General features: G+C 72.1%; 45 protein-coding genes and 1 pseudogene. 28 read left to right on the forward strand and 18 right to left on the reverse strand.

Annotated features, from left to right (window positions below; all coding sequences use genetic code 11):
• Positions 1-150: 150 nt before the first annotated feature.
• Together AB0I49_RS35785 and AB0I49_RS35790 are read right to left on the reverse strand one after the other, a co-directional pair.
• Positions 151-1,293, reverse strand: coding sequence for an NADH-quinone oxidoreductase subunit D (locus AB0I49_RS35785; protein ID WP_363231396.1), 1,143 nt, complete (start codon positions 1,291-1,293; stop codon positions 151-153).
• Positions 1,294-1,382: 89 nt separating this feature from the next.
• The gene (locus AB0I49_RS35790; protein ID WP_363231397.1) at positions 1,383-2,441 is read right to left on the reverse strand and encodes an SAM-dependent methyltransferase; all 1,059 of its coding nucleotides are present in this window, start codon (positions 2,439-2,441) and stop codon (positions 1,383-1,385) included.
• A 277-nt stretch (positions 2,442-2,718) separates the two neighbouring features.
• Here AB0I49_RS35790 and AB0I49_RS35795 point away from each other — a divergent pair, with 277 nt between their 5' ends.
• Together AB0I49_RS35795 and AB0I49_RS35800 are read left to right on the forward strand one after the other, a co-directional pair.
• Positions 2,719-3,915: a sensor histidine kinase gene (locus AB0I49_RS35795; RefSeq protein ID WP_363231398.1), complete on the forward strand. Its 1,197-nt coding sequence runs from the start codon at positions 2,719-2,721 to the stop codon at positions 3,913-3,915.
• Between the two features lie 77 nt (positions 3,916-3,992).
• Positions 3,993-4,667 carry a response regulator transcription factor gene (locus AB0I49_RS35800; RefSeq protein WP_363231399.1) on the forward strand — a complete coding sequence of 225 codons (675 nt, stop codon included), beginning with the start codon at positions 3,993-3,995 and terminating at the stop codon, positions 4,665-4,667.
• Positions 4,668-4,674: 7 nt separating this feature from the next.
• Here AB0I49_RS35800 and AB0I49_RS35805 read toward each other — a convergent pair whose 3' ends face one another.
• Both AB0I49_RS35805 and AB0I49_RS35810 read right to left on the reverse strand, forming a co-directional pair.
• On the reverse strand, positions 4,675-5,292 hold the full coding sequence (locus tag AB0I49_RS35805; RefSeq protein ID WP_363231400.1) for a Uma2 family endonuclease: 618 nt from the start codon (positions 5,290-5,292) through the stop codon (positions 4,675-4,677).
• Between the two features lie 92 nt (positions 5,293-5,384).
• Positions 5,385-6,467 carry a DUF5937 family protein gene (locus AB0I49_RS35810; RefSeq protein ID WP_363231401.1) on the reverse strand — a complete coding sequence of 361 codons (1,083 nt, stop codon included), beginning with the start codon at positions 6,465-6,467 and terminating at the stop codon, positions 5,385-5,387.
• A 152-nt stretch (positions 6,468-6,619) separates the two neighbouring features.
• Between AB0I49_RS35810 and AB0I49_RS35815 the strand changes: the two genes are divergently transcribed.
• From AB0I49_RS35815 to AB0I49_RS35870, 12 genes are all read left to right on the forward strand, one after another.
• Positions 6,620-6,952: a hypothetical protein gene (locus AB0I49_RS35815; protein ID WP_363231402.1), complete on the forward strand. Its 333-nt coding sequence runs from the start codon at positions 6,620-6,622 to the stop codon at positions 6,950-6,952.
• A gap of 335 nt (positions 6,953-7,287) precedes the next feature.
• Positions 7,288-8,250, forward strand: a complete 963-nt coding sequence (locus AB0I49_RS35820) for a DUF2520 domain-containing protein (RefSeq protein WP_363231403.1) — start codon at positions 7,288-7,290, stop codon at positions 8,248-8,250.
• A gap of 236 nt (positions 8,251-8,486) precedes the next feature.
• Positions 8,487-9,434: a pantoate--beta-alanine ligase gene (gene panC, locus AB0I49_RS35825; RefSeq protein ID WP_363231404.1), complete on the forward strand. Its 948-nt coding sequence runs from the start codon at positions 8,487-8,489 to the stop codon at positions 9,432-9,434.
• On the forward strand, positions 9,431-11,188 hold the full coding sequence (locus AB0I49_RS35830) for an L-aspartate oxidase (RefSeq protein WP_363231405.1): 1,758 nt from the start codon (positions 9,431-9,433) through the stop codon (positions 11,186-11,188). The genes panC and AB0I49_RS35830 overlap by 4 nt, the downstream gene beginning before the upstream one ends.
• The gene (nadC, locus tag AB0I49_RS35835) at positions 11,185-12,291 is read left to right on the forward strand and encodes a carboxylating nicotinate-nucleotide diphosphorylase (protein ID WP_363231406.1); all 1,107 of its coding nucleotides are present in this window, start codon (positions 11,185-11,187) and stop codon (positions 12,289-12,291) included. The genes AB0I49_RS35830 and nadC overlap by 4 nt, the downstream gene beginning before the upstream one ends.
• Positions 12,291-13,091 carry a type III pantothenate kinase gene (locus tag AB0I49_RS35840; protein ID WP_363231407.1) on the forward strand — a complete coding sequence of 267 codons (801 nt, stop codon included), beginning with the start codon at positions 12,291-12,293 and terminating at the stop codon, positions 13,089-13,091. The genes nadC and AB0I49_RS35840 overlap by 1 nt, the downstream gene beginning before the upstream one ends.
• Positions 13,092-13,207: 116 nt before the next feature.
• The gene (locus tag AB0I49_RS35845; protein WP_363231408.1) at positions 13,208-13,897 is read left to right on the forward strand and encodes a hypothetical protein; all 690 of its coding nucleotides are present in this window, start codon (positions 13,208-13,210) and stop codon (positions 13,895-13,897) included.
• Positions 13,898-14,087: 190 nt separating this feature from the next.
• Positions 14,088-14,822 carry a hypothetical protein gene (locus AB0I49_RS35850; RefSeq protein ID WP_363231409.1) on the forward strand — a complete coding sequence of 245 codons (735 nt, stop codon included), beginning with the start codon at positions 14,088-14,090 and terminating at the stop codon, positions 14,820-14,822.
• Positions 14,823-14,970: 148 nt separating this feature from the next.
• Entirely contained in the window at positions 14,971-15,150 is a 180-nt protein-coding gene (locus tag AB0I49_RS35855; RefSeq protein ID WP_363231410.1) for a hypothetical protein, read from the forward strand.
• Positions 15,151-15,403: 253 nt separating this feature from the next.
• Positions 15,404-15,796 carry a BlaI/MecI/CopY family transcriptional regulator gene (locus AB0I49_RS35860; protein WP_363231411.1) on the forward strand — a complete coding sequence of 131 codons (393 nt, stop codon included), beginning with the start codon at positions 15,404-15,406 and terminating at the stop codon, positions 15,794-15,796.
• Positions 15,797-15,805: 9 nt separating this feature from the next.
• Positions 15,806-16,405 carry an amino-acid N-acetyltransferase gene (locus AB0I49_RS35865; protein ID WP_363231412.1) on the forward strand — a complete coding sequence of 200 codons (600 nt, stop codon included), beginning with the start codon at positions 15,806-15,808 and terminating at the stop codon, positions 16,403-16,405.
• Positions 16,406-16,615: 210 nt separating this feature from the next.
• Positions 16,616-16,951: an Lsr2 family protein gene (locus AB0I49_RS35870; protein WP_030880446.1), complete on the forward strand. Its 336-nt coding sequence runs from the start codon at positions 16,616-16,618 to the stop codon at positions 16,949-16,951.
• Here AB0I49_RS35870 and AB0I49_RS35875 read toward each other — a convergent pair.
• Positions 16,930-17,517 carry an SCO3374 family protein gene (locus tag AB0I49_RS35875; protein ID WP_363231413.1) on the reverse strand — a complete coding sequence of 196 codons (588 nt, stop codon included), beginning with the start codon at positions 17,515-17,517 and terminating at the stop codon, positions 16,930-16,932. The genes AB0I49_RS35870 and AB0I49_RS35875 overlap by 22 nt on opposite strands.
• Before the next feature lie 452 nt (positions 17,518-17,969).
• Between AB0I49_RS35875 and AB0I49_RS35880 the strand changes: the two genes are divergently transcribed.
• Both AB0I49_RS35880 and AB0I49_RS35885 read left to right on the forward strand, forming a co-directional pair.
• On the forward strand, positions 17,970-20,495 hold the full coding sequence (locus AB0I49_RS35880; RefSeq protein WP_363231414.1) for an ATP-dependent Clp protease ATP-binding subunit: 2,526 nt from the start codon (positions 17,970-17,972) through the stop codon (positions 20,493-20,495).
• A gap of 230 nt (positions 20,496-20,725) precedes the next feature.
• Complete coding sequence (locus AB0I49_RS35885) at positions 20,726-21,376, forward strand: LysE family translocator (protein WP_363231415.1); 651 nt, start codon at positions 20,726-20,728, stop codon at positions 21,374-21,376.
• A 41-nt stretch (positions 21,377-21,417) separates the two neighbouring features.
• Here the strand turns inward: AB0I49_RS35885 and abc-f are convergent, their stop codons facing one another.
• Together abc-f and AB0I49_RS35895 are read right to left on the reverse strand one after the other, a co-directional pair.
• A complete protein-coding gene (abc-f, locus tag AB0I49_RS35890; RefSeq protein ID WP_363231416.1) occupies positions 21,418-23,121 on the reverse strand; it encodes a ribosomal protection-like ABC-F family protein in 1,704 nt (567 codons plus the stop codon).
• Between the two features lie 618 nt (positions 23,122-23,739).
• A complete protein-coding gene (locus tag AB0I49_RS35895) occupies positions 23,740-24,903 on the reverse strand; it encodes an erythromycin esterase family protein (protein ID WP_363231437.1) in 1,164 nt (387 codons plus the stop codon).
• A 195-nt stretch (positions 24,904-25,098) separates the two neighbouring features.
• Here AB0I49_RS35895 and AB0I49_RS35900 point away from each other — a divergent pair, with 195 nt between their 5' ends.
• The gene (locus AB0I49_RS35900) at positions 25,099-25,938 is read left to right on the forward strand and encodes a TioE family transcriptional regulator (RefSeq protein ID WP_363231417.1); all 840 of its coding nucleotides are present in this window, start codon (positions 25,099-25,101) and stop codon (positions 25,936-25,938) included.
• Here the strand turns inward: AB0I49_RS35900 and AB0I49_RS35905 are convergent.
• Positions 25,935-26,753 (reverse strand): helix-turn-helix transcriptional regulator, encoded by an 819-nt coding sequence (locus AB0I49_RS35905; RefSeq protein ID WP_363231418.1) that lies wholly within the window; start codon positions 26,751-26,753, stop codon positions 25,935-25,937. The two genes, AB0I49_RS35900 and AB0I49_RS35905, sit on opposite strands and share 4 nt — an antisense overlap.
• An 80-nt stretch (positions 26,754-26,833) precedes the next feature.
• On the opposite strand from AB0I49_RS35905, the gene AB0I49_RS35910 reads away from it, so the two are divergent.
• From AB0I49_RS35910 to AB0I49_RS35920, 3 genes are all read left to right on the forward strand, one after another.
• On the forward strand, positions 26,834-27,550 hold the full coding sequence (locus AB0I49_RS35910; RefSeq protein WP_363231419.1) for an SDR family oxidoreductase: 717 nt from the start codon (positions 26,834-26,836) through the stop codon (positions 27,548-27,550).
• A gap of 127 nt (positions 27,551-27,677) precedes the next feature.
• Complete coding sequence (locus tag AB0I49_RS35915; protein WP_363231420.1) at positions 27,678-28,331, forward strand: GNAT family N-acetyltransferase; 654 nt, start codon at positions 27,678-27,680, stop codon at positions 28,329-28,331.
• Between the two features lie 1,347 nt (positions 28,332-29,678).
• A complete protein-coding gene (locus tag AB0I49_RS35920) occupies positions 29,679-30,392 on the forward strand; it encodes a M23 family metallopeptidase (protein ID WP_363231421.1) in 714 nt (237 codons plus the stop codon).
• A 131-nt stretch (positions 30,393-30,523) separates the two neighbouring features.
• On the opposite strand, the gene AB0I49_RS35925 is transcribed toward AB0I49_RS35920, so the two are convergent.
• Entirely contained in the window at positions 30,524-31,123 is a 600-nt protein-coding gene (locus tag AB0I49_RS35925) for a TetR/AcrR family transcriptional regulator (RefSeq protein ID WP_363231422.1), read from the reverse strand.
• A 250-nt stretch (positions 31,124-31,373) separates the two neighbouring features.
• On the opposite strand from AB0I49_RS35925, the gene AB0I49_RS35930 reads away from it, so the two are divergent.
• The gene (locus tag AB0I49_RS35930) at positions 31,374-32,894 is read left to right on the forward strand and encodes an MDR family MFS transporter (RefSeq protein ID WP_363231423.1); all 1,521 of its coding nucleotides are present in this window, start codon (positions 31,374-31,376) and stop codon (positions 32,892-32,894) included.
• A gap of 166 nt (positions 32,895-33,060) precedes the next feature.
• Here the strand turns inward: AB0I49_RS35930 and AB0I49_RS35935 are convergent, their stop codons facing one another.
• Positions 33,061-33,741, reverse strand: a complete 681-nt coding sequence (locus AB0I49_RS35935) for a CGNR zinc finger domain-containing protein (RefSeq protein ID WP_363231424.1) — start codon at positions 33,739-33,741, stop codon at positions 33,061-33,063.
• Positions 33,742-33,797: 56 nt separating this feature from the next.
• On the opposite strand from AB0I49_RS35935, the gene AB0I49_RS35940 reads away from it, so the two are divergent.
• On the forward strand, positions 33,798-35,021 hold the full coding sequence (locus AB0I49_RS35940; RefSeq protein ID WP_363231425.1) for an MFS transporter: 1,224 nt from the start codon (positions 33,798-33,800) through the stop codon (positions 35,019-35,021).
• Between the two features lie 328 nt (positions 35,022-35,349).
• A complete protein-coding gene (locus AB0I49_RS35945) occupies positions 35,350-35,805 on the forward strand; it encodes a VOC family protein (protein WP_363231426.1) in 456 nt (151 codons plus the stop codon).
• A gap of 17 nt (positions 35,806-35,822) precedes the next feature.
• Here the strand turns inward: AB0I49_RS35945 and cseC are convergent, their stop codons facing one another.
• The 5 genes from cseC to AB0I49_RS35970 all read right to left on the reverse strand — a co-directional run bounded on the left by cseC (position 35,823) and on the right by AB0I49_RS35970 (position 40,804).
• The gene (gene cseC, locus AB0I49_RS35950; RefSeq protein ID WP_363231427.1) at positions 35,823-37,115 is read right to left on the reverse strand and encodes a two-component system sensor histidine kinase CseC; all 1,293 of its coding nucleotides are present in this window, start codon (positions 37,113-37,115) and stop codon (positions 35,823-35,825) included.
• 275 nt (positions 37,116-37,390) lie between these two features.
• Complete coding sequence (cseB, locus tag AB0I49_RS35955) at positions 37,391-38,101, reverse strand: two-component system response regulator CseB (RefSeq protein WP_363231428.1); 711 nt, start codon at positions 38,099-38,101, stop codon at positions 37,391-37,393.
• A 7-nt stretch (positions 38,102-38,108) separates the two neighbouring features.
• Positions 38,109-38,867, reverse strand: coding sequence for a hypothetical protein (locus tag AB0I49_RS35960; RefSeq protein ID WP_363231429.1), 759 nt, complete (start codon positions 38,865-38,867; stop codon positions 38,109-38,111).
• Entirely contained in the window at positions 38,855-39,403 is a 549-nt protein-coding gene (locus AB0I49_RS35965; RefSeq protein WP_363135313.1) for a SigE family RNA polymerase sigma factor, read from the reverse strand. The genes AB0I49_RS35960 and AB0I49_RS35965 overlap by 13 nt, the downstream gene beginning before the upstream one ends.
• Before the next feature lie 465 nt (positions 39,404-39,868).
• The gene (locus AB0I49_RS35970) at positions 39,869-40,804 is read right to left on the reverse strand and encodes an A/G-specific adenine glycosylase (protein WP_363231430.1); all 936 of its coding nucleotides are present in this window, start codon (positions 40,802-40,804) and stop codon (positions 39,869-39,871) included.
• A 292-nt stretch (positions 40,805-41,096) separates the two neighbouring features.
• On the opposite strand from AB0I49_RS35970, the gene AB0I49_RS35975 reads away from it, so the two are divergent.
• Positions 41,097-41,603, forward strand: a complete 507-nt coding sequence (locus AB0I49_RS35975; RefSeq protein WP_363231431.1) for a pyridoxamine 5'-phosphate oxidase family protein — start codon at positions 41,097-41,099, stop codon at positions 41,601-41,603.
• A 254-nt stretch (positions 41,604-41,857) separates the two neighbouring features.
• Positions 41,858-42,667, forward strand: coding sequence for a hypothetical protein (locus AB0I49_RS35980; RefSeq protein WP_363231432.1), 810 nt, complete (start codon positions 41,858-41,860; stop codon positions 42,665-42,667).
• A 221-nt stretch (positions 42,668-42,888) separates the two neighbouring features.
• Here AB0I49_RS35980 and AB0I49_RS35985 read toward each other — a convergent pair whose 3' ends face one another.
• Positions 42,889-43,536, reverse strand: a complete 648-nt coding sequence (locus AB0I49_RS35985; protein WP_363231433.1) for a TetR/AcrR family transcriptional regulator C-terminal domain-containing protein — start codon at positions 43,534-43,536, stop codon at positions 42,889-42,891.
• A 95-nt stretch (positions 43,537-43,631) separates the two neighbouring features.
• Between AB0I49_RS35985 and AB0I49_RS35990 the strand changes: the two genes are divergently transcribed.
• Positions 43,632-44,642, forward strand: a complete 1,011-nt coding sequence (locus AB0I49_RS35990) for a PDR/VanB family oxidoreductase (RefSeq protein ID WP_363231434.1) — start codon at positions 43,632-43,634, stop codon at positions 44,640-44,642.
• A 169-nt stretch (positions 44,643-44,811) separates the two neighbouring features.
• Entirely contained in the window at positions 44,812-45,666 is an 855-nt protein-coding gene (locus AB0I49_RS35995; protein ID WP_363231435.1) for an MSMEG_1061 family FMN-dependent PPOX-type flavoprotein, read from the forward strand.
• 238 nt (positions 45,667-45,904) lie between these two features.
• Here AB0I49_RS35995 and disA read toward each other — a convergent pair whose 3' ends face one another.
• Together disA and radA are read right to left on the reverse strand one after the other, a co-directional pair.
• Positions 45,905-47,029 carry a DNA integrity scanning diadenylate cyclase DisA gene (gene disA, locus AB0I49_RS36000; protein ID WP_030880365.1) on the reverse strand — a complete coding sequence of 375 codons (1,125 nt, stop codon included), beginning with the start codon at positions 47,027-47,029 and terminating at the stop codon, positions 45,905-45,907.
• Between the two features lie 88 nt (positions 47,030-47,117).
• Entirely contained in the window at positions 47,118-48,530 is a 1,413-nt protein-coding gene (radA, locus tag AB0I49_RS36005) for a DNA repair protein RadA (protein WP_363231436.1), read from the reverse strand.
• A gap of 187 nt (positions 48,531-48,717) precedes the next feature.
• On the opposite strand from radA, the pseudogene AB0I49_RS36010 reads away from it, so the two are divergent.
• A pseudogene (locus AB0I49_RS36010) lies at positions 48,718-50,052 on the forward strand (hypothetical protein); the annotation flags it as partial.
• Between the last annotated feature and the right edge of the window lie 267 nt (positions 50,053-50,319).

Consider the following 50,319-nt stretch of genomic DNA (forward strand, 5'->3'; position numbering starts at 1 on the left):
GCGAGCGTCCGCGGCTCGCCGCCCGGCTCGCTGCCAAGGTGGCGGCCGGCTGCGAGGTGCGCTTCCTGCTGGGCGACCCCGCGTCGGCGGCGCGTCACCGCCGACCTCCGCCGCCCTCAAGCCTCCCGCTCCACTTGTCTCTATTTATCTCTACTTGTCGATGTCGCCGACGACGAAGAACAGCGAGCCCAGGATCGCGACCATGTCCGCGACGAGCGTCCCCGGCAGCAGCTCCGTCAGCGCCTGGATGTTGTTGAACGACGCCGAACGGAGCTTGAGGCGGTACGGGGTCTTCTCGCCCTTGGAGACGAGGTAGTAGCCGTTGACGCCCAGCGGGTTCTCGGTCCAGGCGTAGGTGGCGCCCTCCGGGGCCTTGAGCACCTTCGGGAGCCGCTGGTTGATCGGCCCCGGCGGGAGGTCCGCGATCCGGTCGAGGCACGCGTCGGCCAGGTCCAGCGCGTTGTGGGTCTGCTCCAGCAGGCACTCGAAGCGGGCGAGGCAGTCGCCCTCGGTGCGGGTGACGACCTTGAGGGCATCCTGGAGCTCGCCGTAGGCGAGGTACGGCTCGTCGCGGCGCAGGTCGAAGTCCACGCCGGAGGCGCGGGCGATCGGCCCCGAGACGCCGTAGCCGTGCACGGCTTCGCGGGAGAGCACGCCGACGCCGCGCGTGCGGCCCCGGAAGATCTCGTTGCCGAGCACGAGCCGGTCGTACACGTCCATGCGCGACCGCACGTCCGCGACCGCGTCCCGGGCCCGGCCGAGCCAGCCCGCCGGGAGGTCCTCCTTGAGGCCGCCGACCCGATTGAACATGTAGTGCATCCGGCCGCCGGAGACCTCCTCCATCACGGCCTGGAGCTCCTCGCGCTCCCGGAAGGCGTGGAAGACGGGCGTGATGCCGCCCAGCTCCAGGGGGTACGAGCCGAGGAACATCAGGTGGTTCAGCACCCGGTTGAGCTCGGCGAGGAGCGTGCGCGTCCACACGGCCCGCTCGGGGACCTCCATCCCGAGCATCCGCTCCACGGCCAGCACGACGCCCAGCTCGTTGGAGAAGGCGGAGAGCCAGTCGTGGCGGTTGGCGAGCATGATGATCTGGCGGTAGTCGCGCGCCTCGAACAGCTTCTCCGCGCCGCGGTGCATATAGCCGATGACGGGCTCGGCGTGCTGGACCCGCTCGCCGTCGAGGACAAGGCGCAGGCGCAGCACGCCGTGGGTGGACGGGTGCTGCGGTCCGATGTTGAGCACCATGTCGGTGCTCTCCGCGGCGCCGCCGATGCCGACTGTCGTCTCCGTCATGGTGGGTAGTCTCTCAGCTCGCCTGGGCGGGGGTACGGGCGTGGGGACGCCGACGGCACGGGTGCGGGGACGCCCGGGGCCGCGGCCGGTCACCCGGCGAGGGCGGCCGCCAGCTCGGCGCAGGGCGGGCCGACGGGCTGTATGAGCCAGCCGAAGCCGCCCAGGCCCGCCGGATCGGTCAGCTCGGCGGCCTCCCCGGCCGCGCCGAGGGCCCGTATGTACCCGGCCGGGTCGCTGGACGCGAGGGACAGCGGCGGCCGCCGCCCGTCGACGCCGAGCGCCCGCAGGACGTCCCGCTGGGCGCGGGGGACCGGGGCGGTTGGGGCGGTTGGGGCAGGGCCGCTGTCGAAGCCCGCCGCCGCGCACGCGTCCAAGGCCACATGCGCCGTGATGTCGCAGGAACCGTCCGGCACCGGCCGCACCTCCCGCCCGTCCCGAAAGCCCGTCAAGGTGCCCAGCGGCGGCCGCGCGCCGCGCTCGTGGGCGTAGTCGACGGCGACGGCGAGGCCCGCGTCGAGGGCGCGGACGGCGCGCGCCCACGCCGCGTCGCGCGGGAGCCCGATCTCGGCTCTCGTGCCCGGCGGCGCGCCGTCCAGCGGCCACCAGCGGGCCAGCCAGGCGGCGTCCTCGCCGTCGACGGGGCCGCCGAGGACCTCCTCGCCGTCGGCCCGTACGAGGACCCGGCGGGCGGTGCCCGCGCCGTCGGTCTCGGCGACGTCGACCGGCACGTTGTCGAGCCATTCGTTGGCGAACAGCAGGCCCGTCAGCCCGGCCGGGGCCTCGTCGACGTCGGCGAGCCACTCGACGCGCGGATCGAGACCGGCGGGCCGGGGGGCCCGCTCGACGGCGTACGGGCGCAGCCGGGCGGCCACGTCCGCCGGGACGTGCGCGAGCACGCCCGCCGCCAGCTCGCCGCGCCCCGCGCCGATGTCGGCGAAGGCCAGGCGCGGCGGGTGACCGAGGGCCTCGTCGACGCGGCGCAGCAGCTCGGCGACGGCCGCCGCGTACCGGGGCGAGGCGTGTACGGACGTACGGAAGTGGCCGGCCGGGCCGGGGCCGCCGGACCGGCGGTAGAAGCCGTGCGGCCCGTACAGCGCGGCCTCGGTCGCCGCCCGCCAGGTCCGCGCTCCGCTCGCTGTGCGCGTCATGCGAGAACGGTATGCGAGGCGGGACGCGGGCGTTTCGGCCTGTGGATAACTATCTGCGGGCAGGCGGGGAAGCGCGGCCGGACCGGAAAGCGGAGGGGTCGGAACCGAAAAGCGGAAGGGGCGGAACCGGAAAGTGGAGGGGGCGGAGGGACCGGTTCAGGGTGCCCGCATCTCCTTCGTACCGAGCCCGTATCCACCTTGGGGAGTAGACCGGAGGTGCATGGATCGATCGTCCGGCTGACCCCGGCACGTGCTCGCGGTCCCTACGCTGGGTTACGTGCAGCGCCTCTACGACTTCTTCCGCAGACACCCGACCGGTGTGGACAGCTTCTGGGCTCTCCTGCTGTTCGGGCTGAGCGGGATCTGGCTCGTGCAGGCTCCGAACGGCACCGCCCAGTTCGCTGTGGCCGCGGTGACCGTCGTCGGGTTGTGCATGGTGGTCGCGCTGCGCCGCCGGTGGCCGGAGTACACGCTGCTCGCGGCGGTGGTGTGCGGGCTGCTCCAGGTCGCGGGCAACGTGGACATCCACCCCGCGGACTTCGCGCTGCTGGTGATCATCTACACCGCGGCGGCGGACGGGAAGCGCTGGGCGTCCCGGCTGGCGCTGGTCTGCGGCCTGCTCGCGCCGACGATCAACAAATTGCGCTGGCCGGGCAGCGCGGCCACCGGCTGGCAGAGCGTGGTGGCGGTCGTCTTCGTCACGGTGCCCTTCGTGCTCGCCTGGGTGCTGGGCGACTCCGTGCGCACCCGCCGCGCGTACTGGGCGCAGCTCCAGGAACGCGCCGACCGGCTGGAGAAGGAGCGCGAGGCACAGGCGCGGATGGCCGTGGCCGCCGAGCGGGCGCGGATCGCCCGCGAACTGCATGACGTGGTCGCGCACAACGTGTCGGTGATGGTGGTGCAGGCCGACGGCGCCGCGTACGTCCTGGACGGCTCCCCGGAGCAGGCCAAGCAGGCGCTGGAGACGATCTCCGGGACCGGGCGGCAGGCGCTCGCGGAGATGCGGCGGCTGCTGGGCGTGCTGCGCACGGAGGAGAGTTCCGAGGGCGGCGAGTACGTGCCGCAGCCGGACGTGGAGCAGATCAACGATCTGGTGGAGCAGGTGCGCACCGCGGGGATGCCCGTCGACTTCCGGGTCGAGGGGTCGCCTCGGCCGCTGCCGAGCGGCGTCGAGCTGACGGCCTACCGCATCGTGCAGGAGGCGCTCACCAACACCCGCAAGCACGGCGGCCCGGACGTCGGCGCCAGTGTCCGGCTCACCTTCTTCGACGACGGGCTGGGCCTGCTGGTGGAGGACGACGGGCGGGGCGCGCAGCACGAGCTGTACGAGGAGGGCGGCGCGGACGGCATGGGGCACGGCCTGATCGGGATGCGCGAGCGCGTCGGCATGGTCGGGGGAACGCTGGACGCGGGCCCGCGGCCGGGCGGCGGGTTCCGGATCAGTGCGCTGCTGCCGCTGAAGGCCGGCCGCTGAAAATCCCGCCCCGGGGTTCGCCGGTGGGCGCGTCCGGCGCGTACGCTCACGAAACCGCTGAGGAAAGGTAACGCCGCATGTCGATCCGGGTCATGCTCGTCGACGATCAGGTCCTGCTCCGTACGGGCTTCCGCATGGTGCTGGCGGCCCAGCCCGACATGGAGGTCGTCGCCGAGGCCGGGGACGGCGTGGAGGCGCTGGAGGTGCTGCGCGCCACCGCCGTGGACGTGGTGCTCATGGACGTGCGCATGCCGAGACTGGACGGCGTGGAGGCCACGCGCCGCATCTGCGCGCAGCAGGACCCGCCGAAGGTCCTGATACTGACCACCTTCGACCTCGACGAGTACGCCTTCTCGGCGCTGAAGGTCGGGGCCAGCGGCTTCATGCTCAAGGACGTGCCGCCCGGCGAACTCCTCGGCGCGATCCGCGCCGTGCACAGCGGCGACGCCGTGGTGGCGCCCAGCACCACCCGCCGCCTCCTCGACCGCTTCACCCCGATGCTCCCGAGCACCTCCAAGGACCCCTCCAACTCCGAACTCGACCGCCTCACCGGCCGCGAACGCGAGGTCATGCTCCTCGTCGCCCAAGGCATGTCCAACGGCGAGATCGCCGCCCGCCTCGTCCTCTCCGAAGCCACCGTGAAGACCCACGTAGGCCGCATCCTCACCAAACTGGGCCTCCGCGACCGCGTCCAGGTCGTCGTCATGGCCTACGAGTCGGGGCTGGTACGGGCGGGGGGCGGGGGGCAGTAGGGCCCGGTCAGGCGCCGGAGCCTCGGGCCGTGGAACTCCAGGTCTTGAGCGGCTCGGTGTCGAGGGTGATGCCCACCGGCTCCGGAAGGGTGACGGTCTTGCCGAACGCGGCGGAGTGGCGCTCCTGGTAGGAGCCGTCCACGGGTTCGCTGTAGACGGTGACCTCTTCGCCTTCACGGTCGATGAGCAGGTGGACAGGGATGCCGCTCTCGGCGAAGGCGCGTGGCTTCTCGACGCGGTCGCGCTGGTTGGTGTCATGGTCGTGGGAGGTGACTTCGACGGTCATGAGCACGCCGTCGGGGTCGGCCCACTCCCCGGCCCGGACGAAGTGGGCCGTCGGGGCGAGCGTGCCGTCGGGGCGGGCCCTGCCTTTGCGGCAGGTCTCGATCCTGAGCCCTTGTCCGGTGTGGAGGTCCAGCGCGGGCGCGTGCTGGAGGCACTGCCGTACCAGCCACATGGTGATCGTCTCGTGAAGCCCGTCCGGCACGGCCTTGACCCCCAGCTTCCCCCCGATGAACTCCAGGCGCAGGCCGTCGGCCTCCCTCGCCGCCGCGGCGGCGAGGGCTTCGAACTGCTCCGGCTGCATCTGGGCGTGGGCCTGCGGCCTGTCGTCCACGGCTGTCACGGCGAACCTCCTCATGCCCGGGACGTGGCTGGGAGTCGAAGGTTAGCCGCGGCCGCCGACAGTCGCCCCTGCCTCGCGCGGTCGTCCCGTGGTCAGCGCAACACGCTCTGGAGGAAGTCGCTGCCGATGCGGGCCACGACGGTCAGGTCGAGCTGGTGGAGTACGTAGCGGCCGCGGCGGCGGGTGGAGAGGAGGCCGGCTTTCTTGAGGGCGGCTATGTGGCGGGAGACCTCCGGCGGGGTCAGGCCGTAGGCGGCCGCCAGTTCGCCTGTGGTGTGCGGGCCGCGGGCGAGGGTGCGGCACAGGCGCATGCGGATCGGGTGGGCGAGGGCTTCCAGGCGGCACTGGACCACCTGGAGGGCCATCACCTCCGGGAGCTCGGGCGACGAGACCGGGTACTGGATGACCGGGGACCAGCCGGGGCGGTGCAGTACGAAGAGGTGGGGCCAGCCGAAGGCGGTCGGGACGAAGGTGAGGGAGCCCCCGTACGCGCTGGTGCGGGAGCTCGCGAGCTTGTCCACCACGACCCGCGAGCCGTCCTCGGAGACCGTCACCGCCGGGGAGACCGCGGCCAGCGCCTCGGCCAGGCCCTTGTGGCGGAGCAGGTCCGCCTTATGGCGCGCGTCGGCCGCCAGCTGGCCCCGTACGCGCTCCCAGGTGTCCCTGAAGAACGCCTCCTCGCAGTCCTCCAGCAGCCGCCGCAGCCACGCCCGCAGCGCGCGCGGGTCCTCCAGCATCCGGTCGGTGAAATCGGCCTGCTTGGGGCCGCGCGCGGCCGACAGCTCACGGACCCGGGCCCGCTGAGCGGCGTCGACCAGCGGGGACGGCACCTCGCTGCCGTACTCCGCCGAGCAGGTGATCTCGAAGGCCGCGGACACGAACGTCTCGTCGTCGATCCGGTCGAGCGCGTCCAGCTCCTCCGCGAGCGTCGCCCCCGGCACGGACGGCAGCAGGATGTCCGAGCGCGCCGACCGCCACAGGAAGTCCGCCTCCGTCAGCCGGTCCGCGAGGTCCGGCTTGAGGGACGCGGCGGTCGCGGTGGCCCAGCCGTGCAGGCCCGGATGGTGGCCCGGCTCGGACAGGGCGTGCAGCATCGCGCCCAGTTCGGCCAGCGGCGACGGGCTGAAGCCGATGCGCTCCAGGGGCAGCCCCGTGATGTCGATGTCCACGCTCATGGGTTCATCGTGCCGCTCGCCGGTACGGGCCGCCGCGTCGATTGACGGTCCCCGTCAATCGACGCGCCGCGGGCGGGCGCTACGGCGCACGGTGAACCCCGAGGCGGTCCCGCACCGGCGGAGGCCCTTCTTGAGGCACCGAGGAGACAACCGTGGACGCCATCCAGCAGCACATGTTCGACGCCTACCGGGCCGCCCGGAGCGGCGAGCCGGCTCCGCCCGCGCCCGGCGCCGGGGACCTGCGCGCGGTGCGGGAGGCGCGCCGCTGGCGGGAGTTCGTGGCCGTCGTCGACGAACGGGCCGCGTCCCGGCGCGCCCGCGCGCGTGCCCGCCGCGCGGCGCTGGTCCGGTTTCTGCGGCTCGGCGGCGGGCGCGCTGTCGCCGCCCGCACGCCGGTGCCGGAGGTCCGTCCGGCGGCCGAGTCTCGGCCCGCCGCCGGGCGGGCCGGGCGGTCGGAGCGGTCGGAGGCGGGCCACCGGACGTGAGGCGCTGGTGAGGCGCGTCCGTGCTCGGGCGCTAGCGGCCGGAGGGTGAGGGGGCGAGGGCGGACGTCCGCCGGGTACGTACGGGCACGAGCACGGTGCCGCCGCGGGGTGCGGGCAGGGCGTCCGCCGGGTACGTACGGTCATGGGCGGCGCGTCCACCGGGTACGTACGGTCGTGGGCGGCGCGTCCACCGGGTACGTACGGTCGTGGGCGGCGTGTCCGTGAAGTTATCCACAGGCAGTGGACGGTCCCGCCGCCGCCCGGAACCACTCGCGTAGCATGACGGGGAAATCGTCCGGTACCCCCCGCGGACTGGAACGGAAGGCCGTCGCCGCGTGAACGCACACCCCCCGAACCCCACGGGCCCCTCCGAGCAGACCAACCCGAAGGACCGCCCCGCCCGCCTCACCGTCGGCGTCGTCGGCGCGGGCCGCGTCGGCCCCGCGCTCGCCGCCGCGCTGAGTCTCGCCGGCCACCGCCCCGTAGCCGTCTCCGGCGTCTCCGACGCCTCCGTCCGGCGCGCCGCGACCCTGCTCCCGGACGTACCGCTGGTGCCGCCCGGCGAAGTCCTGGCGCGCGCCGAGCTCGTGCTCCTCACCGTCCCCGACGATGCCCTGCCCGGCCTGGTCGCGGGGATCGTCGAGACCGGGGCCGTGCGCCCCGGACAGCTCCTGGTGCACACCTCCGGACGGTTCGGCACGGCCGTGCTCGACCCCGCCCGCCGGGCCGGGGCCCTGCCGCTGGCCCTGCACCCCGCGATGACGTTCACCGGCACGCCGGTCGACGTGCAGCGCCTCGCGGGCTGCTCCTTCGGCGTCACCGCCCCCGAGGAACTGCGGCTCGCCGCGCAGGCCCTGGTCATCGAGATGGGCGGCGAGCCCGAATGGGTCGAGGAGGCCGCCCGCCCGCTCTACCACGCGGCCCTCGCCATCGGCGCGAACCACCTCGTCACACTGGTCGCCCAGTCCATGGAGCTGCTGCGCGCCGCCGGGGTCGAGGCCCCCGACCGCATGCTCGGCCCGCTCCTCGGCGCGGCCCTCGACAACGCGCTGCGCAGCGGCGACGACGCGCTGACCGGCCCGGTGGCCCGCGGCGACGCCGGCACCGTCGCCGCCCACGTCGCCGAACTGCGCGGGCACGCGCCCCAGGCCCTCGCCGGTTACCTGGCGATGGCCCGTACGACGGCGGACCGCGCCCTCGCCCACGGGCTGCTCAAGCCGGAGCTGGCGGAGGACCTGCTCGGCGTCCTCGCGGACGGCGCCGGCGGCGCCCGCCGGGACGGGGAGGCAGACCAGTGAGCGGGCGGCCGGCATCCTCGAAAGCCCCCGTCCGTACGGCGGCCGAAGCACCCGAAGCGGACCGCCGTACGGCGGCCAAAGCACCCCAAGCGGGGCACCGTACGGCGGACGACGGCCCCGAAAACCCCGTCCGTACGGCGGCTGGCGGCCCCGAAAGCCCCCTCCGTACGGCGGCCAGCGACTCCGAAAGCCCCCTCCGTACGGCGGCCGACGCACCCGAAAGCCCCCTCCGCGAGGTGGCCGACGCACCCGAATCCCCCCTCCGGACGGCCGCCGAGCTGCGCGCCCTCCCGCGGGCGCCGAACGGACTCCGCGCCGTCGTCATGACCATGGGCGCGCTCCACGAAGGGCACGCGACGCTCGTCCGCGCCGCCCGCGACCGCGTCGGACCGTACGGACAGGTCGTCGTCACCGTCTTCGTCAACCCGCTCCAGTTCGGCGCGGGCGAGGACCTCGACCGCTACCCGCGCACCCTCGAAGCGGACCTGAGGACGGCCCGGGAGGCGGGCGCGGACGCCGTGTTCGCCCCCTCCGTCGACGAGGTCTACCCCGGCGGCGAACCCCAGGTCCGCGTCTCCGCCGGCCCCATGGGGGAGCGCCTCGAAGGCGCCCACCGCCCCGGCCACTTCGACGGCATGCTCACCGTCGTCGCCAAGCTCCTCCACCTCACCGCGCCGGACCTCGCCCTCTACGGGCAGAAGGACGCCCAGCAACTGGCGCTGATCCGCCGCATGGCCCGGGACCTCAACTTCCCCGTCGAGATCGTCGGCGTGGAGACCGTACGGGAGGCCGACGGACTCGCGCTCTCCAGCCGCAACCGCTACCTCTCCGCCGCCGACCGCGCTGCCGCTCTCGGGCTGTCCAAGGCCCTGTTCGCCGCCCGCGAGGCGGCGCCGCTCGGCCCGGCCGCCGCGCGAAAGGCCGCCCGCGGAGTCCTCGACGCCGAGGACGGCCGGCACGGCACGCATGGCAAGGGCGAAAAAGGCGGGACAGGCGGTCCGGACAGCACGGGGCACGCGCCGCCATCGCCGCTCCTCCTCGACTACCTCGCCCTCATCGACCCCGCCGACTTCACCGAGGTCCCCGACGACCACAGTGGCGACGCCGTGCTCGCCGTCGCCGCGAAGGTCGGGACCACGCGCCTGATCGACAACATCCCCCTGGAGTTCGGAGCGGAACGATGACCGGCATACGCCTCCACGCCCCCGCGCCCGGCTGGGCGCTCGAAGCCGATGTCGTCGTCATCGGCTCCGGCGTCGCGGGACTCACCGCCGCACTGCGCTGCGCCGCCGCCGGGGCCAAGGTCACCGTCGTCACCAAGGCGCGCCTCGACGACGGCTCCACGCGCTGGGCGCAGGGCGGCATAGCGGCCGCGCTCGGCGACGGCGACACCCCCGGTCAGCACCTCGACGACACGCTCGTCGCGGGCGCGGGGCTGTGCGACGAGGCCGCCGTGCGCTTCCTGGTCACCGAGGGCCCCGCCGCGGTGCGGCGGCTCATCGCGACCGGCGCGCGCTTCGACACGTCGGACGAGACCGGCGAGATCCTGCTGACCCGCGAGGGCGGCCACCACCGTCGCCGCATCGCCCACGCGGGCGGCGACGCGACCGGCGCCGAGATCTCCCGCGCGCTGGTCGAGGCGGTGCGGGCGGCGGGCATCGAGACCGTCGAGAACGCCCTCGTCCTCGACCTGCTCAAGGACGCCGACGGGCGCGCCGCGGGCGTCACCCTGCACGTCATGGGGGAGGGGCGGCGCGACGGCGTCGGCGCCGTGCGCGCCCCGGCCGTCGTCCTGGCCACCGGCGGCATGGGCCAGGTCTTCTCCGCCACCACCAACCCGGCGGTCTCCACGGGCGACGGCGTCGCGCTGGCGCTGCGCGCCGGGGCGGAGGTCTCCGACCTCGAATTCGTCCAGTTCCACCCCACGGTGCTGTGGCTGGGGCCCGACGCGGAGGGCCAGCAGCCGCTGGTGTCCGAGGCGGTACGGGGCGAGGGCGCCCATCTCGTCGACGCGGACGGCGTCCGCTTCATGCTCGGGCAGCACGAACTGGCCGAGCTGGCGCCGCGCGACATCGTCGCCAAGGCCATCATGCGGCGGATGCGCGAGCGCGACGCCGAGCACATGTACCTCGACGCCCGCCACTTCGGCGCCCGGATGTGGGAGACCCGCTTCCCCACCATCCTCGCCGCCTGCCGCGCCCACGGCATCGACCCGGTCACCGAACCGATCCCCGTGGCCCCCGCCGCCCACTACGCCTCGGGCGGCGTACGGACCGACCTGCGCGGCCGCACCACGGTCCCCGGCCTGTACGCGTGCGGGGAGGTCGCCTGCACCGGCGTCCACGGAGCCAACCGGCTGGCGTCGAACTCGCTCCTGGAGGGCCTGGTCTTCGCGGAGCGCATCGCGGCGGACGTCACGGGTCCGGGGCGGCCGGGGGGCCTAGGGAACCCGGGGGATCCGGGTACATCCACCGCCTCCGCCGCCCCAGCCGCCCCCACCCCGCACGCCCCCGCCGCCGAATCGGCCCTCGTGGCCCCCGAAGCGCGCTTCGCCATTCAGCGGGTGATGACCACCGGGGCCGGAGTCCTGCGTTCCGCCGCCAGTCTCGCCGAGGCCGCGACCCGGCTGACGCGGCTGCACGCGACCGCCGCCGACGAACTGGCCCGCGAGGGCAAGACCGCCGAGCCCTCCGTGGAGACCTGGGAGACGACCAACCTCCTCCTGGTCGCCCGCGTCCTCGTCGCCGCCGCCCAGCGCCGCGAGGAGACGCGCGGCTGCCACTGGCGCGAGGACCACCCGGAGCGCGACGACGCGGCCTGGCACCGCCACCTCCTCGTGGCGCTGCGCCCGGACCGCACCCTCGCCGTCCGTACGACGGACACCCCCGCCTTCCCCGCGACCATCGCCCCCCTCCCCGAGACGGAGTCGTATCAGTGAGCACCCCCGACCTCCCCCTGCTCCAGATCGGCCGCGTCGGCCAGGACCCCGCCGACGCGGGCTCCGGCGGCGGCTGCGGTGACGCGTGCGGCTGCGGTGGCGGTGAGCCGTACGACGCCGACCCGCTCGAATGCGGCCTCGACCCCGGCCTCGCGCAGCTCCTCGCGGACGCGGGCCTCGACCCGGTCCAGGTCGAGGACATCGCGCACCTGGCCATCGAGGAGGACCTCGACCAGGGCGTGGACGTCACGACCGTCGCGACCGTCCCCGAGGACGCCGTCGCCATCGGCGACTTCACCGCGCGCGAGAGCGGCACCGTCGCCGGGCTGCGCGTCGCCGAGGCGGTCCTGTCCGTCGTCTGCATGGACGAGTTCGAGGTCGATCGGCATGTGGAGGACGGCGACCGCGTGAGCGCCGGTCAGAAACTGCTGTCCGTACGGGCCCGTACCCGCGACCTGCTCACCGGCGAGCGCAGCGCCCTCAACCTGCTGTGCCGCCTCTCCGGCATCGCGACCGCGGCCCGCGCCTGGGCGGACGTCCTGGACGGCACGAAGGCCGAGGTCCGCGACACCCGCAAGACCACGCCCGGCCTGCGCGCCCTGGAGAAGTACGCGGTCCGCTGCGGCGGCGGCGTCAACCACCGCATGTCGCTGTCCGACGCCGCGCTCATCAAGGACAACCACGTCATCGCGGCGGGCGGGGTGGCCGAGGCGTTCAAGGCGGTACGGGCGGAGTTCCCGGACGTGCCCATCGAGGTCGAGGTGGACACCCTCGAACAGATCCCGCCGATCCTCACCGAGGGCGCGGACCTCATCCTGCTCGACAACTTCACCCCGGAGCAGACCCGCGAGGCCGTCGCGCTCGTCGCGGGCCGTGCCGCCCTGGAGTCCTCCGGCCGCCTCACCCTCGACAACGCGCGCGCGTACGCGGACGCCGGCGTCGACTACCTCGCCGTCGGGGCCCTCACACACTCCTCGCCGATCCTGGACATCGGCCTGGACCTCCGCGAGAACGACGAAACCGAGAACGACGAAACCGAGAAGGACGGCGAGAGCGACCAGGGCGACCTGAACGGCGCCGGCGCCATGGAGGAGCGGGCCTGATGCTGCTCACCATCGACGTCGGAAACACCCACACCGTCCTCGGCCTCTTCGACGGCGAGGACATCGTCGAGCACTGGCGGATCTCCACCGACGCCCGCCGCACCGCCGACGAACTGGCCGTCCTCCTCCAGGGCCTGATGGGCATGCACCCGCTGCTCGGCGAGGAGCTGAGCGACGGCATCGAGGGCATCGCCATCTGCTCCACCGTCCCCTCCGTCCTCCAGGAACTGCGCGAGGTGACCCGCCGCTACTACGGCGACGTGCCCGCGATCCTCGTCGAGCCCGGCGTCAAGACGGGCGTGCCGATCCTGATGGACAACCCCAAGGAGGTCGGCGCCGACCGCATCATCAACGCGGTCGCGGCCGTCGAGCTGTACGGCGGGCCCTGCGTCGTCGTGGATTTCGGCACGGCCACCACCTTCGATGCCGTCAGCGCGCGCGGCGAGTACGCGGGCGGCGTCATCGCGCCCGGCATCGAGATCTCCGTCGAGGCGCTCGGCGTCAAGGGCGCCCAGCTCCGCAAGATCGAACTGGCCCGGCCGCGCAGCGTCATCGGCAAGAACACCGTCGAGGCCATGCAGTCCGGCATTCTCTACGGCTTCGCCGGGCAGGTCGACGGCGTCGTCACCCGGATGGCCGCCGAACTCGCCGACGACCCCGAGGACGTCACCGTCATCGCGACGGGCGGCCTCTCGCCGCTCGTTCTCGGCGAATCGTCCGTCATCGACGAGCACGAGCCGTGGCTCACCCTCATCGGGCTGCGCCTCGTCTACGAACGCAACGTCTCGCGCGCTCAGTAACATCATCCCCGATGATCTTGGCTGGCTCCTGAGGGACCGGCCGAGCAACCAACCCGACGCGCGAACGGTCCTGCAAGCGGGGGGAGTTGCGGGAGCGGGCGAGGGGCGTGGGGCGTATGGGTGTGAAGCGGAAGTTATGCCGCGCGGCGGTGGCCGTGGCCGCGCTGGCGGCCGGAGCGGTCCTGGCGACGGGCCAGGCCGACGCCGCGCCGCCCGCGCGGGCCGCCGGAACCGGTAGCAGCGCCGGCGCCGGTACGTACGCGACCGTCGACTACCAGGCCGTCGGGCACGTGGTGGCGGGCAGGGTCGGGCAGACCGTCCCCGTCGAACTGGGCGTCAGGAACGGCGGCCCGGACGCGGGGCGCGGCGCGGGCGCGTACGAGATAACGCCGCCCGAGGGCACCACGATCACCGCGGGCACGGGCTCCTGCGGGGCGAAGGGCGCGCGGACGTACGTCTGCGCGATCGGCGCGCCCCTGCGGCCCGGCGCCACGGATACGCTCCGCTTCGACGTCCGTATCGACAAGAAGGTCGAGGGCGCGGAGGGGGAGATCCGCGTCGTGGACCGCGAAGGCGCGGCCCACGACCCGTACCCGGCCAACGACGCGGCCCCGATCCTGACGGACATCGAGGACACGGGGCCCGCGGAGGCCCGCATGGTGACCACGACCCCGTCACCTCCGACGGCGACCCTGGCCGACACGGGCACCCGGAACACTCCGCTCCTGTTGGCGATGGCGACGGGAGCCCTGGCCCTGGGCATAACGGCCACAACGATCCCCTCCCGGCCTCACCATCACCAATAGCCCTGCTCCCCGTACGAGCCCAGCCCGATCCACCCCCCAGTCCAGCCCGTCCGGCGTACGAGGGCGCCCAGGCCCGGCAGGGCCGCGCCGCCACTGCACCCACCGCTCCCGCCGCATCACCCGATACCAGACCACGCCCGACTAATACCTCCTAAACCGTTTTTGTCTGCTTAGCACTTAAAGTCGCTGCATGCCCACGCCCTATGGACCCCGCGGAGGAATGGCGTTCAGCGCGGACGAGCTGCGCGTGCTCCGCCGCGCCCTGGCCATCGCCCTTCAGCCCCATCCCGTCCCCGCCCCGATCGGCCCCGCGCGGGCCGAGGAGGTCCAGGACTGTCTCCGGCTCGCCGAGGCCGTGGACGAGGCGGTCCGCGAGGGAGGCCGGCTGCGCGCCTTCCTCCTCGCCGACCTCGCCCGCTACCGCGCTGCTCTCCCCGGTTCGGCCTCCGGCTATCTGCGACAGCTCCAGGACGCCCTGGCGGCCGGCTACCTGCCCCGCCCGGACGACCTGACCGCCCTCCGCTCGCTCTGCGCCGCCCCGGCGGGCGACGCCGAGTCCGACCGCCGCCGCGCGCTGCTGCACCGCTGCGAACGGATCGCCGAACGGTCCGTACGGGCCCGCCTCGCGGAACGCGCCGCCGAACCCCCGCCGCCCCTCCTGCCGAACTCGCGGCGCGCGCAGCTCCTCGCCCTGCCCGGCGGGCGCGGCGCGCAGACAGCCGACGCGAGCGAGGAACGCCCCGCGCCCAGCCCCGCGCCCAGGCCCGCCGCCCCCGCGAAGCCCGGCGCGCCGCCGCAGCCCAAGCGGCCCGCGCCCACCCCGGCCGAGGTCTTCCCGCCGCGCCGCCGCCCCGACCCGGCGGCGCCCCCGAAAACGGCCCCCGGCCCGTCCCCGGCTCCGGACGAGGAGGCCCGTACGGCCTGACGCGCGCCGACCGCCAAGGCCGGCTCCGGTGCGCCGGGCGGCTCGTACCGCGTTGTGCCACCCGGCCCCGGCGCCCCCGGCACGGGTCGCTAACCTGGATGTCTCGCGCAGCAATCGCGGCGGCAGCCGCAGAAGGAGGCCGACGGCCATGGACTACGTCTCCGCGCTGGTCCCGCCCCTGGTGATGGCGGTGGCCTTCATCGCGCTGATCGTGACGATCGTCAAAAGCCAGGGCGGCGCGAACAAGGGCAAGGAAGACGCCGCGGTCGACGCCGTGCTCAACCGCGTCGAATCCGCCCAGCAGGCGCCCAAGGGTTCCGGGGCCTGATTTAGCCCGGGGTTCCGCCGGGGTTACGCCCGGAGTTCTGCCCAGGGATTCGGCCCGGAAGCCGGGTGCGGTTTCGGCCGGGTGCCCGAGGGCGGTTTCGGTCCGGAACCCGCGGCCGGCCGGCGCCCTCCCCGCGCCGCCACCGCACGTAACGAAGGGGCGCGTGGACCGCGATCACAAATCGCGGCCCGCGCGCCCCTTTATGTCGCTCAAATAAACCGGCATTGGAGACATCTCCCACTATTATTCGCGTGTGCCTCGACGACTGGGTGATCTGGAAGACGCCGTCATGACGCGCGTGTGGGAGTGGAACCGTCCCGTCACTGTTCGAGAAGTCCTGGAAGACCTTCAGCGGGAACGCTCCATCGCCTACACCACGGTCATAACGGTGATGGACAACCTGTATCAGAAGGGTTGGGTACGCCGGGAAGTGGAAGGCCGCGCCTATAGATATGCCGCGGTGTCGACCCGGGCCGCCTACTCGGCCGCACTGATGAACGACGCGTGGTCCGTCAGCGACAACCCCGCGGCCGCTCTCGTGGCGTTCTTCGGGATGATGTCCGCCGAACAGCGGGATGCCCTGCGGGATGCGATGCGGGTGGTCCAACTCGGGCCCGGCGACAGCTCCGGCGAGGCGGGGCGATAGCGTCCGGCCATGGCCGCACTATCGAATGTCGTCACCGTCCGCCGGGCCAGGACCAGCGATGTACCAGCGCTCCGCCGGCTCATCGACTCGTACGTACCGGACGGCATCCTCCTCGACAAAGCCATGGTGACGCTTTACGAGGACATCCAGGAGTTCTGGGTCGCCGAGCGAGCCGCGGAAGCCGCCGTAGCCGCCGAACCCGGCGAAGATGCCGTAGCCCTCGAAGACGCCGAAGCCGCTGTAGCCGCCGGAGATACGGCCGCCGAGGTCATCGGCTGCGGCGCGCTGCATGTGATGTGGGAAGACCTGGCCGAGGTGCGCACTCTCGCGGTCGACAAGACCGTCAAGGGCCTCGGAGTCGGTCATCTGGTTCTGGACAAGCTGTTGGAGACCGCTCGGTGGCTGGGGGTGCGCCGAATTTTCTGTCTCACCTTCGAAGTCGACTTCTTCGTCAAGCACGGCTTCGTGGAGATCGGCGAGACACCCGTCGATGGTGATGTCTACAGTGAGCTGCTGCGTTCCTATGACGAGGGCGTTGCCGAGTTCCTGGGTCTCGAACGGGTGAAGCCGAACACCCTTGGCAACAGCCGGATGCTTCTGCATCTGTGATCCGCGGGCCCTATGTCCGAATCGCGCCCCTATCACATGGCTCTGGAACGCGTGGTTCCCACGCGGAAGCCGAGGCGAACCTTCCCCGGGGGTTTGTGTTTTTCCGGGAAAGGCGGTTTGCTATTCCCTCGTAGTGTAATTACTGGGGCAGCGACATGCGCTGCTATCGCCGTGGACCCCAGACCCCCTTTTCTGTGAAAGGAATCCCCCGTGGCACAGAAGGTTCAGGTCCTTCTTGTCGATGACCTCGACGGTGGCGAGGCCGACGAGACCGTCACGTTCGCACTGGACGGCAAGACGTACGAGATCGACCTCACCACCGCCAACGCCGACAAGCTGCGCGGCCTGCTGGAGCCGTACACGAAGAGTGGCCGTCGCACCGGCGGTCGCGCCGCGGCCAGCCGCGGCAAGGCCCGCGCCGGCGCGGGCAGCAGCCAGGACACCGCGAAGATCCGCGCGTGGGCCAAGGCGAACGGCTTTGAGGTCAACGACCGCGGCCGCGTGCCCGCGACCGTGCGCGAGGCTTACGAGAAGGCCAACGGCTGAGAACCCGAGGGTCGACCGCTGCGAGCCCCAGAGGCGCGCAGCAACCGGGCCCGGTGGCACTCCGTCGCCGCCGCGCCCACGAGCCTTACGAGATCGGGGGCGCCCCCACCGTCCCCGAGGCCGGTGACCGGCAGCGTCGGCTCGACCTCGCACCCCGGTTCGGGAGGCCGTAGCCAAACGGTCTCCCGCGAGCCGGCGACCGCGTCCGGCGTCGGTGCGGCGATCCGGCCGCCGGGCCCGAGCATGGTGAGATCGAGGGCGATGCCGCCCCACTCCAGCCAGTCGAGCAGTCCCGGCAGTTCGTCGGCGCTGCCGGCGGCGACCAGCAGCCGCACGGCGCCCGCGCGCGGGTCGTACGCGACCGGACCGGTCCGCGCCACGCGTCGCAGCACCGCGAATCCGGCGTCGGAGGGCAGCTCCAGCACGTCGAAGCGGACCCCGGTGAGGAGCTGTACGGGCTCCCCGGCCGAGCCGCCCGCGACCGGCCAGCCCAGCTCGCGCTCGTACCACCGCCGGACGGCGTCGAGCGGCGCCCGGGGGCGGGGCACGGGAACGGCGGGAGTCATGCCTGCTGCAACTGGCGCGAACCGACAGAGGTTACGCTCGGTTCGGGTCCAGAAGCGAACCGTGATCGGCAAGGGGGGTTCGGAGGCTTCGAAGGGGCGCGCGGGTGTTCGCCCGTAGCGGATGGAATCCGCCCGCGCGGCATGGACTGTCAGTGCTGACGGGTAAGACATCCCTAGTGGAGAGGGGCGGTCCGCGTGTCAGGAGGCTCGGCGTTCGCCATCGGCGTACTGGTGACGGGCGTATATGCCTGGCCTGCGGGAACATCGTCTCGCACCATCGGGTTGGAGCAGATGTCGGCTGTTCGCCAAATTGGTTTCCCCGCTGCGGTGGGGGTGATCCGGACGGATGTCGGCAGTTGGAATGAGCTGTCCCGTCCTACGGGACTAGCATGCGGAAGGACAGGGAGGGGACCGTCCCCGATCTGCCTGACCGCTCTGAGGAGCGATTAACGATGTTCGAGAGGTTCACCGACCGCGCGCGGCGGGTTGTCGTCCTGGCTCAGGAAGAAGCCCGGATGCTCAACCACAACTACATCGGCACCGAGCACATCCTCCTGGGCCTGATCCACGAGGGTGAGGGTGTCGCCGCTAAGGCCCTGGAGAGCCTCGGGATTTCGCTCGAGGCGGTCCGCCAGCAGGTGGAGGAGATCATCGGGCAGGGCCAGCAGGCCCCGTCCGGGCACATTCCCTTCACCCCCCGTGCCAAGAAGGTCCTGGAGCTGTCGCTCCGCGAGGCCCTTCAGCTCGGCCACAACTACATCGGTACGGAGCACATCCTGCTCGGCCTGATCCGCGAGGGTGAGGGTGTCGCCGCCCAGGTCCTCGTGAAGCTGGGCGCCGATCTGAACCGGGTGCGGCAGCAGGTCATCCAGCTGCTCTCCGGCTACCAGGGCAAGGAGGCCGCCACGGCAGGCGGCCCGGCCGAGGGCACGCCCTCGACCTCCCTCGTCCTGGACCAGTTCGGCCGCAACCTGACCCAGGCCGCCCGCGAATCCAAGCTCGACCCGGTCATCGGGCGCGAGAAGGAGATCGAGCGGGTCATGCAGGTGCTGTCCCGCCGTACCAAGAACAACCCGGTCCTCATCGGCGAGCCCGGCGTCGGCAAGACGGCGGTCGTCGAGGGCCTGGCGCAGGCCATCGTCAAGGGCGAGGTGCCCGAGACCCTCAAGGACAAGCACCTCTACACCCTGGACCTCGGCGCGCTGGTCGCCGGCTCCCGCTACCGCGGTGACTTCGAGGAGCGCCTGAAGAAGGTCCTCAAGGAGATCCGCACCCGCGGCGACATCATCCTGTTCATCGACGAGCTCCACACCCTCGTGGGTGCGGGCGCCGCCGAGGGCGCGATCGACGCGGCTTCGATCCTGAAGCCGATGCTGGCCCGCGGCGAGCTCCAGACGATCGGCGCCACCACGCTCGACGAGTATCGCAAGCACCTGGAGAAGGACGCCGCGCTGGAGCGCCGCTTCCAGCCCATCCAGGTCGCGGAGCCGTCGCTGCCGCACACCATCGAGATCCTCAAGGGCCTGCGCGACCGCTACGAGGCCCACCACCGGGTCTCCATCACGGACGAGGCGCTGGTCCAGGCCGCCACCCTGGCCGACCGCTACATCTCCGACCGCTTCCTGCCGGACAAGGCGATCGACCTGATCGACGAGGCCGGCTCCCGGATGCGCATCCGCCGGATGACCGCGCCGCCGGACCTCCGCGAGTTCGACGAGAAGATCGCCGACGTGCGCCGGGACAAGGAGTCCGCGATCGACTCGCAGGACTTCGAGAAGGCGGCCTCGCTGCGCGACAAGGAGAAGCAGCTCCTCGCCGGCAAGGCGAAGCGGGAGAAGGAGTGGAAGGCCGGCGACATGGACGTCGTCGCCGAGGTCGACGGCGAGCTGATCGCCGAGGTCCTGGCCACGGCCACCGGCATCCCGGTCTTCAAGCTGACCGAGGAGGAGTCCTCCCGGCTGCTGCGCATGGAGGACGAGCTGCACAAGCGCGTCATCGGCCAGAAGGACGCCATCAAGGCGCTCTCCCAGGCCATCCGGCGCACGCGTGCGGGCCTCAAGGACCCGAAGCGCCCCGGCGGCTCGTTCATCTTCGCGGGCCCGTCCGGCGTCGGTAAGACCGAGCTGTCCAAGACGCTCGCCGAGTTCCTCTTCGGCGACGAGGACGCGCTGATCTCCCTCGACATGTCGGAGTTCAGCGAGAAGCACACGGTCTCCCGGCTCTTCGGCTCCCCTCCCGGCTACGTCGGGTACGAGGAGGGCGGCCAGCTCACCGAGAAGGTGCGCCGCAAGCCGTTCTCCGTCGTCCTCTTCGACGAGGTCGAGAAGGCCCACCCGGACATCTTCAACTCGCTGCTCCAGATCCTGGAGGACGGTCGGCTGACCGACTCCCAGGGCCGGGTCGTCGACTTCAAGAACACGGTCATCATCATGACGACCAACCTGGGCACCCGGGACATCTCGAAGGGCTTCAACCTCGGCTTCGCGGGCACGGCCGATGTGAAGACGAACTACGAGCGCATGAAGAACAAGGTCAACGAAGAGCTCAAGCAGCACTTCCGCCCCGAGTTCCTCAACCGCGTCGATGACACGGTCGTCTTCCACCAGCTGACCGAGGAAGACATCATCCAGATCGTCGACCTCATGCTCGCCAAGGTGGACGAGCGGCTCAAGGACCGCGACATGGGCATCGAGCTCAGCGCGGACGCCAAGTCGCTGCTCGCCAAGCGGGGCTACGACCCGGTCCTGGGCGCCCGGCCGCTGCGCCGGACGATCCAGCGGGAGATCGAGGACATCCTCTCCGAGAAGATCCTCTTCGGTGAGCTGCGCCCCGGTCACATCGTGGTCGTCGGCGTCGAGGGCGAGGGTGAACAGCAGAAGTTCACCTTCCGCGGCGAGGAGAAGGCGGCCCTGCCGGACACCCCGCCGATTGAGCAGGCGGCCGGCGGCGCCGGTCCGAACCTGAGCAAGGACGCGTGACGCGCACCGCCTGACGGCGATGTGCGAGGGGCCGGCCCCGGACCGTATGCAACGGTCCGGGGCTGGCTTTTTTCGTTTTACGGGCCGGGGCCGGGCCTTCCCGTACGGGGCTGGGCGGCGGGGCCGGGGCCCGGTCGCTCCCCCGTGCGCGGGGCCGGGGCCGGAATTCCGTCTGGGTACGGTTCGGGGCTGATCGTGCCGACGTGATCACGGGCGCTTAGGCTCGCCGTATGGCCATCACCACCGCGCTCTGGTCCTTCGCCCTGGTCGTAGGGCTGCTCACGCTGACCCCCGGCCTCGACACCGCCCTCGTCCTGCGGACGGCCGCCCTGGGCGAGCGCCGCCGCGCGTGGGGCGTCGTGCTGGGCATCCAGAGCGGAACGCTGCTGTGGGGCGCCCTGACCTCCCTGGGCGTCACGGCGCTGCTGGCCGCCTCCCAGGTCGCGTACCAGACGCTGCGCTGGGCGGGGGCGGCGTACCTGCTGTGGATGGGCGCGCGGATGCTCTGGCTCACCTGGCGCGGCGACGGCGGCGAGGGCGACGCCGAGCGGCAGGAGGCGGCGGCGCTCGGCGACCCGTCCGACAGCCTGCTCGGCGGCTGGCGGCGCGGGTTGCTGACGAACGCGCTGAACCCCAAGGTCGGCGTGTTCTACGTCGCCGTCCTGCCCCAGTTCATCCCGGCGACCGCGCCGCACCTCGCCACGGGCCTGCTGCTCACGAGCGTCCATGTGGTGCTGGGCCTGCTCTGGTCCACCGTGCTCGTCGCCTTCGCGCGGGCGCTGCGCGGCTGGCTGCGGAAGCCGTCGGCGCGGCGGGTGCTGGACCGGGTGACGGGCACGGTGATCGTGGGGTTCGGGGTGAAGCTGGCGCTGGGGGACTGAGGCCGGGGTGCGGGCCTGGGACCTGGGAAGGCTTACGGGCCCTACGAGGCCGGAATGCGGGATTCCGACCGTATGCGGCCTCCTTCCAGCTCGACGCGCCGCCCCGTGAAGCGCTGGGTGAGCATGCGGTCGTGGGAGACGGTGACCAGTGCGCCCCGGTAGTGGGACAGGGCCTCCTCCAGGTCCTCGACCAGGGCGGGGGAGAGATGGTTGGTCGGCTCGTCGAGCAGCAGGAGGTCGACCGGGCGCCGCAGCAGGCGGGCCAAGGAGAGACGGCGCAGCTGCCCGACGGACAGGGCGCCCACCGGCGTCAGCAGGTCGTCCGGGCGGAACAGCCCGAGCCCGAGCAGCGCCTCGCGGTGCTCTTCGGGGGCGCCGGGCGCGGACTCGGCATAGGCGGCCAGCAGGGTGGCGCGCGCGTCGGTGATCTCGCCGGCGCTCTCCTGCGGTAGCCAGCCGGTTCTGCGGGCGCGGGTGACGTGGCCGTGGTCGGGTTCCGCGACGCCTGCCAGGACGCGGAGCAGGGTGCTCTTGCCGGCCCCGTTGGGCCCGGTGACGAGTACCCGCTCACCGGCTCCGACCTGGAAGGACTCGACGTCGAGGCGGTCGCCCACGCGTATCTGGCGGACGTCGGCCAGGGTGGTGCGGGGGCTGATGGCCGCCCCGCCTGCCGGCCGCGCCGTGAAGCGCAGGGGCTCCGGGGGCTGCGGAACGGGTGCTTCCGTCAGCCGTCGCAGCCGCTCCCTGGCGTTGCGTACGCGGGCGGATATCTGCTTCTCGACATTCCGCTGGTGCCGTTGGGCGGAGCGCTCGGCGTCGCGGCGCGGACCGGCGGCGAGCGTGCCGGAGGCAGTGTCGGCCAGGGCGCGCTGTCGGTCGACTTCGGCGAGCCAGTTCTGGTGCTCCTGCTCCCAGCGGAGCCGGGCGGCGGCCTTCTCGCGCAGGTAGCCGGCGTAGCCGCTGCCGTGCCGGGTGACGGTGCGCCGTTCGGTGTCGACTTCCCAGAGGGCGGTGGCGACGCGTTCCAGGAACAGGCGGTCGTGCGAGACGACCAGCACGCTGCCGCGATGGCGGCGCAGCCGCTCCTCCAGCCACTCCAGCCCCGCCGCGTCGAGGTGGTTGGTCGGCTCGTCCAGCAGCAGCAACTGCGGGGACGCGGCGAGCAGGCAGGCGAGCCCGAGCCGGGACAGCTCGCCGCCGGAGAGGCTGCCGAGCACCCGCTCCCGGCCGATACCGCCCAGCCCGAGCCCGTGCAGGGCCGCCTCCACGCGGGCGTCGGCCGCGTACCCGTCACGGGCTTCGAACGCCTCGATGAGGGCGCTGTACTCCCGCAGCTTGGCGTCGAGATCACCGGTGCCGCCGCCGAGCTCGGCCTCGGCGGCGCGCATCCGCGCTTCGAGCCGACGCAGGTCCGCCAGGGCGTGATCGACAGCGCTCTGCACGGTGCCGTCGAGCGGAAGGTCCGGCGTCTGCGGCAGATAGCCGAGGCCGCCGGGGGCCTGTACGAGCACCTGCCCGCTGTCGGGCGCGTCGACCCCGGCGATCATGCGCAGGAGCGTCGACTTACCGGAACCGTTCTCTCCGATTACCCCGATCCGCTCACCCAGAGCGACGGACACCGCGACTCCGTCCAGCACGGCGGGCCGCCCCGGCGCCGGCGCGCGCACGACATCGGACAGGGCGATCTGAAAGGTCTGAGGGGCTTGAGGGGCCTGAGTGGGGTGTGAGGGATATGAGTTCTGCATGCGCGGATCCACCTTCTCGGCAGTGACGTAACCATGAGTAATGCGGGGTAACCGAGAGGGAGCCAATTCGCTGCGCGCGGGCGTGAGCGGAGGCGCGGACGGACGCGTGAGCTGACGCACGAATCGGCGCGCGAAACGGCGCGCGAAACGGCGCGTGAACTGGCGCGTGAACTCGTCCGCGAACGGCCGCGAGGACGACTGTGAGAACGGCTGCACGAACGGATGTGGTCAGACACGATCAGGTGCGATCGAAGTCGGCCGGATACGACCGGATGCGACCTGTCGGATAGGTGCCGACGGATACGACCCGAGAGATACGGCCTAACGGGTCTTGGGGACCCGAGGGGTCTGACGGATACATGCCTGATACGGGCAGATCGAGGCGTGCCAATTCGACGGCGCGGTAGTAGTGCCGCGCCGCGAGAGGGCCGCCGAGTAAACCGATCACCACGGGCGCGGCACAAAGCCGCACGCCCACTGCCGCCCGGGAAGCGCTACGGCTCCCGAAGGCGAATCAGACGAAGAAGAAACGCATATGCATGGGGACAGGCTAGCGGGGTTTGCGAGGAGGGTCGCTCCATTTTCCGGGGGAGGGGGAGCCCATCCCCCACCTCGCCGTCAGCGCTGAGGGACGTCCCTTACGAACACCAGGCCGTCGATGGTCGGCAGGTGGGCCGGGTCCAGAGGGGCGTAACCGAACCAGGGAGATTGGCGGGGCGGGGGAAGAGGGGCGCCCAGGGCTGCGGCCAGTTGGTGGGGGGCCAGGACGTGGGGGGAGTCCGGGAGCTCGTACAAGAGACCTTCGAGGGTGTTCGGCGGCGGGACGCCCACGCCCCGGTGGCGGATGGTGCCCAGGGCCATGGCCACGAAGGCGTAGTCCTCGCCGAGTTGGGCGCTGACCAGCGCACCGGCGCTCCACCACGTGAGCAGCGGCTGGTCCCACATGCGCATTGTGCTCCGCTCCCGCTGGAGATGGCTGTTGTGGGCGAAGACGAGCACCGGGCCTCGTTCGGCGAGAGCGCGGAGGTTGGCGGCCATCATCGAATCCCGCAGCGCGCACAGTCGCGACATGCGGGTCGGCGACGTGTCGGCCATCCCGTGGTGGTAGCGCAGCAGGCCGGTGGCCGTACGTCCGTACAGGCGCGCCCGGTCCCAGTCCTCCCGCGAGGTCGCCGTGATCAGGTGCGGCATCTGCGTGTCGAGCAGCGTCGCCAAGTCGTCGGCGAGCAGCCGCAGCCGACCGGCCTCGGCCGTCCGCCCCACCGACCGGGACGGGTCCGTCATCGCGGCTTCGTCGGTCCACCGCTCGTCGGACCCGAGCAGACGGTCGAGTGTTTCCACGGTGCAGGGGAGCAGTTCCGCGTCGACCTGGGCGGCGAGGTAGCCGTGGAGCGCGGCGAGGGCCTGGCGGGGGCTCGCGGCGCCGGTGATCTCCAGCGGGCCGTCGAAGCCGGTGAAGTGGACGCGGTCGGACGCGGGCCGGCCGTCGTTGTAGTCCCGTATCCAGCGCACGAGTTCGCGGTTGGCGGCGGACGCGCCGAAGTGGTGGCTGAAGCCGCGCTCCATGACCTCGTCGAGGGTGCCGGGGGCGCCGGAGCCCCCGGTGACGTAGTCGTCCACGAGCAGGCCCATCACGCAGTCGCTCTCGATCGCGATCGTCCGGTAGCCCTCCTGCTCGATGAGCTGCTGGAAGAGCTCGTTGCGCAGTTCGAGGAGAGCGTCCTCGCCGTGGGTGGGCTCGCCCAGGGCGAGCACCCGGGGCCGGGACGGGAGCAGCCTCATGAGGGAGGCGGCGTCGACGGGGTGGGTGGCGGCGGTCTGGGTGGTGACGGGGTGGGCGGCGACGGTCTGGGCGGCGATGTCGTCGGGGCAGGCGGCGGTGGCGATGTCCTTGCTGTCAGTGGTCATGCACTTAACAGTATCGTTGAACCTTCGGTGGAAACTTATCCGAAGAACTCTCGCTATATTGTTGATTCCATGGGGCGAAACCTTCAAAACGGCGAACGGCTCAGGCCGGTTGACCTGGCGCGCGAGCACGGTCTGTCCACGCAGGCGGTCAGGAATTACGAGGAGGCCGGCATCCTCCCGGCCGCCGGTCGTACGCCCAGCGGCTACCGCGCCTACACCTCGCTGCACGAGCGGGCACTGTGCGCGTTCCTCGCCCTGGTTCCGGGGCACGGCCATCAGACGGCGACGTCGATCATGCAGGCTGTGAATGAGGTCGCGAATGAGGCCGGGAATGAGGGCGTGAGTGAGGGCGTGAATGAGGGCGCGGTCGATGCCGCGTTCCGTCTCATCGATGAGAGCCACGCCCAACTCCTCGACGACCGGCGGACCTTGCAGGCCGTGGAGAGCGCCCTACGCGATCTGGAACCCGGCGCGGCGCGCGGGTCCGCCACGGCAGGCGGGCCCGGCGGCGGCACGTTCATCGGGCCGCTGGCGGAGAAACTCGGGATACGGCCCGCGACGCTGCGCAAATGGGAGCGCGCCGGGCTGGTGCGCCCGCGACGCGACCCGCTGACCGGCTACCGCGTCTACGACGAGGCCGACGTACGGGACGTACGGCTCGCCCACCAGCTCAGGCGCGGCGGCTACCTGCTGGAACAGATCGCCCCACTGATCGCCCAGGTGCGGGCGGCCGGCGGGCTGGAGCCGCTGGAGGGCGCGCTGCGCGACTGGCACGGCCGGCTGTCCGCCCGAGGGCGGGCGATGCTGGCCGGGGCCGCCGAGCTGGACTCGTACCTCCGCGCGCGCGAGGCCGAGGCCGATGTCGGGGCCGGGGCCGGGGGTGGGGGTGGTCGGCCCCCGCGCCCCTAACCGCTCGGGGCCAGCCCCCGCAGCGCCCGTGCCGAGGGCGACCCCGGGTCGGCCGTGATCAGGACGATTTCCTGGTCGTCCTCGGGGACGAGGAGAACGTCGCAGTTCAGCCGGAGTCTGCCCGCCGCCGGATGGTCGATGGTCTTGGTGCGGTGGCCGGGGGCGTGGACCGGGCGCGTCTCCCAGAGCTGGTGGAACTCCTCGCTGCCGGCGTGCAGCTCGCCCAGCAGCGCGGCGAGCCGGGGATCGTACGGATAGCGGTCGGCGGCCCGCCGCAGCCGCGCCACCACCACACTCCCGAACTCCTCGACGCTGGAACTCTCGTACAGCCGCCCCTCGCCCAGGAACCGGCGACGGGCCAGGTTCGCCGTCCCCCGCCCGAGGTCGCCGCCCAGCAGGGCCTGGGCCAGCGGGTTCCAGGCGACGACGCCGTACGCCGCGTCGGTGACGACCGCGCCGGTCTCCGGCAGCCGCCGCAGCATCCCGGCCACGTGCGGGCGCACGGTCCGTACGTGGCCGGCGGCGGGCGGCGGCGCGCTCGTACCGGCGAGGCGGAAGAGGTGGCCGCGCTCGGCCGGCGTCAGGCGCAGCGTTCGGGCCAGCGCGTCCAGGACGCGGGGGGAGGGGCGCGGGCCGCGCGCCTGCTCAAGCCGTACGTAGTAGTCGACGGACATATGGGCCAGCTCCGCCACCTCCTCGCGGCGCAGGCCAGGGGTCCGGCGCGGGGTGTGGGCGTCGGCGGGGAGGCCGAGGTCGTACGGGCGCAGGGCCGCGCGGCGTTCCCGCAGGAAGCGGGCCAGTTCCTGTCGTGCCATGGCGCTCTCCTCCCGCAGCCTGTCTGCCTGGTACAGGTGATCCCTGGCAAAGGGGCCGCCGCCCGGGGACCGTAGCTGTCATGAACGATCGCACAGCACTTGTCACTGGTGCCAACAAGGGAATCGGCAAGCAGATCGCGCGCCTGCTCGCCGCGGAGGGGTTCACCGTGTACGTGGGTTCCCGCGACGCCGAGCGCGGGCGGCGGGCCTCGGAGGAGATCGGCGACGCGGCGCGGCCGCTCGTCCTCGACGTGACGGACCCGGACGGGGTGGCCGCGGCGGCCCGGCGCGTGGACCGGCTGGACGTCCTGGTCAACAACGCGGGCATCTCGCCTTCGCTCGCGCTGCCGGCGGAATCGGGCGCTGATGAGTTCCGGCGTACGTACGAGACCAATGTCTTCGGGGTCGTCACGGTCACCAACGCGTTTCTTCCCGCGCTGCGCCGCTCCCCGCGCCCCCGGATCGTCAACGTCTCCAGCGGGACGGGGTCGCTGACCTGGAGTACGGGCCCGAACCCCCAGTTCGCGCACGGCCATGGCGGCGCGGCGGCGTACCGGTCGTCGAAGACCGCCCTCAACGCGCTCACCGTCCTGTACGCGCAGACGCTGGCCGAGGAGAATTTCAAGGTCAACGCGCTCGCTCCGGGCCTACGGGCCACCGACCTCAACGGCCGCGCGGCCGCGGCGAGCGGTGACCCGGCGGAGGCCGCCCAGGGGGCCGTACGCCTGGCGCTACTGCCGGAGGACGGGCCGACGGGCGGGTTCTTCTCCTGGGACGGGACGCCGGTGCCGTGGTGATGGAGTGACCAGAGGGGCTGGAGAGGTAGAAGGGGCGATGATCCGCTAAACCGGGTGCTGGACGGGGAGCAGCTACGTAATGTGCACTACTGGTTTGTAGCTATTACGTATTGCTGTAGTCGTCTATGTGACGGGGGTGGGGCTGATGGTCGCGGAGACGGTCAGGGCTTGGGTGGCGGGCTGGGCCGTTTCACGGGGGACACCGCCGCCGGTGCGGAAGCCCTGGGGCTTCTACATAGAGGTCGCCGGCAACCCCCGGGAGGTGGGGCGGCATGTCCTGCCCGAGGCCGATGAGGCGCTGGTCCGTAGCGCCGCGGGTGCGGTGAACACGCCGCGTACCTGGATGAAGATGCCGGCGGAGCCCGAGGAGATCGAGCCCTGGCTGCCGCCGGGCTGGGTGCCGGCCCACGAGGAGTCCGGCCATGTGATGGCGACCGACCTCGTGACCACGGACCCGGTTGTGCCCGAGGGGTACACGGCGGTCGTGGAGAGCCGTGGGTCCGTCGTCCACGTGCGGGTCCTGGACGGAACGGGGGAACTGGCAGCCAGGGGGCAGGTCGCGGTGGTGGGGGAGGCCGGGGTCGTGGACCAGGTGGAGACCGGGGGAGCCCATCGGCGGCGCGGGCTCGGTCAGTACGTGATGCGCACGCTCGCCGACCGCGCGGTGGGCGCGGGGGCCGGTTTCGGAGTTCTCGCCGCGACCGATGCCGGGCGTGCGCTGTACGAGACGCTGGGGTGGAAGAAGGCATCGACTCTGGCGGAGTGCATCTATCGGCCCTGAGGCCGCCGGCTTGAGCGGCAGAGCCTTCCGCTGCGACAGCTTCAAGCCCAACACCCCCGGAGTCCTGGGGGCTGGGGCCTGGTGGTTGGGGTGGCTGCTGTCGGGTGGGGTGGTGTTGGAGGGTGGGGCGGTATTCGGGGTGGGTGGGGTGCGGGTTTCGTCTCGGGCCCTGCGGGCCCAGAGCGCCGGCAGCGGCAGGGGAGGGGGCGGGGCGGGTGTTGGTTCGCTGGCTGCCAGGTGGGTTCGTAGCTGGGGTTAGAACGGGCTCCGCTGCGCTCCGCCGCTGGCTGCTGCCGCGATGGGGTTGCTGCCGGTTGTTCTGGCGCGGCTTTCGTCTCGGACCCTGTGGGTCCACAGCGCCTGGAGTGGAGGGTGGGGCGGTGGGGGCCCTGTAGGAGGCTCCGCTGCGCTCCGCAGTCGGCTACTGGTAGGTAGGGTGCGGTTGCCGCCCGGCAAAAGTTCCTTTTCGGGCACCAGATCGGGCGGTAGTCGCACCCTGTTGAACGGTGGACCTGGCGCATCGGACATACCGGGCGCACTCGCCGTCAGAGCGGGGTTTCCCCACCCTTGGGCCCCTCTTCTACGGGCGGCAACCGTCCCCGGACATGCGTCGCCCCCGACCCGGTCGCCCGCAGTCCCCTCCCTCCCGCTTCGGTTGCCGTGGGCCGCAGGCCCGAGACGCGCCCGCACCCGAAGTCCGCACCATGACCACTTCGCGGCAGCAGCCAGCGGCGGAGCGCAGCGGAGCCCGTTCTGACCTCGGCCGTGAGCCGGGCCGCAGGCAGCGAACCGGCCCCCGCCCCGCCCCCTCCCCTGCCGCTGCTGGCGCTCTGGGCCCGCAGGGCCCGAGACGAAACCCGCACCCACCCACACCGAATACCGCCCCACCCCCAACCCAATCCCCCCCCAGGCCGGAGGTCCCGAAACGGACGTCCGAAAGCCCCGCCGGAATTCGAGTGGATCTTATGTCGCGGTGACATGCGGCACAGCGCTTTACCCCGGTACTAAACAGTTTAGGGGAAGCGTCGCGAATGATTCCGGGACTTTCGGCCCGGTGGGCTCGGGGCTTTTGTGGGGGAGGCGGGCGGGGCTTTCGGGGGTGTCCGCTTACGGGCAGGTCAGCGGGAGCCCGCTATGGCTGGCCGGGCGTTTCGGCGTCGTTCCATGGGGGGTTCTGCGGCGCGCGACCCGGTATCCGTAAGAGGCGGAATTCCCTTTCCCCCGGTACGGCCGAGCCTAGTAGCAGCCCGCCCTTGGCGGCACGGCATTGGCGGGTTACCAAGGTATGGCGCTCCCGGTCCGCAGCCGGGACTTATTCATTCCTGGCACCCCTGGAGGTTGTTCCGCATGTCGAAGCACGCCCCGTTCCGTAGTCCGAAGAAGTCGACCGAGCCGACCGGGTCGAACAAGTCCGTTCTCCGTACCCGCGCCGCAATTCTGGCCGCCGGTCTCGGCGCCTCGGCCGCGCTCGGCTCCGGTGTCGCGCTGGCGGCGGACGCCGGCCACGGCAGCCTGCTGGAGCTGGGTTCGGTGTCGACGATCGACCATGCGATCAAGGCTCAGGCCAGCGGTCAGAAGAAGGCCGCCGAGAAGGAGAAGAAGGCCGCCGAGCAGCACAAGAAGGACGCCGCGAAGAAGGCGTCCTCCTGGGTGAAGCCGGTGGACTCCTACCAGATAGGCCAGCCCTTCGGCATCGCCGGCAGCCACTGGTCGCACAACCACAGCGGGCAGGACCTCGTGGTCGACACCGGCACCCCGGTGAAGTCCGTGCACGGCGGTACGGTCGTGAAGGCCGGCCCGAACGGCGGCGGCGACGGTCCCGCGTACGGCAATGCCATTGTGGTCAAGCACGACGACAACACGTACTCCCAGTACGCGCACCTTTCGAAGATCGGTGTTCACGTCGGCCAGTCCGTAAAGACGGGTCAGGAGATCGGCCGTTCCGGTTCCACCGGCAATTCGACCGGCCCGCACCTGCACTTCGAGATCCGCACCACCCCGAACTACGGCACCGCCGTCGAGCCGCTCGGCTTCATGAAGGCCCACGGCGACAAGCTCTGACGAACTCCGAGAGCGGAAGAGCGGACTGATAACTGATATACGGCGGCCGTTCCGGTCGCCTGGCTCCGGTCGCCTGGCTCCGGTCGCGGCGGGTTCCTATGTGAAAGGAGCCCGCCGCGACCGTACGCATTTCACGCATGAGATCCGTCGGGGGATCCGTCAGAGGATCCATGGGCCTGCGTCACCAGATCGATGGCGACCTCCAGGACAGCCTTGCGCTTTTCCTCGGGGTCGCCTTCGATGTTGTTGAGGGCGAACATTCCGGCGTGCAGGCTGAACAGCGCGACCACGCAGCGGGCCTGGTCCACCAGCGGCGCCTTGGGGTCCTTGAGCAGCTGGCTCATGGCGATCATGCGTCCCTTGAAGCGCTCGCCGATGCTCAGCTCGCGCACCGTCGCCTGGTTCTCCTGCATGAAGCGGAAGAGGGGGGCGGCCTCGTGGAGGGACGTGCTGTAGCGGCGCAGGAGCTCCGTCATGGTCTCCAGGGTGTGGGGCTGTGTCTCGGCCCAGGCGATGAGCTCGTCCAGGGGGCGGCCGAGGTCCTCGAAGATGGAGACGAAGATGTCTTCCTTCGTCTTGAAGTGGTAGTAGAGGGCCGCCTTGGTGACGTCCAGCGCCTCGGCGATCTCCCGGAGTGAGGTCTTCTCGTAGCCCTGCTCGACGAAGAGTCCGAGAGCGACGTCCTGGATGCGCTGGCGCGTGTCGCCCCGGCGCGTGTGCGGTGTGCCCATGGATGCTCTCCTGCGTTCGTCTGGGTGTGGGGCCCATTGAAACTTACTTGACGCCCGGCTAGTAGACGTCTACCTTACCGAGTGTACCCATCTAGCCGGGCGGCAAGTAAGTTGCTGGTCCGGCTCTCTTGCCGCCCCAGGGGGAGCAAAAAGTATGTCAAGCGCCCGTTCCCGACACGAGGCCCCACCAGTGGATTCGCCGGACAGTTCGGTAAAGGCTCGGCAACCGCGCAGTGTGCGTGTCGTCCTCATGGCACTGATGATCGCCATGCTGCTGGCCATGCTGGACAACATGATCGTGGGCACCGCGATGCCCACCATCGTGGGAGAGCTCGGCGGCCTCAGCCACCTCTCCTGGGTGGTCACCGCCTACACGCTCGCCACCGCCGCCTCCACCCCCATCTGGGGAAAGCTCGGCGACATGTACGGGCGTAAGGGCATCTTCCTCACCTCGATCGTGCTGTTCCTCATCGGCTCGGCCCTGTCGGGCATGTCGCAGTCGATGGACCAGCTGATCGCCTTCCGCGCCGTCCAGGGCCTGGGCGCCGGCGGTCTGATGGTCGGCGTGATGGCGATCATCGGCGACCTGATCCCGCCTCGTGAGCGCGGCAAGTACCAGGGCATGATGGCCGGCGTGATGGCCGTCGCCATGATCGGCGGCCCGCTGGTCGGCGGCACCCTCACCGACCACCTCGGCTGGCGCTGGTCCTTCTACATCAACCTGCCGCTCGGCGCGATCGCCCTGGCCATGGTCACGGCTGTACTGCACCTCCCGAAGAAGCGGGCCGAGGGCCGGATCGACTACGTGGGCGCGGCCCTGCTGACCATCGGCATCACCTCGCTCGTGCTGATCACCACCTGGGGCGGCACGCAGTACGCCTGGGGCTCCGGCCGCATCATCGGGCTGGGCGTCCTCGGCGTCGCCGCGCTCATCGCCTTCGTCTTCGTCGAGCGCAAGGTCAACGCGCCGATACTGCCGCTGCACATCTTCCGCAACCGCAACTTCTCGCTCGTCACGGTGATCGGCTTCCTGGTCGGCTTCGTGATGTTCGGGTCGATGACCTTCCTGCCGCTCTACCAGCAGTCCGTGCAGGGCGCCTCGGCCACCAACTCCGGCCTGCTGCTGCTCCCGATGCTGCTGTCGATGATGACCGTCTCGCTGATCGCGGGCCGGGTCACCACCAACACCGGCAAGTACAAGATGTTCCCGATCATGGGCGGCGCGCTGATCACCATCGGGCTGTTCCTGCTGGCCCAGATGGACACCGGGACCTCGCGCTTCACCTCGGGCGTCTACATGGCGGTGCTCGGCGCCGGCATGGGCTTCCTGATGCAGATGACCATGCTCATCGCGCAGAACAGCGTCGAGATGAAGGACATGGGCGTCGGCTCGTCGTCGGCCACCCTCTTCCGTACGATCGGCGGCTCGTTCGGCGTCGCGATCTTCGGTGCGATCTTCACCAACCAGGTGAAGGACACGATGGTGGCGCGCCTCGGGGACAAGGGCGGCGCGGTCGTCTCCGGCGGGGCGCAGATGGACCCGAAGGCACTCCCCAAGCTGCCGGCCATGGTCCGGGACGCGTACATGCACGCCGTCTCCAGCGGTACGCACAACGTCTTCCTGTGGGGCGCGGGCATCAGCATCATCGGCTTCATCTGCGCCTGGTTCATAAAGGAGATCCCGCTTCGCGGCTCCGAGCCGAAGAAGGAGACGGACTCCGCCTCCGCGGACGCCTCCCCGGCCGAGCAGACGGCGGCCAGCAGCGCCTGACGCGCTGAGGCCGACCGCACCGGCCATCGCCGGCCACCACCGACCGCACCGGCCATCGCCGACCACACCGGCCATCGTCGGCCGCCGCACCCGTTCCCCGCCCGCCCCCTGGGTCGGGGGACGGGTGCGGCTGGTTTTCCAGAACTTTGGGTGCTCGGTTCGGGTGTTACTCGGTCCGGGCGCGGCGGTGGGCCGCCACGCGTTCGCGTGTCGCGCAGCGGCGTGAGCAGTAGCGGCGGGCGGGGCCGCTGTTGAGCGTGACGAAGACGTTGCGGCAGCGCGGCGACGCGCAGAGGCCGCCCGGCGGGCGCTGGCGGTCCCAGACGAGAACGGTCAGGGCGAGGCAGGACGAGGCCAGGAACCACTCCGCCCAGGGCGCGTCGTCGTGGCTGTCGAGGTGGGGGTGCCAGGGGGAACCGTCGCCGTGCGAGGTGAGGCGGAGGGTGCCGGTGGTGCGTTGGAGGAGGGGGTTCAGTACGGCCGCGGCGTCGGCCGCGTCCATGTCGCCCTCGACGGCGAACACCTCCCGCAGGGACTCGGCCACCGCCCGCATCTCCGCGATGTCGCGGGCGGAGAGGGAGAGGGGTTCGGGTTCGCCGTACGCGCGCAGCACCTCGACGACGGCATCGACCGCCGCGGCATCGGCGGTGTCGACCACCGCGGAATCGGCGGTGTCGGCGGCGGGGCCGTAGGCGGTTCCATGGGCGGTTCCATCGGCGGGGCCGTAACCGTCGGCGGACAGGGCGTTGATCAAGGCCGCGGTCCGCCGGGCGGTGTTCTGCGCCGAGAGCCGGGTGGACCACTCGCCGTCCGGACCGCCGCTCACCTTGCCATTCGAAGTCAGCACCCGACGAATGTAACGCGCCTGGTCAAGTTCTGCGTTACGTACGTAACGTGCTGCCCATGAGAAAGCGTTACGCGGTGGGGTCGTACGCGCTCGGCGCGGCGACCGCCCGTATCGGCGACGAGATGTCGGGGCCCGCTCTCCTGCTGGCCGGGCTCGCGGCCACCGGATCGGCGTCCTCCGGGGCCGCGCTGCTGGCGGGCATGACGGTCTCGGCCGCGGCGGGCGGCCCGCTCTTCGGGGTGCTGCTCGACCGGTCCGCGCACCCCGGTCGGCTGCTGGCCGGGGCGCTCGTGGGCTACGCCGTCGCCCTGGCCGCCGTCCTCAGCAGCCTCGGCCGCGCCCCCTTCGTCTGCTCGGTGGGGATCGCGGTGCTCGCGGGGCTGCTGGGACCGGCCCTGGCCGGCGGCTGGACCTCGCAGCTGCCGCGCGTCGCGGCGCCCGAGGCGTTGCCGCGCGCCACCGCCTTCGACGCGATGACCTTCAACATCGCCGCCCTGGCGGGCCCGGCCCTGGCCGGAACCGTCGCCGGGTCGGCCGGAGCGCCGACCGGGGTGGCGGTCGCCGTCGTCCTCATCTGCCTCGCCGTGCCCTCCGCGTGGACGCTGCCCGCGGTGCGCCGCCCGGCGCGCGCCGCCGCACCGGCGGCCTCGGTCCTCGCCGGCCTCGCGGCGGGCTTCCGCGCCGTCGTACGGACACGGGCCCTGGCGCGGGCGACGGCGGCCTCCGTCGTCTCCTGCGTCGGCGAGGGCATGCTCGTGGCGTGTGCCCCGGTGCTCGGGGCACGGGTACTCGGCGGCGCCGGACATGGCGCGCTGCTGCTCTCCGTCGTCGCCGCCTCCGCCCTCGCGGCCAATGCGGCGCTCTCCCGCTTCCCCCGGCTGCTGCGCCCGGACACCGTCCTGTGGTGCAGCCCGCTCGTCCTCGCGGCCGCGTTCCTGCTGGCGGCGACGGGCCGGACCGTACCGCTCATCGCCGCCATGGTGCTCGCGGGCATCGGCGAGGGCCCGCAGCTCACCGCGCTCTTCGCGGTACGGCACCGGGAGGCGCCCGAGGAACTGCGCGGGCAGATCTTCACCACGGGCGCGAGCCTGAAGATCACCGGGTTCGCGGTCGGGGCGGGGCTCGCCGGGCAGCTCGCGAGCTGGTCCCTGACGGGCGCGCTGACGACGGCCGCCGGGACCGAGGCCCTCGCCGCGCTGGTCTTCGCCGCGGTCGGCCTCGCGCGCCCGGCTGCCGCTGTCTCTTCGGGTGCCTCTTCGGGTGTCCCTTCGGGGCGGTGACCGGCCGCCGGTGACCGCCCGCCGGTGACCGCCGGCCGGGGGCGCGGCGCCGCGCGGCCCCCAGTCGAGTCCTCGCAGGTCAGGGCCGATTGTCAGACCCCTGTGCCAGCATCCAAGACAGCAAGACACCCGCAGGACAGTAAGACCTCCGCAAGGCAGCAAGCCCTCCGCAAGGCAGCAAGACACCCGCAAGGCAGCAAGACATCTAGCAAGACGGCAAGAGGGGGCCGTGTGCGGGCAGCCGTCCGCTCGCGCCGCTCTCAAGAAGCGTGCTGTACCCGTCCCTGCCTACGGTGGTAGTGACGGACCTCATCCCTAGGAGCGCGTCATGATCAAGGGTCTCGCCATCGGCAACGTCTGGGTGCTCGACCAGGACCGGGCCAAGGAGTTCTACACCGAAAAGCTCGGCTTCGAGGTCCGTATGGACATGACCATCGGCGGCGACGACGGAATGCGCTGGCTGACCGTCGGCGCCAAGAACCAGCCGGACCTCGAACTGACGCTGTCGCTGCCCAGCAAGGGCAGGCTGGACGAGGAATCCGTCGAGATGGTGAAGAAGCTGGTCGCCAAGGGAGTGCTGGGCCCCGGAGTGCTGACCACCGACGACATCAAGGGCGACTACGAGGCGTTCAGCGCGAAGGGCGTCGTGTTCCTCCAGGAGCCGCAGGAGCGGCCGTACGGCATCGAGGCGGTCTTCCAGGACGACTCGGGCAACTGCTTCGCGCTCACTCAGCCGAGCGAGAAGATGGACATGAGCAAGAGCTGGGGGGAGTGCACCGAGTAGGCGGCGGCTCCGTCCGATCAGTCCGGGACCTGGATCACCGGGAAGCTCCCGGTGCTGGTGGGGGCCGACTCCGGTAGCCACAGCACCGCCACGGCTCCGGTGCCGCCCTCGGCGACCGGGTCCGCGTTGCGGAAGGTCAGCCGTGCGCCGAGAACCCTGGCCTGGCCGGCCGCGATGGTCAGGCCCAGGCCGTGGCCCTTGCCCGCGCGGTCCTTGCTGCCCGTGCGGAAGCGGCTCGGGCCCTCCCGCAGCAGTTCCTCCGGGAACCCCGGACCGTGGTCGCGGACCCGCAGCACCCGGCCCTCGACCGTGACCTCGAACGGCCCCTTGCCGTGCTTGGCGGCGTTGGCGAGGAGGTTGCCGAGGATGCGTTCGAGGCGGCGGGGGTCGGTGGAGACGTAGGCGTCCCGGATGACCCGGCAGTGGGCGTCCGGGGCGACCACCCGGACCCGGCGCATCACGAACTCGCCGAGTTCGACGTCCTGCATCTCGGCCCGCTCCGCGAAGCCGTCCAGCCGCGCCACCTCCAGTACGTCCTCGACGAGCGTGCGCATCGCCTGCGCCCGGTTCCGTACGAGCTCGGTGGGGCGGCCCGGCGGCAGCAGTTCGGCGGCGGTGAGCAGGCCGGTGACCGGGGTGCGCAGCTCGTGCGCGATGTCGGCGGTGACGCGCCGCTCGGCCTCCAGCCGGTCCTGGAGCGCCTCAGCCATCCCGTCCACGGCGCGCGCGAGGTCGTCCGTCTCGTCGCGCACCCGGCCGCCGATGGAGTCGCCGACGCGCACGTCCGACTCGCCCTCGGCGAGGTTGCGGGCGGCGACGGCCGCCTTGCGCAGCCGCCGGGAGAGCTGTCCGCCGATCAGGATGCCGAGCGCGGAACCGCCGAGCACCACCGAGATCGACCCGATGACCAGCGCCTTGTCCAGCTCGTCGAGGATCGCGAAGCGGTCCTTGAACCGGGTGTGGACGGAGAGGATCTTGCCGTCGCGCAGCGGCACGGAGGCCCATACCTCCGGGGCGCCGCCCGAGTCCTGGAGGTAGGTGGCGCGCAGCCCGACGGCAGCGGCCTCCCGCAGCTGCTGCGGCAGCGCCGGGTCGTCGATCTTCGTGCGGAACAGCAGCCGGTGGGTGGAGTCGTAGATGCGCTGGGCGTCCTGCACCCGCTGGTCCATGACATCGCGGCTGTTGTCGAGCATCGAGACGCGTGCGGCGTTGTGCACGACGAGGCTCAGGGCGATGGCGACGAGCGCGCCCACCCCGGCGATGGCGAGGCTGACCTTCCAGCGCAGCCCGGTGCGCAGGGAGAGCTTCACCGCGCCACGCCCCGCGCTACGTCCTGCGCTGCGTTCCGCGCCACGCCCCGCGCCCCGCTCTGCGGCGCGCATCGCCGCGCGCCCGGCCCCGGCGCGGACGCGGGCACGGACACAGGCGCACTCGCGGACGGCTGCCGGGACGCGAGAGGACTTCCGCCGAGGGGACGTCCACCGGAGGGGCGGCCACCGAGGGGACCTCCACCGTGATGACTTCCACCGGAGGGACGGCCGCCGTGAGGACTTCCGCCGAGAGGGTGCGGCACCATGAGGAGAGGCTAGCCTCGAAGTTTGTAGCCGAAGCCGCGGACGGTCTCGATGCGGTCCTGGCCGATCTTGCCGCGCAGCCGCTGCACATGGACGTCGACGACGCGGGTGTCGCCGCCCCAGCCGTAGTCCCAGACCCGCTCCAGCAGCCGGTCGCGGGAGAGCACGGTGCCGGGCGCGCCCGAGAACTCAAGCAGCAGCCGCATCTCGGTCGGGGTCAGCGCGACGGACCGGCCTCCTTTGCGCACCTCCATCCCCTCGGTGTCGACCTCCAGGTCGCCGAAGGTCAGCACGCCGCCCTCCAGCTGCGCGTCGTCGGCGCCGGAGGACGCCGCGCCGCCCGGCCCGCTGGCGTGGCCGAAGCGCCGCAGCACCGCCCGGATGCGGGCGACGAGCACGGCGCCGTCGAAGGGCTTGGTGACGTAGTCGTCGGCGCCGGCCTCCAGGCCGAGCACCACGTCGATGGAGTCGGCGCGCGCCGACAGCATGATCACCGGGACGGTCGACTCGTCGCGGATCCGGCGGCACAGGCTGACGCCGTCCAGCCCCGGCACCATCACATCGAGCAGCGCGATGTCCGGCTGGTGGGCGCGGAACTTCTCCAGCCCGGTCAGCCCGTCCGGCACGGCGGTCACCTCGAAGCCGTCGCGCTCCAGGGCGAGCTGGGTGGCCTCGCGGATGACGTCGTCATCCTCGACGAAAAGCACATGTGTATCGGCCACCGCTGCTCTAGCCCTCCGTTCCCGCGCTGGGGAGGTCGTCCTTGTCGTCGCCGTTGACGGTCTTGCTGTAGTCGGTGTGCGTGCGCCCGGTCTCCTGGAACTTGTTCTTCGTCCAGTGGTACGTGACCACGTCCTCGCTGGACGGGCAGCACACCGCGTCCCCCGAAGCGTAGATCTGCTTGGTCACCCGCAGGTCACGGCGGTCGATGTCGGCGTAGACGGGCGACTGCTCGACCGAGAACACATTCTCGTACGAGTCCGCGCCCGAACGCGCCCCCGATCCCGAGCTCGCCCCCGATCCCGACGTCGATCCCGATCCCGACCCCGATCCCGAGTCCGACCCGGAGCCCGAGTCGTCCTTGGGCCGGTACACATAGGCGCCCACGCCGAAGGAGTCGCCGCAGGTCAGGATGTTCACCACGATGTCGGTCCGGGCCGCGCCGGTCAGCTGCCCGTACGAGACGTCGACGGGGTACTGGTCCTTCGCGCACGGCTTCAGATTCCGCTTGATCTGCGGGCTGACCTTCGGGTCGCCCTTGATCAGCGCGACGGCGTCGACCTTCTCCTGGGAGGGAGAAGGCGACGCCGAAGGTGTTCTCTTCGCTTTGGCCGCGCTCTCGCTGCGCGCGGGGCCCTCTTTCCGTACGCCCTCGCCGCTCGCGTTGCAGCCGGACAGCACGAGGCAGGCGGCGGCGGCCATGGAGGCCGCCGTGCCGCCGGTGATCAGTGCTCGCTTGGGGGGAGCCGGCTTTCTCAGGCCGCGCACCGTTCCTGCCCCCGCTCGCCTCGTTCCAGCGCATGGAAGTCCAGGTCGCGGCTCTCCAGTTCCTGACGCAGACGGGCCAGCGCCCGGTGCAGCGTGCTCTTGACCGTGCCGGTCGACATGCCGAGCGCCTCCGCCGTCTCCTCAGTGCTCATCTGCTCCCAGTGTCGCAGCACGACGACGCTGCGCTGCTTGGGGGCGAGGACTCCGAGGATGTCCATCAGCAGGGCGCGGTCGGCGTGTTGCTCGGTGCCGTCCTCGACGCTCGCGTCCGGCAGCTGCTCGGTCGGCACCTCGTCGAGCTTACGGGCGCGCCACCACTCCGTGCGAGTGTTGATCATGACACGTCGGAGATAGGCGTCGGCCAGCGACTTGTCGGCTATGCCGTCCCAGCGGCCGTACGTGCGCACCAGCGCGGTCTGGAGCAGGTCCTGAGCGTCGATGGGGTCCGGAACCAGTCGGCGGGCACTGCGCAACAGCGCGTCCTGCCGGTTGCGGACGTACTCCTCAAAATCCAGAACCTTGCCGCTGCCAGCCATCCGAGCAGCCTCCATTCCGCTTGCGTTCCCCGCGTCACGCTGGTGGTCGTCCAGCACGTAGAGGACGCTACGGAGGCGCTGTTGCGGCGCGATGTGCGATAGCCCTTCGGCATGTGCACAGCTGTCCATAGGTTGTGTAACAGGGGGAACGAACTGGACATTGCGCCCGTCAGGATCGCGGACGGTGACGGCTCGGTGACGGCTTTCCGGCAGGGTTTTGGTGGTGAAAGACCCCTGTAATGGGGGCAGTTGGAGGCTGTGGGGCGGTTGCGGCGTTTGTTGTTACGGCAGCCTTCATAGCCGTTACGTCCGCCGTTACGTCCGCCGTTACGGAAGCCGTTACGCGGGCCGTTCCCGGAACCGTGACGCCGGTGTCGTCATATCGCCGTCACGAAAGCCGACCCGGCGGCCGTCACGGAACGCGACCCGACGGCCGCCAAACGAAAGCCGACCACCGCCGTCGTCTCACGTCAGCGGCAGCCGGTACGCACCGTCCGCGAGCGGTTCCACGAGCCCGTCCGCGACCAGGCCGTCGAGCGCGCGGGCCCGCTGGATCGGCTCGTCCCACACCCCGTCCAGCACCGCCTGCTCCACCGGCCCGACCGCCTCGCGCAGTACGGCCAGCAACTTGCCGCGCACTTGTCGGTCCGTACCGGCGTAGGTCTGGCCGCGCCGCGCCGGGCCGTCGTGGGCCGGCGACCCCGCCGCCACCCAGGCGCACCGCGCGGCGATCGGGCAGCGGCCGCAGGCGGGGCTGCGGGCCGTGCAGACCAGCGCGCCCAGCTCCATGGTCGCGGCGGCCCAGGCGGCGGCGGTCGACTCCTCCTCCGGCAGCAGGGCGCGGGCGAGCTTGCGCTCGGCGGCGGTGGTCGCGTTCGGCGGGTACTGCACCCCGGTCACGGCGCGCGCGAAGACCCGGCGCACGTTGGTGTCGAGGACCGGGTGCCGCTGCCCGTACGCGAAGGAGGCGACGGCGGACGCGGTGTACTCGCCGACGCCGGGCAGCGCGAGCAGCTTGGCGTGGTCGTCCGGTACGTCCCCGCCGTGCCGTTCCGCTATCGCCGCCGCCGCGCCGTGCAGCCGCAGCGCGCGGCGCGGGTAGCCGAGCCGGCCCCAGGCGCGTACGGCCTCGCCGGGCGGCTCGGCGGCCAGGTCGGCGGGGCGCGGCCAGCGCGCCAGCCACTGCTCGTACACCGGCAGCACCCGGCTGACGGGGGTCTGCTGGAGCATGAACTCGCTGACCATCACGGCCCAGGGGCCCGCGTCGGGGCGGCGCCAGGGCAGGTCGCGCGCGTGCGTGTCGAACCAGTCGATGACGGCGGCGTGCAGGGCCGCGGGGGGCGGGGACGCGGGGACGGCGGCCGGCGTCGAGGGTGTGGGCGTCGTGGGCAGAGTCGTCATAGCACCATCGATCCTGGCACGGCCGGGCGGAGGCACGCGTGACGCCCCAGGTCGGACCGCGCGCGTCCCCGCCGTGATCTTGGCTTTCGCATCCGCGTTCGCGTCCCCGACGCCGTGGCCCGGGGAGCCGCCGCGGGCGCGGATGATCCAATGTCGGCGGTGCCTCTACAGACAGGTGCCTCCATGGACAGAGGCAGGTACCTCTATAAGCAGGCACCTCTATAAACAGCACGGCTGACAGCACAGCCGCGCACGACACCGCGTCTCGCGCAGCGCCCCCGAGGAGTTCACGATGGCCCAGGACGACCCTGACGGCGCACCCGACGGCGCACCCGACGCGGGCGGTGCCGGACCCATTCTGCGGGCGCTCGACGGACACACCACGATGACGCTCGCGTATATCGACGAGGACGGCCCGCAGGCATGCGCCGTGCTGTACGCGCGGGGCGGCGATGCCGAGGCGCCGGTCCTCTACTTCGTCACCTCGACCTCCACCCGGCACGGCCGCGCCCTCGACGCGCCCGGCGCGCGCGCCGCCTTCACGGCGCAGCGCGACGGGCAGGAGTGGACGGAGCTGACGGGGGTGCAGGGCCGGGGCGGCTGCCGTCGGCTGGCTGGCGCGGAACGGGCGGACGCCTGGCGCACGTACACGGAGCGCTTCCCCTTCACCGTCGCCTCCGAGCGGCTGCGGACGGCCATGGAGGCCACGGCCCTGTGGGAACTGCGCCCCGACTGGCTCAGGTTGATCGACAACGCGCAGGGGTTCGGGCACAAGCGGGAGTGGTCCGCGTCACGTTGACGGCGGCTCGGGTCCCGTATGCCTCTACGCCTCTACGCCTCTACACCTCTACACCTCTACACCTCTACACCTCTACGCCCCTCAGCCTTTACACCCGGCGGCCCCGCCGTCCGTCGAGCGGCGTCGGCGTGTCGCGCGCCGAAGGGCCTCCGATCCGGGTGTGAGCACGGCTTCCGGGCAGATGATGAGAAAAGTACGGGGCCCCACGGCGGGTATTGGCTGGTGCCGTGGCGGATCTCTCGTAGAGTCTTCGCGTGGGATCTCTGCGCAATCCGATCGGGCCGCTTCCCTCCTCCATCTACTGGCGGCGGAGGTCAGTTGCGCTGGCCCTGATCGCGCTGCTGGTGCTGCTGGTGGTGTGGGCCGTCAATCTGGGCGGCAGCGGCAGCGCCGGCAAGGACGACCGGGGCAAGGGCGCGAGCGGCAAGGACTCCGGCCCCACCAACACCATCACGCCGGGGCCGACCCCGTCCGGTACGCACTACGGCCAACGGCCGGGCGGCCGCGACGAGTCCGGTAGCGGCGGCGGAAGCGGTGGTTCCGATTCCGGCGGCAGCGGTGGGAACGGCGGCAGTGGCGGTACGGGCTCGGGTGGGGCCGCGGGCGCGGGCGTGCTCGGGGCCGGCGACGGGAAGGCACTGCCGGCCGGGTCGAGCCTGCCGGACTGCACCACCTCGGATGTGCATCTGACGGTGCGCAGCGTGAAGAACAGCTACGCCCCGGACGAGAAGCCGAAGTTCGAGGTCATCGCCAAGAACACGGGCAGCGGCGCCTGCAAGGTCGACTTCGGCGTGAAGTCCGCGGTGCTGAAGATCGCGCCGGCCAAGGAGGCCGACAAGCCGGTGTGGTCCTCGGGCGACTGCCCGAAGGGCGACGGCCCGGCTCCGTTCGAGGTCGGGGCCGATAGCGAGACCAAGCGCACGGTGGAGTGGGACCGTAAGCCGAGCGCCGCCAATTGCGCGACTCCGGCCGCGGATTCCGTGAAGCCGGGCACGTATCTGGTCGAGGCGGAGGTTCCGGGACTGGGCAAGTCGCAGGGCTCCTTCGTCCTGGCGGAGGACTGACCGGCGGAGGACTGACCGGCGGAGGACCGACCGGCGGAGAACTGGCCGGCGGAGGACCGACCGGCGGAGAACTGGCCGGCGGAGGACTGGCCGGCGGAGGGCCGGCCAGCGGAGAACTGACGCTTCGCCGGGCAGCAGCCTGCTGAGCACCGGAGCGTCACCCTCGGGCGCGTCGCCGCTGGTCGCGCACTTCCCCGACGTCCCCGCGGCCCGCAGAAGCGCTATCGCGCCGCGGCCAGTTCCTCGCGGATTCCCGTGATGATCAGCCTGAGCCCGAACGCGAACCTGGCGTCGAAGTCGAGCATGGACGGCAGTGCGCTGTGGGCCAGGTGCGGGTAGTCCTCGGTGGAGAGGGTCGACTGCACGTCCTTGGGGTCCACGTCGATGCGCCCCTGCTGTTCCAGCACCTCCCCCAGCACGTAGGAGAAGAGGGCGGTGATGGCCCAGACCGCCTCCTCCCCCGTGAAGCCCGCTTCCTCCATGGCGCCCAGCAGGGAGTCGGCGACCGTCAGGGTGGGCCGCCGGGTGGTGTAGGAGCCGCCCACGATGCGGGCTCCGTCGCGCTGGCCGAGCAGGGCCGCGCGCAGCCGTCCGGCCAGCACGGCGACGCGGTCCTCCCAGCCCGCCGCGGGGAGCGGGCCGAGCGCCGAGGCCAGGATCGCGTCGGCCATCGCGTCCACCAGGGCGTCCTTGTCGTGGAACAGCCGGTACAGGGCGGGCGGCTGGGTGCCGAGGGCGTCGGACAGCCGGCGCATCGTCAGTGACTCCAGCCCACCGAGGTTGACCAGGGCCAACGCCGTGTCCACCACGGCCTCCGCCCGGACCGGGCCCTTGCGCGTACCGGCTTCGCCGCTTCCCTGAATTGACATGTTAACGATGTTATCACTAGCGTAATTCTGTCGTTGTTAACGTCGTTACTGGTTCTCTCGGGCAGTCCACGAGGAGCCCGTCCGAAGGAGGAGGAATGGCGACCGAGACCGTGCCCGCCGCCGCTGAACCACAGGCTCCGGAGACCGAGCGGCCTCCGGAGACCGAGCGGCAGGAAACCCTGGTAATGGTGCGACAGCTGCGCTGGGAGGCCGCCGGAGTGGTCTCCGTGCTGCTGGCCCGGCCGGACGGCGGGCAGTTGCCGCCCTGGCGGCCCGGCGCCCACGTGGAGCTGCTGATGCCCACCGGCATCACCCGGCAGTACTCGCTGTGCGGCTCGCCCGACGACCTGTCCGCGTACCGCATCGCGGTGCGGCAGCAGCCCGCGAGCCGCGGCGGATCGGAGTACGTGCACTCCTTCCTGCGCCCCGGCCAGCCGCTGAGGATCCGCGGCCCCCGCGACAACTTCGGCTTCGAGCCGGCCGACTCCTACCTGTTCATCGCGGGCGGCATCGGCATCACCCCGATCCTGCCGATGGTGCGTCAGGCCATCGACGCGGGCGCGAAGTGGCAGCTCTTCTACGGTGGGCGGTCCGTTGTCTCCATGGCGTTCCGCGACGAGTTGGCGCCGCACCGGGATTCCGTACGCCTCTACCCCGCGGACAAGGCCGGGCACATCCCGCTGGCCGAACTGCTCGGCGGGACCACGCCCGGCACGGTCGTCTACGCCTGCGGCCCTGAGCCGCTGCTCGACGCCGTGACCGACGGCGGCGCGCATCTGCCCAAGGGCACCGTGCGCATGGAGCGGTTCAGGCCGCGGACCAGGGAGCCGCTGCCCAACGCCCCGGTCGAGGTGGTCTGCGAGCGGTCCGGCAGGACCATCGACGTACCGGCGGAGCGCAGCGTCCTGGACGCGCTCGGCGACGCGGGCCTGCGGGTGCCCAGCTCATGCCGCGAGGGCGTGTGCGGCACCTGCGAGACGCGGGTGCTCGGCGGCGTGCCCGACCACCGCGACGACATCCTCTCCGAGGACGAGCGCGAGAACGGCGACCGGATGTTCGTCTGCGTCTCCCGCGCCCGCACCCCGCAGCTGGTCCTCGACCTCTGACCGGCCCCGTAGGGCCGGCCCCACGGATCACCCCACGGATCACCCCACAGATCACTCCACGGGCCAGCCCTACGGATCACCCACGGGCCGCCCCAACCGGCCGGCCCTCACCGATCCGCCCGTTCGACCGCCTAGTCCGCCCACCCGCCCATTCGCCAAGGAGCGCACCATGGACCTGGCCACAGCCCCCCGGCACACCGCCGAGAACGACGCACCCGGTACCCCCGGCACCACTGACACCTCCGGCGCCGCCGACACCTCGGCCGCCTTCACCGGCGCCGTCGCCGACGGCGCGTACGACCCGTTCTCCACCGTCGGCACCGAAACCGCCCCGACCTGGTGGGACGACCGCCGGCCCGCCCCCGAGCACACCGCCGCCGACGCCTTCACCCCCATCGGGATGGACCGCGTCCGGGAGATCCTCGGTGAGCCGCAGCCCTTCATCGTGGAGAAGAAGGAGCCGTTCGTCGGCGACTTCATGCGCCGCTTCATCGCCCACAGCACCTTCTTCTGCCTGGCCACCGTCGACGAGACGGGGGCCGTGGACGCCAGCCCCAAGGGCGACCCGCCCGGCTCGGTCCGCGTCCTGGACCCGTGGACCCTGGCCGTCCCCGACCGGCCGGGAAACCGGACCGCCGACACCTTCGAGAACATCACCCGCAGCCCCGGCGTGGGCATGGTCTTCTTCGTCCCCGGCGTGCGGGAGACGGTCCGCGTCAACGGCGACGCGTTCGTCACCGACGACCCCGACCTGTTGCAGCGGCTCGGCGCGGAGGGCAAGCCCGCCGTCCTCGCGACGATCGTGAAGGTGCGCGAGGCGTTCTTCCAGTGCGGAAAGGCCGTGATCCGCGCCCGGCTCTGGGAGGACGACCCGCGGGGTCTGGCCGACTCCCTGACCCCGACCAGCGACTTCTACGCCCAGGTCACCGCGCAGATGGCGGAGAAGATGGCCGCGAACCTCGGCGACGGGCTGGGCTCCCTGGGCACGATCGTCCAACACCACTACGACACCGAGCTGTTCTGACCTGCTGACCTGCTGACCTTCTGGTCTTCTGGTCTTCTGGTCTTCCGGCTTCTGGTCTTCCGGCCGTCCGGTCTTCCGGTCTGACCGTCCGGCCTTCCGGTCTGACCGTCCGGCCTGACCGTCCGACGCACAGGGCCGCCCGGGGGAATCGTCCCCCGGGCGGCCCTTTCGCTGTCGGTGCCCGGCGCGGCGGGGTGCTGCCCTACACGCAGCCCCACACGTACCCCAACACACAGCCCTACACGTAGCGCTCCAGGATCGACGACTCCGCCAGCCGGGAGAGGCCCTCGCGGACCGAGCGGGCGCGGGCCTCGCCCACGCCGTCCACGGTCTGGAGGTCGTCGACGCTCGCGGCGAGCAGTTTCTGGAGGCCGCCGAAGTGGTCCACGAGCCGCTCGATGATGGCGTTCGGCAGCCGCGGCACCTTCGCGAGGAGGCGGTAGCCGCGCGGGGAGACCGCCGAGTCGAGGGTCTCGGGCGAGCCGCTGTAGCCCAGCGCACGGGCCACGATGGGCAGTTCCAGCAGCTCGGCGTGGGTGAGCGAGTCGAGCTCGGCCAGCGCCTCGGGGACCGTACGGGTCCGCTTCGCGGTGGGCTGGGGGACGTAGTCGCGCACGACCAGCTCGCGCTCCGGCTCCACGCCGGCGATCAACTCGTCCAACTGGAGCGAGAGGAGCCGCCCGTCGGTGCCCAACTCCACCACGTACTCGGCGATTTCGGTGGCGATGCGGCGCACCATCTCCAGGCGCTGGGCGACCGCCGTGACATCGCGGACCGTCACCAGGTCCTCGATCTCCAGGGCCGAGAGCGTGCCCGCGACCTCGTCGAGGCGGAGCTTGTAGCGCTCCAGGGTGGCGAGCGCCTGGTTGGCGCGGGAGAGGATCGCCGCCGACTCCTCCAGGACACGCCGCTCCCCGTCCACGTACAGCGCGATGAGCCGCATCGACTGGCTGACGGAGACGACGGGGAAGCCCGCCTGGATGGAGACGCGCTGCGCGGTGCGGTGCCGGGTGCCGGTCTCCTCGGTGGGGATGGAGGCGTCCGGCACGAGCTGCACCCCCGCCCGCACGATCTTGGTGATGTCCTTGTCGAGGACCAGCCCGCCGTCGAGCTTGCACAGCTCGCGCAGCCGGGTCGCCGAGAACTCGACGTCCAGGACGAAGCCGCCCGTGCACATCGACTCGACGGTCTTGTCCATGCCCAGCACGATGAGCCCGCCCGTGTTGCCGCGGAGGATGCGCTCCAGGCCGTCGCGCAAGGCGGTGCCGGGGGCGACCGCGCTCAGCGAGGCGCGCATCAGACCGTCGGCACCGGAGCTTCCCCCGGCCCTGCCGGGGCCCGATGCCCGGTCGTTGGCTGCCACTGCACTCCTCCGGTCGCAAGGTCAACGGTGCCGCAGCCCGCCCCTCCGGCGCGTGCACGCGGGCGTACGGGCGAGACCAGGGCAAAGTCTACCGGCGCTCGTCCTCCTCCTGTGGGGCCTCCCGGCGGACGCGCTTCGGCAGCACCCGGAGGGCGTCCCCTATGTCGGCGACCTCCAGGACCCGCATGCCGCTGGGAATCTTCCCCGGATCGCCCGGCACGAGGGCGTGGGTGAAGCCGAGCCGCGCCGCCTCGGCGAGCCGCCGCTGTACGCCCGTGACCCGTCTGACCTCGCCCGCGAGCCCCACCTCGCCGACGGCCACGAGGTTCTGCGGCAGCGGGGTGTCGCTCGCCGCGCTGGCCAGGGCGAGCGCGATGGCGAGGTCGGCGGCCGGCTCGGAGAGCTTCACGCCGCCGACCGTGGCGCTGTAGATGTCCCGCTTGCCGAGCGCGCTGATCCGGCCGCGCTGTTCGAGCACGGCGAGCATCATCGAGACGCGGGAGGTCTCCAGGCCGGAGGTGGTGCGGCGGGGGGAGGGGATCTGCGAGTCGACGGTGAGCGCCTGGACCTCGGCGACCAGCGGGCGGCGGCCCTCCAGGGTGACGGTCAGGCAGGTGCCGGGCACGGGCTCGGAGCGGCGGGTGAGGAAGAGGCCGGAGGGGTCGGCCAGGCCCGTGATGCCCTCGTCGTGCAGCTCGAAGCAGCCGACCTCGTCGGTCGCGCCGTAGCGGTTCTTGACGCCGCGCACCAGGCGCAGCCGGGCGTGGCGGTCGCCCTCGAAGCTGAGGACGACGTCCACGAGGTGTTCGAGCAGCCGGGGGCCGGCGATGGCGCCGTCCTTGGTGACGTGGCCGACCAGCAGCGTGGCCATGCCGCGCTCCTTGGAGGCGCGGATCAGGGCGCCCGCCACCTCGCGGACCTGGGCCATGCCGCCGGGCGCCCCGTCGATCTCCGAGGACGCCACCGTCTGGACGGAGTCCATGATCAGGAGGGAGGGCTTGACCGTGTCGAGGTGGCCGAGCACCGCCGACAGGTCGGTCTCGGCGGCGAGGTAGAGGTGGTCGGAGAGGGCGTTGATACGGTCGGCGCGCAGCCGGACCTGGCTGGCCGACTCCTCGCCCGTCACATACAGAGTGCGGTGGTCGTCGGAGGACGCCTTCGCCGCCACGTCCAGCAGCAGCGTGGACTTGCCGACGCCCGGCTCGCCCGCGAGCAGCACGACCGCGCCGGGCACGAGGCCGCCGCCGAGCACGCGGTCCAGCTCGTCCACGCCGGTGGAGCGCGCGGTGGCCGTGCGCCCGTCCACTTGGCCGATCGGCAGGGCGGCGGCGGTGACCCGGCCGGGCGCCGTCGTACGGACCGCGGGGGCGCCGCCGAATTCCTCGACCGTGCCCCACGCATGGCACTCCGGGCAGCGGCCGAGCCACTTGGCGGTGGTCCAGCCGCACTCGGTGCAGCGGTAGGAGGGGCGGTCCTTGGCGGACGCTTTGCGGGTTGCCATGCCGGTAACGCTAGCGCCAGGCACCGACAACGCTCACCACGCGGCCCGAGGCTGTGGAAAAGCCCGGAGCCGCGATCACGGAACGTCAGGCCGGTGTCCCCTTTTGAGGGAGATGGTCACCCGTAAGGGTTAAAAGGGAGCAAGAGGCGCGAGACGATCTGCATCATCCTTCTACCGTCGCCGGGTGATGAGCAGCAGGCCCGACCACCCCACGCACTCCACCGGCGCACACCGGGCGCGGCGTCGTGCGCCCCAATTGCCTCAAGAGCCCCAGCCGTCGCAATCCTCCCGGCCTCCCCAGGCCCCTCTGTCCCAAGAGCTTCCGCCGCCGCAGCCGCGGTCGGCGTCCGTGCCGTCCCAGCCGTCAGGGCCCTCCCCGTCGTCCCGGTCGCCTCGTTCGTCCGAGCCGCCCCAGCCGTCGTCCAAGCCGCCGTCCCAGTCGCTCCAGTCGGCCCAGCCATCCGATCCGTCCGATCCGTCCGATCCATCGGATCCGGCGCAGGAGCCGCTCTCGCGGTACGAGCCGTATCTGGACGGGCTGTTCACCTACTGCCTGTCCGTTCTGTGCGAGCACGACGCGGCGACCGCCGTGCTCGGCGAGGTGCTCGCCCTCGCCGAGCGCCGCGGCGACCGCTGCCCCGACGGCCAGGGGCTGCGCCGCCCCTGGCTGTACGCCCTCGCCCGCTGGACGTGTCTGCGCAAACTCGCCGAACTCAACGCCGCAAACGCCGCCAACGCCACCAACGCGGTAAACGCCGCAAGCACCGCACGCGCCGCGAACACCGCCGACGCGGGCGGCACGGCGGGCGGCATGGCGCATGGCATGGCGCACGGCATGTCCGAGGCCGCCGCCGGGCAGCGACAGCGCGAACTGGCGCGGCTCGCCTGGCCCGAGGCCGCCGGCACGTCCTCCGAACAGCGCGAGGCACTGGAGCTCGCCGTCCGCCACCGGCTCTCCCCGGCCGAGGTGGCGACCGTCCTGCGTATGGAGCAGGGCACGGCACGGGCCCTGCTGTCCGCCGCCGCGTGCGAGGTGGAGCGGACCCGTACCGCCCTCGCCGTCGTCGAGCTGGGGAACTGCCAGGTCGTCGCCCGGCTCGCCGAGGACACCCAGGTGCTCCTGGGCACGGCGCTCCGGGGCGAGCTGGTGCGCCATGTCGACGAGTGCCGCGACTGCCGCCGCACCGCCGAGCGGGCCACCGCGGGCGGCCCCTGGCCCGGCATGGTCGCCACCGCGGCGGCCCTGCCCGTCATGGAAGCGCCGCGTCCGGCGGCGCTCGCCGCCATGCGGCTCGCACTGCGCGCACGCCCGGCGCGCGGCACCACGCTCGCCGGCCCGCGCTTCGACCGCAGCGGCTTCCCCATGGCGCCCAAGGACCGCGCCGCGCGCCGCCGCCGGATGCGCAACCGCGCCGTCACGACGACGGTGGTCGCGACGGTGGTGGCCGCGCCCGTGCTCGCCCTGTGGGCCGCCTACCGCGGCGCGCCGGAGACGGGGGAGGGGCAGGACGGCGCGGCGTCCGTGACGGCCCGTTCCTCGGACGGGCTCGACGGGCGTCCGTACGAGAAGGCGGGCAGCGTGCGGAGCGAGCGCGTCGTCCCGCGCTTTCCGGTGGGGAGCCCGTCGCCGGGCGTGTCGGTGGAGGTGACCGGTACCGACGGGCGGCCGCTGCCCGGCGCGAGCCACGCGCCGGCCCCGACCCGCTGAGCACGCACAAGGGCGAGACGCGCGAGGAGCGGCTGACGGAGTTCCTGGAGGAGAACGACGTGCCGGTGCTGGGGCTGCGCG

The sequence above is a fragment of the Streptomyces sp. NPDC050617 genome, assembly GCF_040654795.1.
Taxonomy (GTDB): Bacteria; Actinomycetota; Actinomycetes; order Streptomycetales; family Streptomycetaceae; genus Streptomyces.

Bases quoted from the DNA above. Each gene is read 5' to 3' on its own strand.
- AB0I49_RS35785 (WP_363231396.1), bottom strand. From the start codon at position 1,293: ATGACGGAGACGACAGTCGGCATCGGCGGCGCCGCGGAGAGCACCGAC.
- AB0I49_RS35790 (WP_363231397.1), bottom strand. From the start codon at position 2,441: ATGACGCGCACAGCGAGCGGAGCGCGGACCTGGCGGGCGGCGACCGAG.
- AB0I49_RS35800 (WP_363231399.1), top strand. From the start codon at position 3,993: ATGTCGATCCGGGTCATGCTCGTCGACGATCAGGTCCTGCTCCGTACG.
- AB0I49_RS35810 (WP_363231401.1), bottom strand. From the start codon at position 6,467: ATGAGCGTGGACATCGACATCACGGGGCTGCCCCTGGAGCGCATCGGC.
- AB0I49_RS35830 (WP_363231405.1), top strand. From the start codon at position 9,431: ATGACCGGCATACGCCTCCACGCCCCCGCGCCCGGCTGGGCGCTCGAA.
- AB0I49_RS35840 (WP_363231407.1), top strand. From the start codon at position 12,291: ATGCTGCTCACCATCGACGTCGGAAACACCCACACCGTCCTCGGCCTC.
- AB0I49_RS35845 (WP_363231408.1), top strand. From the start codon at position 13,208: ATGGGTGTGAAGCGGAAGTTATGCCGCGCGGCGGTGGCCGTGGCCGCG.
- AB0I49_RS35850 (WP_363231409.1), top strand. From the start codon at position 14,088: ATGCCCACGCCCTATGGACCCCGCGGAGGAATGGCGTTCAGCGCGGAC.
- AB0I49_RS35855 (WP_363231410.1), top strand. From the start codon at position 14,971: ATGGACTACGTCTCCGCGCTGGTCCCGCCCCTGGTGATGGCGGTGGCC.
- AB0I49_RS35865 (WP_363231412.1), top strand. From the start codon at position 15,806: ATGGCCGCACTATCGAATGTCGTCACCGTCCGCCGGGCCAGGACCAGC.
- AB0I49_RS35875 (WP_363231413.1), bottom strand. From the start codon at position 17,517: ATGACTCCCGCCGTTCCCGTGCCCCGCCCCCGGGCGCCGCTCGACGCC.
- AB0I49_RS35880 (WP_363231414.1), top strand. From the start codon at position 17,970: ATGTTCGAGAGGTTCACCGACCGCGCGCGGCGGGTTGTCGTCCTGGCT.
- AB0I49_RS35885 (WP_363231415.1), top strand. From the start codon at position 20,726: ATGGCCATCACCACCGCGCTCTGGTCCTTCGCCCTGGTCGTAGGGCTG.
- abc-f (WP_363231416.1), bottom strand. From the start codon at position 23,121: ATGCAGAACTCATATCCCTCACACCCCACTCAGGCCCCTCAAGCCCCT.
- AB0I49_RS35895 (WP_363231437.1), bottom strand. From the start codon at position 24,903: ATGAGGCTGCTCCCGTCCCGGCCCCGGGTGCTCGCCCTGGGCGAGCCC.
- AB0I49_RS35900 (WP_363231417.1), top strand. From the start codon at position 25,099: ATGGGGCGAAACCTTCAAAACGGCGAACGGCTCAGGCCGGTTGACCTG.
- AB0I49_RS35905 (WP_363231418.1), bottom strand. From the start codon at position 26,753: ATGGCACGACAGGAACTGGCCCGCTTCCTGCGGGAACGCCGCGCGGCC.
- AB0I49_RS35910 (WP_363231419.1), top strand. From the start codon at position 26,834: ATGAACGATCGCACAGCACTTGTCACTGGTGCCAACAAGGGAATCGGC.
- AB0I49_RS35920 (WP_363231421.1), top strand. From the start codon at position 29,679: ATGTCGAAGCACGCCCCGTTCCGTAGTCCGAAGAAGTCGACCGAGCCG.
- AB0I49_RS35925 (WP_363231422.1), bottom strand. From the start codon at position 31,123: ATGGGCACACCGCACACGCGCCGGGGCGACACGCGCCAGCGCATCCAG.
- AB0I49_RS35930 (WP_363231423.1), top strand. From the start codon at position 31,374: ATGGCACTGATGATCGCCATGCTGCTGGCCATGCTGGACAACATGATC.
- AB0I49_RS35940 (WP_363231425.1), top strand. From the start codon at position 33,798: ATGAGAAAGCGTTACGCGGTGGGGTCGTACGCGCTCGGCGCGGCGACC.
- AB0I49_RS35945 (WP_363231426.1), top strand. From the start codon at position 35,350: ATGATCAAGGGTCTCGCCATCGGCAACGTCTGGGTGCTCGACCAGGAC.
- AB0I49_RS35965 (WP_363135313.1), bottom strand. From the start codon at position 39,403: ATGGCTGGCAGCGGCAAGGTTCTGGATTTTGAGGAGTACGTCCGCAAC.
- AB0I49_RS35970 (WP_363231430.1), bottom strand. From the start codon at position 40,804: ATGACGACTCTGCCCACGACGCCCACACCCTCGACGCCGGCCGCCGTC.
- AB0I49_RS35975 (WP_363231431.1), top strand. From the start codon at position 41,097: ATGGCCCAGGACGACCCTGACGGCGCACCCGACGGCGCACCCGACGCG.
- AB0I49_RS35985 (WP_363231433.1), bottom strand. From the start codon at position 43,536: ATGTCAATTCAGGGAAGCGGCGAAGCCGGTACGCGCAAGGGCCCGGTC.
- AB0I49_RS35990 (WP_363231434.1), top strand. From the start codon at position 43,632: ATGGCGACCGAGACCGTGCCCGCCGCCGCTGAACCACAGGCTCCGGAG.
- AB0I49_RS35995 (WP_363231435.1), top strand. From the start codon at position 44,812: ATGGACCTGGCCACAGCCCCCCGGCACACCGCCGAGAACGACGCACCC.
- radA (WP_363231436.1), bottom strand. From the start codon at position 48,530: ATGGCAACCCGCAAAGCGTCCGCCAAGGACCGCCCCTCCTACCGCTGC.